The organism is Protofrankia sp. Cr2 (genome assembly GCF_963555885.1).
Classification (GTDB): Bacteria; Actinomycetota; Actinomycetes; order Frankiales; family Frankiaceae; genus Protofrankia.
Genome location: NZ_CAUVXG010000002.1, coordinates 72,846 through 130,516 on the forward strand (window position 1 = coordinate 72,846; position 57,671 = coordinate 130,516).

At 66.5% G+C, this 57,671-nt stretch carries 47 protein-coding genes and 1 CRISPR repeat array (1 of these 48 only partly in view); of the genes, 20 read left to right on the forward strand and 27 right to left on the reverse strand.

Annotated elements, in window-relative coordinates; all coding sequences use genetic code 11:
• The first annotated feature begins 34 nt into the window (after window positions 1-34).
• Window positions 35-2,176: a CRISPR direct-repeat array (repeat unit 30 nt; unit sequence GTTTCAATCCCTCCAGGGATGATCACGGAC).
• Window positions 2,177-2,286: 110 nt separating this feature from the next.
• From cas2 to cas6, 7 genes are read right to left on the reverse strand one after another with little or no spacing between them, the layout of a single operon-like run.
• Complete coding sequence (gene cas2 / locus U9978_RS01860; protein ID WP_322759274.1) at window positions 2,287-2,550, reverse strand: CRISPR-associated endonuclease Cas2; 264 nt, start codon at window positions 2,548-2,550, stop codon at window positions 2,287-2,289.
• A 3-nt stretch (window positions 2,551-2,553) separates the two neighbouring features.
• The gene (gene cas1b / locus U9978_RS01865; protein ID WP_322759275.1) at window positions 2,554-3,534 is read right to left on the reverse strand and encodes a type I-B CRISPR-associated endonuclease Cas1b; all 981 of its coding nucleotides are present in this window, start codon (window positions 3,532-3,534) and stop codon (window positions 2,554-2,556) included.
• Window positions 3,535-3,572: 38 nt separating this feature from the next.
• Window positions 3,573-4,073: a CRISPR-associated protein Cas4 gene (locus tag U9978_RS01870; protein WP_322759276.1), complete on the reverse strand. Its 501-nt coding sequence runs from the start codon at window positions 4,071-4,073 to the stop codon at window positions 3,573-3,575.
• Between the two features lie 56 nt (window positions 4,074-4,129).
• The gene (gene cas3, locus U9978_RS01875; protein ID WP_322759277.1) at window positions 4,130-7,366 is read right to left on the reverse strand and encodes a CRISPR-associated helicase Cas3'; all 3,237 of its coding nucleotides are present in this window, start codon (window positions 7,364-7,366) and stop codon (window positions 4,130-4,132) included.
• Window positions 7,363-8,424: a type I-B CRISPR-associated protein Cas7/Cst2/DevR gene (gene cas7i / locus U9978_RS01880; RefSeq protein WP_322759278.1), complete on the reverse strand. Its 1,062-nt coding sequence runs from the start codon at window positions 8,422-8,424 to the stop codon at window positions 7,363-7,365. The genes cas3 and cas7i overlap by 4 nt, the downstream gene beginning before the upstream one ends.
• Window positions 8,424-9,887, reverse strand: coding sequence for a hypothetical protein (locus tag U9978_RS01885; protein ID WP_322759279.1), 1,464 nt, complete (start codon window positions 9,885-9,887; stop codon window positions 8,424-8,426). The genes cas7i and U9978_RS01885 overlap by 1 nt, the downstream gene beginning before the upstream one ends.
• Window positions 9,884-10,573, reverse strand: a complete 690-nt coding sequence (gene cas6 / locus U9978_RS01890; protein WP_322759280.1) for a CRISPR-associated endoribonuclease Cas6 — start codon at window positions 10,571-10,573, stop codon at window positions 9,884-9,886. The genes U9978_RS01885 and cas6 overlap by 4 nt, the downstream gene beginning before the upstream one ends.
• 313 nt (window positions 10,574-10,886) lie before the next feature.
• Here cas6 and U9978_RS01895 point away from each other — a divergent pair, with 313 nt between their 5' ends.
• From U9978_RS01895 to U9978_RS01905, 3 genes are all read left to right on the forward strand, one after another.
• A complete protein-coding gene (locus U9978_RS01895) occupies window positions 10,887-11,588 on the forward strand; it encodes a Uma2 family endonuclease (protein WP_322759281.1) in 702 nt (233 codons plus the stop codon).
• Between the two features lie 15 nt (window positions 11,589-11,603).
• Entirely contained in the window at window positions 11,604-11,771 is a 168-nt protein-coding gene (locus tag U9978_RS01900; protein WP_322759282.1) for a hypothetical protein, read from the forward strand.
• 1,085 nt (window positions 11,772-12,856) lie between these two features.
• Entirely contained in the window at window positions 12,857-14,050 is a 1,194-nt protein-coding gene (locus U9978_RS01905) for a hypothetical protein (RefSeq protein WP_322759283.1), read from the forward strand.
• A 207-nt stretch (window positions 14,051-14,257) separates the two neighbouring features.
• Here the strand turns inward: U9978_RS01905 and U9978_RS01910 are convergent, their stop codons facing one another.
• From U9978_RS01910 to U9978_RS01945, 8 genes are all read right to left on the reverse strand, one after another.
• Window positions 14,258-14,584: a metal-sulfur cluster assembly factor gene (locus U9978_RS01910; RefSeq protein ID WP_217497589.1), complete on the reverse strand. Its 327-nt coding sequence runs from the start codon at window positions 14,582-14,584 to the stop codon at window positions 14,258-14,260.
• A gap of 137 nt (window positions 14,585-14,721) precedes the next feature.
• Window positions 14,722-15,183, reverse strand: a complete 462-nt coding sequence (sufU, locus tag U9978_RS01915; RefSeq protein ID WP_322749672.1) for a Fe-S cluster assembly sulfur transfer protein SufU — start codon at window positions 15,181-15,183, stop codon at window positions 14,722-14,724.
• Window positions 15,180-16,532: a cysteine desulfurase gene (locus U9978_RS01920; protein ID WP_416210820.1), complete on the reverse strand. Its 1,353-nt coding sequence runs from the start codon at window positions 16,530-16,532 to the stop codon at window positions 15,180-15,182. The genes sufU and U9978_RS01920 overlap by 4 nt, the downstream gene beginning before the upstream one ends.
• Window positions 16,529-17,308: a Fe-S cluster assembly ATPase SufC gene (sufC, locus tag U9978_RS01925; RefSeq protein WP_322749671.1), complete on the reverse strand. Its 780-nt coding sequence runs from the start codon at window positions 17,306-17,308 to the stop codon at window positions 16,529-16,531. The genes U9978_RS01920 and sufC overlap by 4 nt, the downstream gene beginning before the upstream one ends.
• A 68-nt stretch (window positions 17,309-17,376) precedes the next feature.
• Window positions 17,377-17,694 carry a non-heme iron oxygenase ferredoxin subunit gene (locus U9978_RS01930; protein WP_322759285.1) on the reverse strand — a complete coding sequence of 106 codons (318 nt, stop codon included), beginning with the start codon at window positions 17,692-17,694 and terminating at the stop codon, window positions 17,377-17,379.
• Complete coding sequence (gene sufD / locus U9978_RS01935) at window positions 17,694-18,950, reverse strand: Fe-S cluster assembly protein SufD (protein WP_322759286.1); 1,257 nt, start codon at window positions 18,948-18,950, stop codon at window positions 17,694-17,696. Before sufD ends, U9978_RS01930 begins: the two co-directional genes overlap by 1 nt.
• Window positions 18,950-20,440: a Fe-S cluster assembly protein SufB gene (gene sufB, locus U9978_RS01940; RefSeq protein ID WP_322759287.1), complete on the reverse strand. Its 1,491-nt coding sequence runs from the start codon at window positions 20,438-20,440 to the stop codon at window positions 18,950-18,952. The genes sufD and sufB overlap by 1 nt, the downstream gene beginning before the upstream one ends.
• Window positions 20,437-21,183: a transcriptional regulator gene (locus U9978_RS01945; protein ID WP_322759288.1), complete on the reverse strand. Its 747-nt coding sequence runs from the start codon at window positions 21,181-21,183 to the stop codon at window positions 20,437-20,439. Before U9978_RS01945 ends, sufB begins: the two co-directional genes overlap by 4 nt.
• A gap of 329 nt (window positions 21,184-21,512) precedes the next feature.
• Here U9978_RS01945 and U9978_RS01950 point away from each other — a divergent pair, with 329 nt between their 5' ends.
• The 4 genes from U9978_RS01950 to U9978_RS01965 all read left to right on the forward strand — a co-directional run bounded on the left by U9978_RS01950 (window position 21,513) and on the right by U9978_RS01965 (window position 24,986).
• The gene (locus U9978_RS01950) at window positions 21,513-22,103 is read left to right on the forward strand and encodes a helix-turn-helix domain-containing protein (RefSeq protein ID WP_322759289.1); all 591 of its coding nucleotides are present in this window, start codon (window positions 21,513-21,515) and stop codon (window positions 22,101-22,103) included.
• Window positions 22,104-22,113: 10 nt separating this feature from the next.
• Complete coding sequence (locus U9978_RS01955) at window positions 22,114-23,055, forward strand: ABC transporter ATP-binding protein (RefSeq protein ID WP_322759290.1); 942 nt, start codon at window positions 22,114-22,116, stop codon at window positions 23,053-23,055.
• A 137-nt stretch (window positions 23,056-23,192) separates the two neighbouring features.
• A complete protein-coding gene (locus U9978_RS01960) occupies window positions 23,193-23,909 on the forward strand; it encodes an ABC transporter permease (protein WP_322759426.1) in 717 nt (238 codons plus the stop codon).
• Window positions 23,910-24,023: 114 nt separating this feature from the next.
• Window positions 24,024-24,986, forward strand: coding sequence for a COX15/CtaA family protein (locus U9978_RS01965; protein ID WP_322759291.1), 963 nt, complete (start codon window positions 24,024-24,026; stop codon window positions 24,984-24,986).
• A 48-nt stretch (window positions 24,987-25,034) separates the two neighbouring features.
• On the opposite strand, the gene U9978_RS01970 is transcribed toward U9978_RS01965, so the two are convergent.
• A complete protein-coding gene (locus U9978_RS01970; protein WP_322759292.1) occupies window positions 25,035-25,964 on the reverse strand; it encodes a heme o synthase in 930 nt (309 codons plus the stop codon).
• Between the two features lie 639 nt (window positions 25,965-26,603).
• On the opposite strand from U9978_RS01970, the gene tal reads away from it, so the two are divergent.
• The 4 genes from tal (at window position 26,604) to pgl (ending at window position 31,310) form a co-directional block, all read left to right on the forward strand.
• Entirely contained in the window at window positions 26,604-27,710 is a 1,107-nt protein-coding gene (gene tal / locus U9978_RS01975; RefSeq protein ID WP_322759293.1) for a transaldolase, read from the forward strand.
• A gap of 91 nt (window positions 27,711-27,801) precedes the next feature.
• The gene (zwf, locus tag U9978_RS01980) at window positions 27,802-29,322 is read left to right on the forward strand and encodes a glucose-6-phosphate dehydrogenase (protein WP_416210825.1); all 1,521 of its coding nucleotides are present in this window, start codon (window positions 27,802-27,804) and stop codon (window positions 29,320-29,322) included.
• A gap of 144 nt (window positions 29,323-29,466) precedes the next feature.
• Window positions 29,467-30,459 carry a glucose-6-phosphate dehydrogenase assembly protein OpcA gene (locus U9978_RS01985; protein WP_322759295.1) on the forward strand — a complete coding sequence of 331 codons (993 nt, stop codon included), beginning with the start codon at window positions 29,467-29,469 and terminating at the stop codon, window positions 30,457-30,459.
• On the forward strand, window positions 30,459-31,310 hold the full coding sequence (pgl, locus tag U9978_RS01990) for a 6-phosphogluconolactonase (RefSeq protein WP_322759296.1): 852 nt from the start codon (window positions 30,459-30,461) through the stop codon (window positions 31,308-31,310). Before U9978_RS01985 ends, pgl begins: the two co-directional genes overlap by 1 nt.
• A 164-nt stretch (window positions 31,311-31,474) precedes the next feature.
• Here pgl and U9978_RS01995 read toward each other — a convergent pair whose 3' ends face one another.
• The 9 genes from U9978_RS01995 to U9978_RS02035 all read right to left on the reverse strand — a co-directional run bounded on the left by U9978_RS01995 (window position 31,475) and on the right by U9978_RS02035 (window position 43,118).
• Entirely contained in the window at window positions 31,475-31,810 is a 336-nt protein-coding gene (locus U9978_RS01995; RefSeq protein WP_322759297.1) for an RNA polymerase-binding protein RbpA, read from the reverse strand.
• 164 nt (window positions 31,811-31,974) lie between these two features.
• Entirely contained in the window at window positions 31,975-33,624 is a 1,650-nt protein-coding gene (locus U9978_RS02000) for an ABC transporter substrate-binding protein (RefSeq protein WP_322759298.1), read from the reverse strand.
• Between the two features lie 146 nt (window positions 33,625-33,770).
• On the reverse strand, window positions 33,771-34,001 hold the full coding sequence (gene secG, locus U9978_RS02005; RefSeq protein ID WP_239308507.1) for a preprotein translocase subunit SecG: 231 nt from the start codon (window positions 33,999-34,001) through the stop codon (window positions 33,771-33,773).
• Between the two features lie 180 nt (window positions 34,002-34,181).
• Window positions 34,182-35,939 carry an ABC transporter substrate-binding protein gene (locus U9978_RS02010; protein ID WP_322759299.1) on the reverse strand — a complete coding sequence of 586 codons (1,758 nt, stop codon included), beginning with the start codon at window positions 35,937-35,939 and terminating at the stop codon, window positions 34,182-34,184.
• Between the two features lie 198 nt (window positions 35,940-36,137).
• Window positions 36,138-36,959, reverse strand: coding sequence for a triose-phosphate isomerase (gene tpiA, locus U9978_RS02015; RefSeq protein ID WP_322759300.1), 822 nt, complete (start codon window positions 36,957-36,959; stop codon window positions 36,138-36,140).
• Entirely contained in the window at window positions 36,959-38,170 is a 1,212-nt protein-coding gene (locus U9978_RS02020; RefSeq protein ID WP_322759301.1) for a phosphoglycerate kinase, read from the reverse strand. Before U9978_RS02020 ends, tpiA begins: the two co-directional genes overlap by 1 nt.
• A 126-nt stretch (window positions 38,171-38,296) precedes the next feature.
• A complete protein-coding gene (gap, locus tag U9978_RS02025) occupies window positions 38,297-39,304 on the reverse strand; it encodes a type I glyceraldehyde-3-phosphate dehydrogenase (protein WP_322751531.1) in 1,008 nt (335 codons plus the stop codon).
• 1,361 nt (window positions 39,305-40,665) lie between these two features.
• A complete protein-coding gene (locus U9978_RS02030) occupies window positions 40,666-41,829 on the reverse strand; it encodes a glycosyltransferase (RefSeq protein ID WP_322759302.1) in 1,164 nt (387 codons plus the stop codon).
• Window positions 41,826-43,118, reverse strand: coding sequence for a glycosyltransferase family 4 protein (locus tag U9978_RS02035; RefSeq protein WP_322759303.1), 1,293 nt, complete (start codon window positions 43,116-43,118; stop codon window positions 41,826-41,828). Before U9978_RS02035 ends, U9978_RS02030 begins: the two co-directional genes overlap by 4 nt.
• A 416-nt stretch (window positions 43,119-43,534) precedes the next feature.
• On the opposite strand from U9978_RS02035, the gene U9978_RS02040 reads away from it, so the two are divergent.
• Window positions 43,535-44,215, forward strand: a complete 681-nt coding sequence (locus U9978_RS02040) for a protein tyrosine phosphatase (RefSeq protein WP_322759427.1) — start codon at window positions 43,535-43,537, stop codon at window positions 44,213-44,215.
• Here the strand turns inward: U9978_RS02040 and U9978_RS02045 are convergent.
• Window positions 44,154-45,773 carry a bifunctional diguanylate cyclase/phosphodiesterase gene (locus tag U9978_RS02045; protein ID WP_322759304.1) on the reverse strand — a complete coding sequence of 540 codons (1,620 nt, stop codon included), beginning with the start codon at window positions 45,771-45,773 and terminating at the stop codon, window positions 44,154-44,156. The two genes, U9978_RS02040 and U9978_RS02045, sit on opposite strands and share 62 nt — an antisense overlap.
• Window positions 45,774-46,668: 895 nt before the next feature.
• Between U9978_RS02045 and U9978_RS02050 the strand changes: the two genes are divergently transcribed.
• Window positions 46,669-48,243 carry a sugar transferase gene (locus tag U9978_RS02050; RefSeq protein WP_322759305.1) on the forward strand — a complete coding sequence of 525 codons (1,575 nt, stop codon included), beginning with the start codon at window positions 46,669-46,671 and terminating at the stop codon, window positions 48,241-48,243.
• A gap of 122 nt (window positions 48,244-48,365) precedes the next feature.
• On the opposite strand, the gene U9978_RS02055 is transcribed toward U9978_RS02050, so the two are convergent.
• The gene (locus U9978_RS02055) at window positions 48,366-49,367 is read right to left on the reverse strand and encodes a GDP-L-fucose synthase (protein ID WP_322759306.1); all 1,002 of its coding nucleotides are present in this window, start codon (window positions 49,365-49,367) and stop codon (window positions 48,366-48,368) included.
• A gap of 466 nt (window positions 49,368-49,833) precedes the next feature.
• Between U9978_RS02055 and gmd the strand changes: the two genes are divergently transcribed.
• The 7 genes from gmd to U9978_RS02090 all read left to right on the forward strand — a co-directional run.
• Window positions 49,834-50,847 (forward strand): GDP-mannose 4,6-dehydratase, encoded by a 1,014-nt coding sequence (gene gmd / locus U9978_RS02060; protein ID WP_322759307.1) that lies wholly within the window; start codon window positions 49,834-49,836, stop codon window positions 50,845-50,847.
• 437 nt (window positions 50,848-51,284) lie between these two features.
• Window positions 51,285-52,604: a glycosyltransferase gene (locus tag U9978_RS02065; RefSeq protein WP_322759308.1), complete on the forward strand. Its 1,320-nt coding sequence runs from the start codon at window positions 51,285-51,287 to the stop codon at window positions 52,602-52,604.
• Window positions 52,604-53,176 carry a putative colanic acid biosynthesis acetyltransferase gene (locus tag U9978_RS02070; protein WP_416210826.1) on the forward strand — a complete coding sequence of 191 codons (573 nt, stop codon included), beginning with the start codon at window positions 52,604-52,606 and terminating at the stop codon, window positions 53,174-53,176. Before U9978_RS02065 ends, U9978_RS02070 begins: the two co-directional genes overlap by 1 nt.
• Before the next feature lie 74 nt (window positions 53,177-53,250).
• Window positions 53,251-54,312 (forward strand): glycosyltransferase, encoded by a 1,062-nt coding sequence (locus tag U9978_RS02075; protein ID WP_322759310.1) that lies wholly within the window; start codon window positions 53,251-53,253, stop codon window positions 54,310-54,312.
• A 63-nt stretch (window positions 54,313-54,375) separates the two neighbouring features.
• Window positions 54,376-55,452, forward strand: coding sequence for a glycosyltransferase (locus tag U9978_RS02080; protein WP_322759311.1), 1,077 nt, complete (start codon window positions 54,376-54,378; stop codon window positions 55,450-55,452).
• Window positions 55,453-55,463: 11 nt separating this feature from the next.
• Window positions 55,464-56,831 carry a lipopolysaccharide biosynthesis protein gene (locus U9978_RS02085; RefSeq protein WP_322759312.1) on the forward strand — a complete coding sequence of 456 codons (1,368 nt, stop codon included), beginning with the start codon at window positions 55,464-55,466 and terminating at the stop codon, window positions 56,829-56,831.
• 147 nt (window positions 56,832-56,978) lie between these two features.
• On the forward strand, window positions 56,979-57,671 hold the start of the coding sequence (locus tag U9978_RS02090; RefSeq protein ID WP_322759313.1) for an O-antigen ligase family protein. 708 nt of this gene lie beyond the right edge of the window; 693 of the gene's 1,401 nt are visible here — the first part of the coding sequence; its start codon is at window positions 56,979-56,981; its stop codon lies beyond the right edge, outside the window.

The window sequence follows — 57,671 nt, forward strand, 5'->3', positions numbered from 1 at the left end:
GTCTTCAAAACATAGCCATACTTTTCGTGCTGCTGTTTCAATCCCTCCAGGGATGATCACGGACCGCCGCATGGGCGGCAGTCGATGGCGTATGGACGACGTTTCAATCCCTCCAGGGATGATCACGGACCTCGATTGTTCTCGCGTTCGCCTGCAATGGCTCCTGTTTCAATCCCTCCAGGGATGATCACGGACTGGGACTCCATCTCGTGGGCGGAGTCCGCGTCGGGTTTCAATCCCTCCAGGGATGATCACGGACATGCGCGGCTTGACCACGGCCGGTTCGGGGAACCCGGTTTCAATCCCTCCAGGGATGATCACGGACACAGTGCCGATAACTCGCGCCCCTACGCAGGTCATGTTTCAATCCCTCCAGGGATGATCACGGACGATCTTTCCATCTTGAGCTCGACGGCCCTGGAAAAGGTTTCAATCCCTCCAGGGATGATCACGGACCAGGCCGGCGCGCACGACTTCTACCGCCGTGAGATGTTTCAATCCCTCCAGGGATGATCACGGACCTGTTGACCCGCCGCCAGAGCCCCGCGCTCCAGGTTTCAATCCCTCCAGGGATGATCACGGACCTCTACGGCCAGATCGGGGACGTCACCTACTCGGGTTTCAATCCCTCCAGGGATGATCACGGACAACGCGGCCTCTGGGAGGTAGCCGACGTCGGCTACCTGATCCAGTTTCAATCCCTCCAGGGATGATCACGGACACGGTAAACCGTGCCCATTGTGCGGGCAGGTGATGACGGTTTCAATCCCTCCAGGGATGATCACGGACGCCTCTGGGAGGTAGCCGACGTCGGCTACCTGATCCAGTTTCAATCCCTCCAGGGATGATCACGGACTCACGACACCGCGGTGTCAGAAGTACAGAGACATCCGTTTCAATCCCTCCAGGGATGATCACGGACCCACAAGGCCGATCGCCCACAGCTGTTTCGTCACGTGTTTCAATCCCTCCAGGGATGATCACGGACGGCGCGGTGCCACTGATGGCATCCCCGGGATTCGCGTTTCAATCCCTCCAGGGATGATCACGGACATCCTGGTCGCGCTGGCCATCGCCAACGCGCCGCACGTTTCAATCCCTCCAGGGATGATCACGGACACGGTGCTTCAAAACCTTGTCGACGCCCAAGACGAGTTTCAATCCCTCCAGGGATGATCACGGACGAAGGCAATCCGCCTGCGTTTCGCCACACAGGCGATGTTTCAATCCCTCCAGGGATGATCACGGACGCGGACGGCGCCAGGCTGGCACTGCGGCTCATCCGGTTTCAATCCCTCCAGGGATGATCACGGACTGGACCGCCCGAACGGGTGGCGAACGCGTACGGCATGTTTCAATCCCTCCAGGGATGATCACGGACCGCCAACGGTCGACTGCCCACCACCCACGGCGCCAAGTTTCAATCCCTCCAGGGATGATCACGGACATCCACGATGGCCGCGCAGAGCTGCTCGTGACCAGGTTTCAATCCCTCCAGGGATGATCACGGACGTAGCAACTGTTACTGGTGCGGGGATATGGATCCGTTTCAATCCCTCCAGGGATGATCACGGACGGGCCGGGCAGTCCAGTCGGGCATTCCCCACATTCCGTTTCAATCCCTCCAGGGATGATCACGGACTCAAGGGCCGGTCGGGTGTTGTCGCACCCGGTCGGCCGTTTCAATCCCTCCAGGGATGATCACGGACCCGGGGTCCGGTTCGGGATCCAGCTCGGGCAGCGCCAGTTTCAATCCCTCCAGGGATGATCACGGACGAGTGGCACCCGGAATCGACGTCCGCATGCTCCCTCGGTTTCAATCCCTCCAGGGATGATCACGGACGCCACAGGCAAAAGCGTTCAAGCGCTGGATCACTCGGTTTCAATCCCTCCAGGGATGATCACGGACCTCGACCGGGAAGCGGTCGTACAGTGGCACTCCGTGTTTCAATCCCTCCAGGGATGATCACGGACCGAGCGGACGTCGTGACCGCATGGAGCGCGTATTGAAGTTTCAATCCCTCCAGGGATGATCACGGACCCCGCCTCCCTCGAGGCCGGAAGTACCAGTGGTCAGGGTTTCAATCCCTCCAGGGATGATCACGGACCGCCAAAGCAAACCCTGACTGCTAAGCATGAATAAGCAGTTTCAATCCCTCCAGGGATGATCACGGACCCCGAAGATAAACTCGCAGGTCACAGGCGGTTTGCGGGGTCGATCCGGGGCCTGTTCTGCAGCGGTCCGGCGGTAGTGCAACGCCGCAGGTCAGAGCCTTGATCGTCATTCTAGAGGATGGAGTCCTGGTTGCCCGTCGCGCGTCCGAGCCACTCGGTCTCCACCAGGTGCGGCGACCGCGTCCGGTAGACCCGGATGCTGTCATAGTCGAGATCAAGATGGGCGCGAAGGGCCGCGAGAAGCGCTCGGTACTGCGCGGCGGACAGCTCCCCTTCGAACACGCTGCGCTGTGTCCAGTTCAGGTACTTGCGGCAGGTCCTGAGGACGACGGGGTTACGTTCGGCCGCGGTGTCATAGACGAGCACGACGAACACGGGTCACCACCAGGGCCGGAACGGCTTGTAGGGCGTGTCCTCCAGACAGAGGCGAACAATCTTGAGGGCCTCGAAGTGGATGAGCTCCTCGTAGGAGACCTTGCGGCGCAACGTCCGGTGGTAGACGGTCGTGGCGAGCTCTTCCCGGATCATCGTGGCGACCTTCTTACGGCCGTCACGGCTGAGCGAGGCCTTGCCGACGTCGCTTTCGAAGTCGGAGGGACGCAGGGTCTTCTGCGCGGCGGCGCGGCGCAGAAGACGTTCGGCGAACAGCGGCTTGAACGGTTCGGCCAGGTCCAGGGCGAGGGTGTTGCGGCGACGGTCGGTGTCGGCGTGCAGAAACCCGAGCGCCGGGTGCAGCGGCGTGCAGCGGATGGCGGTGAGGAGGCGGGCGTAGACGATGCTGTTGACGTAACTGATGAAGGCGTTCCCGGCGTTGCTCGGCGGGCGGCGGGTACGGCCGTCCAGGCGCAGCCAGGCCGGCAGGATCGTGTCGAACACGCCCCAGGCCGTCCGGCGGAAGTTCCCCTCGGCGCCCATGAGTTGCTCGGCACTGTGACAGTCCGGGAGCTGGGCGGTAAGGGTGTCCAGGGCGCGATCGAGATGTTCGGTGTCCAGCGCCCAGCGCACGTTCGCCGCGGTTGTGGCTACCAGTGAGCGGGCGACGGCGACGCGTCGCTCCGGGTCCGCGGTGAGGGCAACCTGGCAGCGGACCACCTGAGCCGACGACATGTCCTCATCCGGTGTCACGGCGCCCGCATAGTTGCCATAATGATCCAGGATGTGGACCATCACGCCGTGCCGGCCCAGCAGCGACACCGCCGCGGTGTTGATGTCGACGTGGTCGAACGTCACCAGGTCACGGACGTCGGTGATCGGGACGTGGATGGGGCTGGCGTCGGCCCGTTCGATGCGCAGGCTGTTGTCCTCGCGGCGGATGCGGCACGGTTCGGTCAGCCAGTAGGTACGGCCGGCCGCGCTCATGCCTGGCGCCAGGATGCCCGACGATAGTTGATCATACCTTACCCCCAGCAGTAGTCGATGTAGGAACAGCCGCGGCACCGGCGGCGCTCCAGCCGTGGTGGTATCGACGGCGCGGCGATGACGGCTCGGGCTTGGCGCTCGGCGTCCAGCGCGGTGGCGCGGGCCTGGTCGTCCCAGCTCACGGTGACCGTCCGACGGATCAGCGGGTAGTGGACGGTCCCGCCGCGCACGTGGACCCCGCGCCGTTCCAGGAGCAGGCAGTAATGGCGAACCTGGGCCTCGTGGTCGGCTGACGGGGCGCGGGAGGACTTGGTCTCGTGGACGACCGCGCCGGTGGTGACCCAGTCGATCTTCGCCTCGCCGAGGTCGATGTCGCGGCGGCGGGTGTAGGTGGTGTCGTCCACAACCTCACCGAAGGCGACCAGATCGCTGGAAGCCTCCGGGCGGTAGCCGCGCATGTAGAGCCAAAGCTGACGTGGGCAGTGCAGCAGGTACTTGATGTGAACCCCGCCGAGCCCGCCGTCGGCGGCGTCGCTCACAGCCTTGCCAACATCGCTCCCAGGCTCGCCAACATCGCTCCCAGGGCTGATGTCGCTCACAGGACGGTGTCCACGGGCACGGCCGGTTCACGACCGCCGCCATCCTGGCCGGCGGTCAGATCCAGCCCCGCATCCGAGGTGTACGGGAGGTCGACCACGGCCAGTGTGAGTGCTCGGTCGAGGTGGGCACGCTGGTCACGCACCAGGCCGGCATACTGCCCGAACCGGATGGGGATGAGCAGCCCTTCGGCGAGCAGCGGGTCGCCGTCGCGTTTGTCCGACAGCGTCCGATATTCCTCGACGTCGTCGCTGTGCAGGACATGCATGGTGTCGAAGCCCTCGTCGAGGCGTTCGGCGAACTCGCTGCGGTCCTCGAAGGGTTTGCAGAAGGTCAGGAATGCGGCGCTGAACTCCTCGCGCGCCTCACGTGCGGTCTGTGCCCACCGCCGACCCCAATCCGTGGCGTAGACGTCCGCCAGCCACGCGTCGATGGTGTGCTCCGAGATCCTCGGATCGCCGGTCACGGTGCGTTGCATGGCTGCCCATGCCGCGCCCAACGCCTCCTCCTCGTAGGGCAGGTGGGCGGATACCGCGTGAACGCGGAACTCGACAGGACCGTCCGGATGGCATCCGCGCCGGTTGACCCGGCCGGCGCGTTGGGCGACCGCTTCGATCGGGGCCAGTTCGCTGACCCCGCGGTCGAAGTCCAGGCACAGCGAGACCTCCAGCACCTGGGTCGACACGACGAGCCCGCCGCGCCCCTCCCGCACCGCCGGCTCGCCTGGCCCCCGCTCGGGATACCGGGCGCGGATTCGCTGTTCGATCGCGGCGCGGTCGCGGGCCTTGAACCGGGAGTGCAGCAGCAGAGCCGCGTCATCGTCACCTGCGTGAACGTCGCGGGCCGCCGGCGCCAGCGCATCGAACAGAACCTGGGCGGTGCGGACGGTATTGGCCACAACCAGGACGCTGCGACCCTCGGTCAGCCAGCCGGTGATGGCCTCCAGGCTCGCCGGCGAGGTGATCGGCTCGTCGTCGAGGACGAGCCGGTGGCGGTCCGGCGCGGTGCCCGGGGCAGCGGGCACGACCGTCACCGGTTGACCGAGGCTGTCCCCGACCAGGAGGCTCTCCTCGACCATCTTGATCATCGGTGGAGCGAGGGTGGCGGACAGCACCGCGATCCGGCTCCCGAGTCGCGCCCACAGCCCCAGCGCCGCGCAGATCCGGCCGAAGGTGACCGGATCGTAGGCGTGCAGTTCGTCCAGAACGAACAGGGCGTTTGCCTGCTCCAGCAGCACCGCGGAGTACCGCGGCCCGGCGATCGCCGCCCGCAGCAGTTGGTGCGGGGTGGCGACGCGTACCCGCTGCGCGAACAGCCGCATCGCCCCCGCGCGGGCACGAGCCTTACGCGCATCCTCGACGCTGGGCGCGCAGTCCTCCGCCACGGCCCGGGTGAGCAGAGTGCGTGCGGCCGTGGAGTGCAGCACCCCGATGTCAGGCCGGTCCTCGCCCGGTGGCGGATCGAGCCCGCGGGTGAACCGGTCGACAGCCGCGTCGATGGACGCCCGGTAGGGCAGCACCCAGATCAGTCGTGGCCGCCCCGGCATCGTCGCGAGCTGGGTGGACGCCCAGGCCAGGCCGGCTTCGGTCTTGCCGCTGCCGGTCGGCGCGGTCAGGACCAGATGCCCGGCGGTCGCCGCGGCCCGCCGCTGATGATCATACGGCGTGGCCAGCCGGTCGAGGAAGTGTCGCGGTAACGGCATGTGCCGTTGCAGCGGCACATGGGCGGACCCGGAATGATCGGCCAGGGTGACCGCGCCCTGCAGCAGCACCGCCAGCAGGCCCGCATCCGGAGTGACCGCGTCGATCCAGGCTTCCTGCGTCCCGGCGAACAGATCCCGGGCCCGCTGCCACAGCCGCCGACCGTCCGGTGGCGGGAGCGTCGCCGCAAGCTGGTCGGTGAACCAGGCGAGCAGCTCGGCGTGCCGCGCCGGGGTGACCTGGATGCGGGGTTCGTCGCCGAACGCGTCCGGGTTGCGGCCGAACCGGCGTTCCCAGCCGCCGTCGTACGGGTACCTGTCGGCCAGGCCGTCGCCGAGGCCACCGCTGACCGTCAGCGGCTTGTGATGAAAGGCGACGCCCGTCGCGGTCATGAGTCGATCATGATCGGGCTGGCCGGCGGTGAGCAGGTCCACATAGGCCAGGGAGAACACCTCGTGCCGTTCGCCCCACGGCGCCTTGCGCACCCGCAGCTGCCGTTGGAAACCGGCGGCGATCTTACCGGCGTCGTGGAGCAGGGCTGCGTGCTCCACCCAGGTCCAGAAACGCGGCTCGGCTGCGATCGGCCCGGCCGGGCCGATGCGGTCGGCGATCGCGCGGGCGGCGTCGCGCACCGCAGCCGAATGCTCGGTCAGCAGCTCCGGCTGGCCGTGCGCGGAGCCGGTCGCGGACTTCGCGAGCACCTGGTCGAGCTCGCCGTGACCGCCGGCGCCGGCCGCCCTGTCCACGCCGGCGACGCTGTCCGCCCTGTCCACGCCGGCGACGCTGTCCGCCCTGTCCACGCCGGCGACGCTGTCCGCCCTGTCCGCACCGGCGACGCCGGCCGCGCCATGGAGCCAGACCGCCTCGCCGGTGCCCTCGTCGCGGTAGGCACCGCGAACCTCCTGGTACCCCGCCGGTGTCGGGCACCACAGGAAGGAGCCGTATTCGGTGCGGAACCGGTCGGTGCTCACGGTCTCGGCGAGCCGGATCGACACCGCCTCGGGCGCGCCGTGCCCGTCCAGCGGGGCCAGGGCATGACCGACGACGGCCTTGCCTGCCGGGTGCAGCACCGTCCAGCAGGGTCGGCCATGCAGGTAGACCAGGTCCTGGGACCGGCCCAGCCGCAACCCCCAGGTCGGACGGCGCAGCGCGGCCTCGATCCGGCGGCCGTCCGCACCCGGAATCCACAAGATCACACGCACGCCGGCGAGGAACGGCCGTTCCCGGACGGTGGCACCACCCTTGCCCGGGCGGACCCGGCCGCCGATCGCGGGGTTGCTCCCGTCCGCGGCAATCGGATGATAGGTCTCCAGGTCGGTAGCCTCACCGGCGGCGCTGGCCGCCATCCCCAGCCGGACCGACTGCTCGGGCCGGCCGGTGGCCGCCGCCAGCATCCCCCGCACCGTCGACAAAGCGGGCACGGGAAGGCATCGGGTGACCCCGGGAAACATCGGGTCGCGAAACGACGCGACCGGCGCGAACAGCTCAACCCGCAGTGCCCCGATCGAGTCCCGGGGATCGGCCACCGCGCTCACCGGGCCGGGTCGTCGAACCAGGCGTCGTGCTGCCCGGAGCGGACCCGTGCGGCCAAGGCCAGGAGCACCGTCCGCGGATGCCCGATCACAACTGTGCCGGCGGTGATCTCCTCGGCGAGGTCAGTCTCGAACTGCTTACGCAGGACGTCCCGGAAACCCGGCCGCCAGCCGACGAGCACGGGCGGTTCCCATTCGCCCTGCCACGCGGCCAGTTCCCCGCGGAGCACGTCACCGCGGACCTGAAGACCGGTGCCGTCCGCCGCGCCGTCGATCACGAAACCGAGTGGGTTCACCCCACCTGCCATCGGCACCATCACGAGCAACGCCGGGACGCGGTCACCGTAGTGCAACGCCTTTTTCGCACCGCCGGCAAGCTCCGCCAGCCCCTCGAACAGGACCGCGACCCGTTCCCGCCGTGGCGCCAGCGGCAGGCGCACCGCACTATGATCACGAAACGTCTGCGTGGTGGCACCCGCCTGTACCGCCGACGCGACAGCAAGCGCGGTCTTCTCGTCGAGGTAGTTCGGCCGTCCCGACCCGTCCGCGGCCTGCAGGGTGAACGTGCCCACCCGAGGGACATCAAGCAGGAACGGCGCCGCCAGGTCCGCGGTGTAGAACTCGTGCGCGTGCAGGACAGGATCGGAAATGTTCCGGGACATCACGCCGAAATCCTCGGTCGGGCGCACCGGCTCGACGGCGAGGAACGTACCGACCATGAACGGGGTATCCCGCACGGTCGTGGCCGCGTCGTCGGATTTCGCCGTGGCTTTCATGTAACCGAACAGGTCGTCGTCGACGTACTGGATGGGGTCCGCGGCCGTGGTCGCCTTCTGTGCCTTACCCTGCGCCTTGCCGACCCGCTCGGTCGGTGACGGCACCGATCCGGCGGCGGCCATCGTGTCCCGCAGCCACCGGCGGAACGCCTGCGCGGACACATACGGGTAGTCCCGGCCGCGGATCCGGGTCTTCTTCACCCTGCCGGTCGTCCCGTCACCGGCACCGTTGTTCGGTGCGCCCGCCTCCACCGCGAGCACCATCTTGCCTGCCAGAAACGCCATCAGGCGTACCCCCCGTCACTGTCGTCATCGTCTTCGTCGGTATCCCGGCCGAACCCCACCAGCGGCCCGTCCCGCTCGTCGGGCTCCTCGGATTCGTCCTTTGTTCCGATAGCGGCGTCACGTGCGACCAGCTCGGCGACAACCTCGAAAAACAGCTGCCCGCGCAGCCGCCACCCCTGTGACGTCGATGCCAGCAACGGCCCGGTCACCCCGGTGATGTCTGACGGACGACGCCCGTCGAGCAGCAGCCGGGCGCTCGCCTCCATCAGCAGGCGTTGCAACGCGAACGTCCGCCCGGCCGCTCTCCGATACTCGTTGAACCGCCCACGCGGATTCTTCTCGGCCGTGATCCAGTCGACCAGCAGCCCGGTGACAGGTTTCAGGTCACCCGTATCCATTCCACACATCTCCCTCAAGTACAACGCGGATAAAGCCTGCCAAGCGCGCAGGGTTGATCCCGACGTCTTCTCGACCGATTCACGGCGGTTGAACAGTTCGACCAACAGCCGGTCCCGGTGAGCGTTGACCGGATCGAACAACGTGCGGGCAATGGCGTCGTGACCGCTGCGGACGACCGTTCCGTCCGCAGCCCGCCGGGTCATCGCACGTTCGAGCCGGCGCCAGCCACGGTAGGCGGGGGGTTCCGTCGGCAGCGCACGCAGGAATCGCACAACCGCAAGGCGGGTAGCCGTGACACGCAACCACGGCTCCTGATTGTCGTTCTTGAACATCCACAAGGTGGTGGCAACCGGTCGCGGTTGCGTCTCGGGCCGCCTCGCATAGGTTCGCAACGCCCACAACGTCACCGTTTCCGGTGCGGCGTTCGACGACAGGGAGCTGAATCCGGCCTGCTGGATCCGGGCGGCGCGCTCGCAGTTCGTCGTCACAAAGTCCCGCTCGATCAGGTCGTTGTCGCAGGTCAGCACGGTCGCGGACCCTGCCGTCACCGCGGCGCCGTACGGCATCGCCCACACCGCGATCCGGCACGCCCGGCACACCGGCCAGCCGGCTACGCCCGGCGGCAGCGTGTTGCGGAACTTGGTGGTATCGAACATCGGTAACATCGACTTCGCCCACAGCGTCCCGGCCATCGCACCGCAGAACACACACGGTCGTAGCACGTCCACCGCTCGATCCACGGCGAAGAACCGTTCCACCTCACCGGTCAGGACGGCCGCGTCCCGGGGCCGGCCCGCGTGGGTCGGTTTCGCGTTCGGGAACAGCGCGTACAGAACTTTCCACCAGTCATAGGCCGGATGGTCCTTGGTCGCCGTGGATGCCCGCACGACGTCTCGCACGATCCGGGCCGCGACAGCGTCGAGATCCGCCGCTGTCACCTCATCGGGACGGTCGCGGCCCGCAAGGGTCGTCACCGCCCACGCGCCGCTCCGCTGGATCGGATGATGGGTAAAGGCCAGCATGTCCGTCCGTAATTGCTCGCCGGAATACGGTGGTCCGCTCATCGGATCCAGCCGAATCCCTGGTTCGTGTTGAGCCCCAGACCCCATTCATAAAGGGCGTCAAGCAACGAACCCGATGCCTGCACGCGCAGCTGGACGGTACTTCCGTGTCGAGGTGCACGTTGCACCAGGAACTTGCGTGGTGGTCCGCTCGACACAACGTCGACTTCGACGTCGTTGGGCAGACCCAGCACGTCCGCCTTGTGCCGCAGGTTGTGGCACAGCTGCTCCACATACCGCGGATGGTCGGGGTGGATGAACCGGTCCTCGACCTTCACCAGCAACGGTGTCACCGTCGAAAAGACGGCTTCCCCCGAACTGTGATCGGGCGTCGGTTCGAGCTGCACACCCCGCACCCGCAACGCAACCGTGCCCCAGCGGATTTCCGTACGTCCCGCGATACCTGCCAGCAGCGCCGCGGCCACCCGAGGCACCGGCGAGCCGAACCAGACCGAACCGTCGCCGGATGCGCCGTACACGCCGGTGCGCCGGCCCGCGCCACGGAAACACGGCGACGAAAGACCCAGTGGACGCAGCGAACTGCCCGCATAGCCGTGGTCGTGCAGCTCGGCCGCCAACGCCTCATCCTGAGCGCGGATCAGATCGTAGGCCACCCCACGCGCAGGACTGAACACCTGCGGCCACGGAATGCTGTCCACGTCCGCGGCGACATCCACCCGAAATCTCATCCGACTCCCCCGATCCTCCGTGCCCTGGTCTTGTCCGTTGTCGGCGCCGCGCGCTCGTACCCACCAAGCCGCCCACAGCGCCGCCCACAACACCGCCCTCATCCATCAGGTACTGACGGACGACCGGGACCGACAGCCTCCCACCCGCCGATCCGGCTCCGCACGCCGGGCGAGCGGATCATAACCATCGGATAAGACGCAGACCCGTCCGCACTACCCGACCGACATCATGTACATAGTGCTATAAATCAGCAACACTCCGCTGTATGCTGTGAAGCAAACGTGCCGTCCGAACCCAGCAGGGAGTGGCACCATGACCAGGGTGATGGTGAGAGATGAACCGTCGACCACGCAGCCGGATGTGGATGGTCGGGCGTGCTCCCCGTTCACCGGTCTCGCTGGCGAACCGCTCGGCGACGCCGATCTGCGGCGCTGGCCCTTCGGCATCGGTGCTGTCGAGACCCGCGACGGCGTCACGTTCTTCCACTCCCGCCACCCGGATGGCTTCACCCCGGACGACCTGCGCCGGACTCCGGCGGACGGCCGGCGGTACGAGCTGGTCGACGGCACGATCGTCGTGAGCCCGTCCCGGGGTTACGCCCATCAGCTCGCGGTCGCGCACCTGCTTGCCCGGCTCGTCGGCGCACAGACCGGGGCCGCTCGGGCGCTTCCCGCCCCCTTCGACGTCACGCTGGCGACCGGCCGCGTCCTTGCGCCCGACATCGTCGTCCTAGCGCATCCCAAGGCGAAGATCCCGCTTCTCGTGGTCGAGGTGCTGTCCCGGTTCGGGCGGAGTTATGACCGACGTGACAAGTTCGACGAGTACGAGACGGCCGGCATCCCGTCCTACTGGATCGTCGATCCGGACGTCCCGGCGGTCTTCGTCTTCGAACTCACCAAAGGCCGCTACGAGCAGGGCCGCTACGAACAGGTCGCCTATGCCGAAGGCCCGGCAACGTGCACCGTAGAACGCCCGTTTCCGTTGAGCTTCTCCCCAGCCGACCTACTGGCCTGAGCCAAGGGACGATCGATGACTGCTTGTGATCCGGAGTCACTGGCGGAGACTCTGGCCATCCTGTCGGATGCGACGACGGTCCGCAGGCTGGCCGAGTCCGAAGAAGAACTCGCCCGCGGCGAAATCGTCACCGAAGAGGACCTCGCCACCGCGCTTGCTGCCCGCCGCTACGCATCACCGTGACCCATGCCTGCCCACGGATGATCGGGAAGACGGCTCAGCGGGATAAGACGTTGAAGCCGGAGCACCCAGCTCCTCATGACCACCCGGAAGCACGGCACGTCAGGGCGATCCCTCAGGCGTAGCGAGGCCTACGCCTGTACCGGGACGACACCTCAACTGCCGGTAGAGCCCAATCAGCTCGAACGCGATCCCTCCAGGGATGATTACAAGGAGCGGAGGCCATGGCAAGAACCAACAAACACCATCCGTTGCGATCCCTCCAGGGATGGATGACGCTACGCAACCCTAGCAGCTGGCCCTCCAAGCGTAGATGAGTTCATAGGACACCAGACGCCTTCTTAGCGATCTTTGGACATGTAGCGGGGCAACACGGCGTGGTGACAACGAACATGCGCTGCCCACAGCGCAGACCTTGGCCGGCGACAGCACGGCTTCGATGAGCTGACGGACCGGATCGCATGCCTGTTCAGTCGGGTCCAGTCCCGGCAGAAGCACGGTCGCTCCTCCTCGGCTTGACGGCGGGCCTGCCTGGGTAGCCGGGGCTGCCGGGAGCCCCGGTAGGGCATTCGCGTAGAGTGGCCGAGACCTACACAGCCCGCTCTGCACATGCCCTTCGGGGTGGTGTTTTTTGGTAGAAGAACTTTGTGATCTTGTCTCGTCGAGAGGGTACCTGCGTCCACCGCCACGACCTCGAATGCGAGGTCGATCGGCTGCTTTTACATGCCCATCGCCGCACCAAGATCGAAAATTACCCTGGGAGTGAGGGACTATCCGGTCGGACGCAGCAGGCCGCCGGCACGCGAAATTCGACAAGGAACTCAACGCCGTGCTCGCTGTCGGGAGATAGCAGCGATCGGATAATCGGATCATTATCTGTATACTCTGTGGTTCTTGAAGACCATCCGCTGTGATAGCTTTTGCCGTGCCACGAACGAGGTGCCATGTCCCGCCACCGGAGCACGCCCGTCCTTCACGAGACAGATCAAGCACGCCGGATGCCGGTGGTAGCTGTCGTGGACGCCTGGAACCTGCGACGACAGGTTATGACCTCCTTCGGAAAGCCACGGCACGCAACGGTGCCCGGCATGATCGGCGCTCTTCGTTCGTATGGTTTCGAAGTCAGGGAAGTCTGCTTTGCTCTCGCCACGGAACCGGTCCGGCGTGGCAACGACCGCAAAGAGCCGAGCGCGAGGTTTGTGGACGCCCTGAACAAGAACCGAGCCGCCAAGGAACGTTGGGAGAAGGATTCACGAGCAAAGATTCTCGATGGGCGTCTCGCCGACAGAACCGATGACGGCAAGGTCGGCGACGGCCAGCCAACCGAAAAGCTGGTCGATGTCCTCTGCGCTGTGGAGATCTGCCGGCTTGCCGTCGCCATGCGGGATGGAAAGCACCAGGCACGCGGGATCATTTCCGTCAGCAGGGACATGGATATCATCCCCGCATATCGCTTTGCTGAAGAAGTCGGTATCCCGGTCTGGGCGGCAGCCCATGACGGCGTACAGTGGCGACACGATGACCATCGATGGTTATTGCTGGACGAGGAGGCACTTGCCACAGCGGTAGATCTTCGCACCGATCCTCGTGGACATCAACTGCGAATGGTCATCGCCCGAACCTGCCTTGCCGACACACCACAAACGATGAACATCGACTATGTCGATGAAACGACTCACCGAATCATGCTCAGTGCGCCGGAGGGCTCGCTCGGTAGCATGCCCGTTGATCGCCTGCCGGGCAAAGCCCTGCCGGGACGGCGCGTAGACCTCTGGCCGGTCGGCGTCGACCTGGGTCGGGGGCGAAACGACTTTCCGCGGGTGGCCTTTGATATAAGCCGACGTAGCCTGCCGTCCGGGCTTGATACCGCCACAGTCAACCGATGGTTGGACGAAACCAGCGTCGAGATACAACTCGCTTCAAAGCATAGAAGACTACGGGTACCGCCAGGATTTCTGCTTCCGGGCATGAACGTGATGGTCCATGTGGATGCCAACGCCGGGCTGCGCTACGTCGGATCGCTCGATCCACGGCCGGCCCTCCCCGGGGTGTGGCGGCACAAGAATGTGACAACGGTCCAGATCACGGAGCCGCTCGAACCCTACGTCAGCAGGGGGTTTGTCGAAGCCGACGGACAGCCAATTCTTCTGGAACACCTGAGACGGGAATACATCGAAGGCGGCGCGCGATTCCCCGCGTTTCTCACGCATCCACGATCGAATTGGGGTCCGTACGGGTCAGCGATGTCAATCGGTTCACGACTGCCCCAACCATCCAAATAACACATGCGGAACCGCCGGGAGTACATCAACTACTCCCGGCGGTTCCACACCTTGGCGCTCCGCCAGCCACGTCTCCATGACCTGCGAACGCCCTATGCCCAAACCGGCCATTATGTCCGGCACTATTAGAGCACACGTGCCAACACGCATGCATAAAGATCTTAGCACACTCGACGGTGTCCGTCGTCGATATCGTCGGAGCAGCGGTCAGACGTTGAAGCCGAGGGCTCGTAGCTGCTCGCGACCGTCATCGGTGATCTTGTCGGGACCCCACGGGGGCATCCAGACCCAGTTGATGGTCACGTCGTTGACCAGCCCGTCCGGCCCGTCGGTCAGGGCCGAGCGGGTCTGGTCCTCGATCACGTCGGTCAGCGGGCAGGCCGCCGACGTCAGCGTCATGTCCAGGGTGACCGTGTTGTCGTCATGGACGTTGATGCCGTAGACGAGGCCCAAGTCGACGACGTTGATGCCGAGCTCGGGGTCGACGACGTCACGCATGGCCTCCTCGACGTCGTCGACGGCGGCCTTGTCCACCGCCGTCCCGGCCGTTTCAACCCCGGCCGTGTCGACCTCAGCCGTGTCGACCTCAGCCGTGTCGACCTCAGCCGTGTCGACCTCAGCCGTGTCGACCTCAGCCACGGTCGGGTCCTGTTCGGTCACGGTGGTCTCGCTCACCGGTCCACCTCCTGTTCCGGGATGCCGCCCACCGCCTGCGCGGTCGCGTCCTTCCAGGCCATCCACGACAGCAGGGCACACTTGACCCTGGCCGGGTATTTTGACACGCCCGCGAAGGCGACCGCGTCCTCCAGCACATCTTCGTCCGGCTCGACGGTGCCGCGCGACTGCATCAGTGCCAGGAACTCCTGGCCCAGCTCCAGCGCCTCGGCCACGGACCTGCCGATCACGAGATCGGTCATGACGCTCGCCGAGGCCTGGCTGATCGAGCAGCCTTCACTCTCGTAGGAGACGTCCGCGACCTTACCGTCGGACACCTTGACCCGCAGGGTCACCTCGTCCCCGCAGGTCGGGTTGACGTGGTGAACCTCGGTGTCGAACGGCTCGCGCAGCCCACGGTGGTGCGGGTTGCGGTAGTGGTCCAGGATGATCTCCTGGTACATGGAGTCCATTTTCACGTCCCGAAGAACCTCCGCACATGCCCCAGGCCTTCCACGAGTGCGTCGACCTCACCGCGGGTCGAGTACAGGTGGAAGGACGCCCGTGTCGTGGCCGGGACGCCGTAGCGCACGCAGACCGGGCGGGCACAGTGGTGCCCCACCCGCACGGCGACGCCCCGCTCGTCGAGCAGCTGGCCGACATCGTGCGGGTGCAGCGGCCGGTTGTCGGATCCGGTGAGCGCGAACGAGATGGCGCCGCCCCGGTCGACCGGGTCCGGCGGCCCGATGATCCGCAGGCCCGGCACGGTGGCCAGCTGACCGAGGGCGTAGGTGGTGATGTCGTGCTCATGGGCGGCGACCGCGTCCATACCGAGCTCGGTGAGGTAGTCGACCGCGGCACCGAGGCCTACGGCCTGGGAGATCATCGGCGTGCCGGCCTCGAACCGGTGCGGGGGCACCGCATAGGTCGACGCCTCCATCGTCACCGTCTCGATCATCTCACCGCCACCCAGGAACGGCGGCATGACCTCCAGCAACTCGCCCCGGCCCCACAGCACGCCGATACCGGTCGGGCCGCACATCTTGTGGCCGGTGAAGGCGAGGAAGTCCACACCGAGCGCGGTCACGTCGATCGGCATGTGCGGCACGGACTGTGATCCGTCCAGGACGGTCAGCGCGCCCACCGCACGGGCGCGGGCGACCAGTGTCGCCACCGGATTGACCGTGCCGAGGATGTTCGACTGGTGCACGAACGAGACGACCTTCGCCCGCTCGGTGATCACCTGATCGAGGTCGGTGAGGTCGAGCCGGCCGTCGTCGGTGAGACCGATCCAGCGCAGCGTGGCCCCGGTCCGCCGGCACAGCATCTGCCAGGGCACCAGGTTGGAGTGGTGCTCCATCTCGGTGATGACGACCTCGTCGCCCGGCCCGAGCCGGAACCGCGCCGCATCGGGGCCGGCGGAGGCCGCGTTGCTCATCGCGTAGGCGACGAGGTTCAGCGCCTCGGAGGAGTTCTTCGTGAAGACGACCTCGTCCCGTCGGGGTGCGCCGATGAAGGCCGCCACCCGGTCGCGGGCCGACTCGTACAGCGCGGTCGCCTCCTCGGCGAGCACGTGGATGCCGCGGTGGACGTTGGCGTTGTGCTGCTCGTAGTAGTCCCGCTCAGCGTCGAGGACACGGGTGGGCTTCTGCGAGCTGGCCGCGCTGTCGAGGTAGACCAGCGGCCGGTTGTCATGAACGCGCCGCGCCAGGATCGGGAAGTCCTTACGGATCCGTTCGACGTCATAGGCCAACCTCGGCTCGCCCGTCCCCCCGGTCCTCAGAACATGTGCAGGGACGGGCGCGTCCCTCACGTCGGTCATCGTCACGCCGCCGTCCCGGCCGGCTCGCTCGCCTTGACATACCGGTCGTAGCCACCGTCCTCCAGGACCGCGGCAAGCTCGGGGCCGCCGGAGTCGACGATGCGCCCGCCGGTCATCACATGGACGAACTCAGGCTTCACATACCGCAGGATGCGGGTGTAGTGGGTGATCAGCAGAATGCCGGTCTCCCCGGCCGCGCGGACGGACTCGATGCCGGCGGAGACGATCCGCAGCGCGTCCACGTCAAGGCCCGAGTCGGTCTCGTCCAGAATGGCGATCTTCGGCTTGAGCAGCGCCATCTGCAGAATCTCGTGCCGCTTCTTCTCACCGCCGGAAAAGCCCTCGTTGACGCTGCGCTCGGCGAAGGCCGGGTCCATCTCCAGGCCCGCCATGGTGTCACGGACCTCCTTGACCCACGTACGCAGCTTCGGCGCCTCGCCGCGCACGGCCGTCACCGACGAGCGCAGGAAGTTCGACACCGACACGCCGGGAACCTCGACCGGGTACTGCATGGCGAGGAAGACACCGGCACGGGCGCGTTCGTCGACGCTCATCGCGAGGACGTCGACCCCGTCCAACGTCACCGAACCACTGGTGATCGTATACTTGGGGTGACCGGCGATCGAGTACGCCAGCGTCGACTTACCGGAGCCGTTCGGCCCCATGATCGCATGGGTCTCGCCACGGCGGATCGTCAGATCCACGCCGCGCAGGATCTCCCTCCCCTCGGTGGAATCGGTCTCCACCGAGACATGGAGGTTACGGATCTCAAGGGTCGACACTTGATCAGTCTCCTATATACCGCTGCCGCTATATGCCGCTATATATCGCCGTATGCCGCCGTATGCAGCTATGACGGCCCGACGTCGACGAGCACGTCGTCACCGTCGATCTGCACCGGATAAACGGGCACCGGCTCGGTTGCCGGCAACCCGATGGGTTCACCTGTGGCGAGGTCGAACTGCGAGCCGTGCAGCCAGCATTCGATCCTCGCGTCCTCGACCTCACCGTGGGAGAGCAGCACCTCGGCGTGGGAGCACTCGTCGCGGATGGCAAAGACCTGCCCGGCGGCCAGCGCCAGGCATACCGGCTGGCCGTCGACCTCCACGCCGAGCGCGGACTCCTCACGCAGGTCCGACAACGCGCAGACGCGCTGGAAACCACCCACTAGACGACCCCGCCCAGCTCTGCCTCGACCGTCGCGGTGATCCGGTCCCGGAGAGACTCGATCTCGATCCGATCGACGATCTCGGCGAAGAAGCCCCGGACCACCAGGCGTCTCGCCTCGTCCGCCGGGATTCCCCGCGCCATCAGATAGAACAGTGCCTCGTCGTCGAAACGCCCGGTGGCACTGGCGTGACCGGCCCCGATGACCTCGCCGGTGGATATCTCCAGGTTCGGCACCGAGTCCGCCCGCGCACCGTCGGTAAGAACCAGGTTGCGGTTCAGCTCATAGGTGTCGGTACCGACCGCATCCGCCCCGATCACCACGTCACCGATCCATACGGCGTGTGCGCCCGCGCCCTGGAGCGCGCCCTTGTACGCGACCCGACTGCGACACGACCGCGGGCCGTGATCGACGAGCAGGCGGTGCTCCTGGTGCTGACCGGCGTCGGTGAAGAACAGTCCGTAGAGCTCGGCGTCCCCGCCGGGACCGGCGTAGGTGACGGTGGGCGACAACCGGACGAGATCGCCACCGAGAGTCACTGTGAACGAGCGGAACCGGGCGTCGCGGCCGACCTTGGCCGCGTGCGCGGCGACGTGCACGGCGCCCGCGTCCCAGTCCTGCAGCGAGACGAAGGTCAATGACGCGCCGTCACCAATCGACAGTTCCACGTTGCCGGCGAAGATTGCCTGACCGGTGTGGTCGAGCACCACTGTGACCGATGCGAACGCCTCGACCTCGACCACCAGATGGGCGTAGGCGATACCGCCCGAACCGTGCAGCCGGACGATCACCGGGGTATCGGGAGTCGCCTCGGCGGGCACGGTGATCACCACGGCCTCCTCGGCCCGGGTCATCGCGAACGCGGACACGCGGTCGGCCGGGGTCAGCACCCGCCCGACCCGGGCGTCGTCGATGCCGACGTGTTCGACCGTCACCGGTTCGGGTGCCTCGACACTCACGGCAAAGGTGGCGTCGGCGTCCGGGCCTGCGAGCAGGCCGCCCAGTCGGCGCAGCGGGGTGAACCGCCACTCCTCCTCGCGACCGGTCGGCAGCGGATGCGCCTGCGGGTCGCGGGAGCGCACCGGACGCGGTCGCCCGTCGGGCCGGCCATCGGGCCGACCCGCCGACACCCCTGCCTTCGACCCGACTGGTGACCCGGTCGAGGACCCGGCCACCAGCACAGCCGCGGCCGCAGCGGTGGATGATTCCTCGGCCGAGCCGTCACGCGGGCCGTTGTGGATGGGAACGGTCACCATCAGCCGACCGCGCCTTCCATCTGCAGCTCGATCAGCCGGTTGAGCTCGAGGGCATACTCCATCGGCAGTTCCCGGGCGATCGGTTCCACGAATCCGCGCACAATCATGGCCATGGCCTCGTCCTCGGAAAGCCCGCGGCTCATCAGGTAGAAGAGCTGGTCCTCTCCGACCTTGGACACGGTGGCCTCATGCCCGATTGACGCGTCGTCCTCCCGGACGTCCACATAGGGATAGGTGTCGGAGCGGCTGATCGTGTCGACCAGCAGGGCGTCACACTTCACCGTCGCCCGTGAGTTGTGCGCGCCTTCCTGAATCTGGACCAGACCCCGGTAGGAGGTCCGGCCACCGCCACGGGCCACCGACTTGGACACGATGGTGGACGACGTCCGCGGCGCAGCGTGCACCATCTTCGCGCCGGCGTCCTGATGCTGGCCGGAACCGGCGAACGCGATCGAGAGCACCTCGCCCTTGGCGTGCTCGCCGAGCAACCACACCGCCGGGTACTTCATCGTCACCTTGGAACCGATGTTGCCGTCGATCCACTCCATGGTGCCGCCGGCCTGACACGCCGCCCGCTTGGTCACCAGGTTGTACACGTTGTTCGACCAGTTCTGGATGGTCGTGTACCGACAGCGGGCGTTCTTCTTCACCACGATCTCCACGACCGCCGAGTGCAGCGAGTCAGAGGAGTAGATCGGTGCCGTGCAGCCCTCGACATAGTGCACATAGGCACCCTCGTCGACGATGATGAGCGTCCGCTCGAACTGGCCCATGTTCTCGGTGTTGATCCGGAAATAGGCCTGGAGCGGAATCTCGACGTGCACGCCCGGCGGTACGTAGATGAAGGACCCGCCGGACCACACCGCGGTGTTGAGCGCGGCGAACTTGTTGTCGCCGACCGGGATGACCGACCCGAAGTACTCCTTGAACACCTCCGGGTGCTCCCGTAGACCGCTGTCGGTGTCGAGGAAGATGACGCCCTGCTCCTCAAGATCTTCCCGGATCTTGTGGTAGACGACTTCACTTTCGTACTGGGCCGCCACACCGGAGACCAGACGCTGCTTCTCCGCTTCGGGGATGCCCAGTCTGTCATAGGTGTTACGAATATCCGCCGGCAGGTCGTCCCAGGTAGCCGCCTGCTTCTCGGTCGACCGGACAAAATACTTGATGTTGTCGAAGTCGATGCCGGAAAGATCCGCACCCCAGGTCGGCATGGGCTTACGGCCGAAGAGCTTCAGCCCCTTGAGCCGCAGCTGCGTCATCCACTCCGGTTCGCTCTTCTTGGCCGAGATTCCGAGGACGACCGCCTCTGACAGGCCGCGCTGGGCGGTTGCCGCATATGCGTCCGTGTCGGACCAGCCGAACTTGTAGGAACCCAGACCCTCGAGTGCTTCAGGGACTGCGGCCTCCGGGCGCGCGATCTGATGATCGTCGCGCGCCCTTTGGCCCTCGAGCCGACTGCCGATCTCGGTCTCGGGAATTGTGGTCATATGGCAGGCCCCTCCGAGGAGGTGGGAGTGATGGGGTTCATTGCGATTGACGTACTGGCAGTGGACGTACTGGCAGTGGAGACGGGAGCGGGGTCCAGGGGAACATGCGTGGTGCACACCCCATCGCCGTGCGCGATTGTTGCGAGCCGCTGGACGTGGGAGTCGAGCAACCTCGCCAATGCGGCGGTCTCAGCGCCGCATAGTTCGGGAAAACGCTCCGCAACGTGCTGAACCGGACAGTGGTGCTGGCAGATCTGGACGCCGGTCGGCAGTGGCGAGGCACTCGCCGTGTAGCCGGCGGCGGACATGGCCGCCGCCAGTGCCGCCGGCCGGTCCGCCGGGTCGGCCTCGGCCACCGCCGGCTTGACGCGCCGTTCCAGGTCGGCGGCGCGTGCTTCGGCGAACTCCGTGACACCTTGGTGACCCGCGACGTCCGCGAGGAAGCTCAGCGCGCTGGCTGCGAGATCCTCGTATGCGTTCGGGCCCGCCGCGTGCCCGGCGGCGGTGAGCTGGAACAGCCTGGCCGGACGCCCGCGGCCGCGGGGGCCCGCGGTGCGCGCCGACCGGGTCGTGATCGTGTCTTCGGCGAGCATCGCGTCGAGATGCCGACGGATCGCCGCCGGTGACAGGCCGAGATGAGCCGCGAGCGTGACCGCGGTCGAGGGACCGAGTTCCAGGAGCAGGCGCGCGACACGGTCACGGGTTCGGCCGTCGGCCACCGCACCGCTGGAAGTGTCGGGCATGCTTTTCACAACACCACTGTGCCTTATTTCCCGTCGGAGGTCGAACTGGTCGGCGCGCCGGGCCGACGCCATCTGTCGCAATACCTGACCATCGTGGCATCTGACCTGGGCACGGACCGCGTAGTCGAGCCGAGCGTCTGATGCGCCACATCCCCGATCCACAGCCCCGGCCCACAGCCCCGATCCACAGCCATGCAAACGCCGCCGGAATCCTGTACCACAGGCAGACCACGCTCATCAGCGCGTCATCACGGGTGAGACCGTCGTCTCACCGGCCAACTCCTGACACGCTGCGACGGGAGGCGAACGGCGTCTCCGGTTCGTTCGACGTGACCTGGACGGAGAGCGTGACCGAGGCCGACGCTGGCGCAGGTAGGGACTACGCCGCGGAGTTGGGGCGCCGGCTGCGGGCTGCCCGTCACCGTCGCGGCATGTCCCTCCTCGACGTCCAGGCACGCACGAACGGGCGCTGGACTGCGGGCACCCTCGGCGCCTACGAACGTGGCAGCCGCGCGCTGCGGGTTCACCGCCTGGTGGAACTGGCCGAGCTGTACGACATGGCCGCGATCATGCTTGTACCGCCGCCGTCGGCCCGATCCGAGCTGGTAGGGCTGCCGCCGCTCGCCATCGACCTGCACCGGCTGCGCAAGCTGCCACCGACCCGCACCGGGCCACTACGGCGTTGGATCGCAATCGTCCAGGTGCTGCGGGCCGAGAGCTCCCCGGACGTGCTGCGGCTGCGGCGGACGGACCTGCCCGCGCTGGCCCGGCTGTACAGCACGACCCCGCTGCTCCTGCATGAACGCCTCGGCGCCTGGGGAGCGCTCGCCGACCCGGACAGCACACAACGTCCGCCGTCGCCCCGCGGCCCAGCCCCACGCGCCACACGTGCCGCACACCGTGCACGCGGTGGTCCGTAGGATCGCCGATGTGGCGGAGGACCTGGCAGTCGAGGTTGTCGACCTGGTCAAGACCTACCGGCCACGTTCCGGCCGACCCGTCCACGCAGTCAACCAACTCTCACTGAGCGTGACTGCAGGTTCGGTGACGGCACTGCTCGGCCCGAACGGTGCCGGCAAGACCACCACGATCGAGATATGCGAGGGTTTCCGACACCCGGACGCGGGTCACGTGCGGGTGCTCGGCCTCGATCCCCGACGCGACGCGGCCGCCCTGCACCCCCGGGTGGGAGTCATGCTCCAGGCTGGCGGGGTCTACCCAGGCGCCCGTGCGCAGGAGATGCTCAGCCTGCTCGCCGCGCATCACCGCAATCCGCTGGACGTCAACGTCCTGCTCGAGCGGGTCGGGATGGCCGGATCGGCCCGTACTCCCTACCGACGCCTGTCCGGCGGGCAGCGCCAACGGCTGTCCCTGGCGATGGCGCTGGTGGGGCGACCCGAACTCGTGTTCCTGGACGAGCCCACCGCGGGCCTGGACGTGCAGGCCCGCCGGGCCACCTGGGAACTGGTGACCGAGCTGCGCGGCAGCGGAGTGACGGTGGTGCTCACCACCCATGCGATGGACGAGGCGGAGCACCTCGCGGATCACGTTGTGATCATTGACCACGGCGGCATGCTCGCGGCGGGCTCCCCGGCCGAGTTGACCCGGGGAGGCGCTGAGGGACAGCTGCGGTTCCGGGCGCCGGTGGGTCTCGACATCGACCGCCTCGTCCTGGCCCTCCCGGACGGCACGGTCGCGACGGAGGAACCTGCCGGCCGCTACATCGTGCACGGCCGGATCGACCCAGCGCTGTTGGCGGCGGTGACCGCCTGGTGCGCGAGCAACGGTGTGCTGGCCGACGATCTCAGAGTCGAACAGCGCAGTCTGGAGGACGTGTTCGTGGAACTCACCGGTTCGGGGTTGCGGCCGTGACCGGCACCAGCACCGGCACACCGTCCGAGGCGACGCCACCGGCGCCGACGACGGCGGCGTCGGCACCCGCGTCGGCACCCGCATCCCAGCGTCTACTCGATCTTCGCCCGGCACCTGGTGCCGCACGCTGGCAAACCATGCTGCGGGCCCAGACGATGCTCGAGTTGAAACTGACGCTGCGCCGCGGGGAATCGGTACTGCTCACTGTGATCATCCCAGTTGGCCTGCTGCTGTTCTTCACGGCCGTGAACGTGCTGCCCACCGATGCCGGTACCCCGGTGGATTTTCTGGTCCCCGGCATCCTGGCTCTCGCGGTCATGTCGACGGCGTTCACCGGACAGGCGATCGCAACCGGATTCGAACGTTCCTACGGTGTGCTCAAACGGCTCGGCGCGAGCCCCCTGCCCCGGTCGATTCTGCTCGGTGGCAAGACCCTGGCCGTCGTCGGCGTGGAAATCATCCAAGTCCTGCTGGTGATCGCCGTGGGATTCGGCGTCGGCTGGCACCCGCACGGCTCGCCGTTGGCGGTGGGGCTGCTCCTGCTGGTGGCGACAGTCGCCTTCTCGGGCCTCGGGCTTCTCATGGCGGGCACGTTGCGAGCGGAGGCGACCCTGGCCGCGGCCAATGGCGTCTACCTGGTGCTGTTGCTCGTCGGTGGGATCGTCGTCCCGCTGTCCCGGCTGCCTGGGTGGCTGGCTGGCCTCGGCGAGCTGCTGCCCACGGCCGCGGCATCGGACGGACTGCGCGCGATCCTGCGGGACTCAGCCGGTCTGCCCGTTGCGGACCTCGCCATTCTGTTTGCCTGGGCGGTCGGTTCACTGACTCTCGCGGCGCGGACGTTCAAATGGGAATGATCCCCCGACGGCCACGATGAGCACGTTGGGACCTCGCTGTTGGGACCACGCCGTCGGGACCACGCCCAGATCGTGCGAACCCGCAATCTTCTACAGACGGTAGTATGACTTGCGATGAGCGTATGGAAGAAAATGCCGACGGTGAGCCCCGCCGTCTTCAGCCGACTCACCCGGATTTCCGTCGCCCTGCTCGCGCTGATTGTCGTCACCGGCGGCGCAGTGCGGCTGACCGGGTCCGGGCTTGGCTGCCCCACCTGGCCCACCTGCGGTGACAACTCGTTCGTCACCCGGCCGGAGTATTCCGCGCACGGCTGGATCGAGTTCGGCAATCGCCTACTGACCGTCGCCGTCGGGCTGGTGATGCTGCTGCTGCCACTGGTATCACTGCGGCTGACCGAGCGCCGCCGCGACCTTGTCGCCCTCTCGTTCGGCCTGTGGCTCGGGTTTATCGGCCAAGTGGTGCTCGGCGGGTTGACCGTCCTGTTCAAGCTGCATCCCGCGCTGGTGGCCGGGCATTTCCTGCTGTCGATGCTGCTGCTGGTGGACGTCGTCGTGCTCGACCGCCGGGCCCGTCAGGGCGCCGGCCCGGTCCGCCCGGTGGGCCGGCCCGAGCTGGTCTGGCTGGCCCGGGCGCTCGCCCTTGTCGCCGGCGCGGTGCTGTTCCTCGGCACGGTGGTCACCGGTACCGGCCCGCACAGCGGGGACTCGGCCGAGGCCAAGCGATTCGGGTTCGACATCACCACCGTCGCGCAGTTGCATGCGGACGCGGCGATGGTACTGGTGGGACTCGTGATCGCCACCGTGCTCGCCGTCCGTCCCGGTGGCGCGCCGGCTGAGGCTGTTCGTGCCACCACCGCGCTCGCCGCCGTTGTCCTCGCCCAGGCCGGAGTCGGGTTCACGCAGTACTTCACCGGTGTCCCCGTCGCCCTGGTGGAACTGCATATCGCTGGGGCCACCGTGCTGTGGATCCTCACCCTGCGGGTCTGGCTCGCGATGGTCGAATCAACCTCAGCGGTAGGTAGAAAAGGTCACCATCACGACGAAAATCGCCTACCCAGTTCGACTGGCAGCCGGTGACGGTAGGTAGAAAAGGTCACCATCACGACGAAAATCACCTAACCCAGGTCAACCGGTGACAGCCGCGACCGCGACCGCGACGAACAGGAGCGTCAGATAGGTGATCGAGATGTGAAACAGCCGCATCGGCTGGATCTCCCTACCATGGCGAACCTGCCAGACCAGCCGGTGGGCCTCCGCGAGGAACCACCCACCGAGCACCGCGGCCACGACCACATACAGCCATCCGGTATGGGCGACGGGGACCAGCAGCAGGGAAGCAGCCACCATGGCGTAGGAGTAGCCGAGCATCCTCCTGGTGACCACCGCGGGGGATGCGACGACCGGCAGCATCGGGATACCCGCGGCGGCGTAGTCGTCCCGGTATTTGATCGCCAGTGCCCAGAAATGCGGCGGGGTCCAGAAGAAGATCACAGCGAACAGCAGAACGGCGGGCCAACCGACCGTTCCGGTCACCGCCGACCAGCCGATGAGAACCGGGAAGCAGCCGGCTGCACCGCCGATGACGATGTTGGACGGGGTACGCCGCTTGAGCCCCAGGGTGTAGACGAAGACGTAGAACACGATCGCCCCGTCAGCGAGCAGCGCCGAGACCCAGTTGACGGCGAAGCCGAACAGGGCCGTGGCTGCCACACCGAGCAGAATCCCGAACCGCAGTGCCTCAGCAGGGGTGACGCTCGCCTGCACGAGTGGCCGCCGACGCGTCCGTGCCATCATCTCGTCGATATCGCGGTCTATATAGCAGTTGAACGTGTTTGCGCTGCCCGCCGCGAAGGTCCCGCCGACCAGCGTCGCGAGCACCAACCACAGGGACGGCAGGCCGTGCTCGGCCAGCAGCATCACCGGTACGGTTGTGATCAGCAGCTGCTCGATGATCCGCGGCTTCGTCAGGGCGAGGTAGGAGCGGGCCAGCGCCCCGGCCGGGCGCCGGGACTTCACTGGACCCGCAGGCCCACCGGACTCCGGCTGCGCGGACATGTTCCGCTTCGGCAGGCTGGAAACCGATGTAGACGCGGCCAAGGCGGACAGGACGACCTCGCGATCGGCGGGAGACGGAGGGCACCCGCGCAGGTTCGGGCCCCGCGACCGGGGCTCACAACGTGGTTCTACGACGTGTCGGAGTCTAGCCGTCGAGTGTCGCGCCGGGCGCCCCACCCACAGACAGACAAGATTTTTCTCTCGAGTGACGATCATGGCACATGGCGCAGCCCACCGGGCGAATCACACGATCTTCAATCACGCAAGGCTTCCGTTGCTGCACATCAGACGAAGAAATCGTCAAGTAGAAGTAACGGAAGGATAGTGTTCTCGCTAACTTTCCCACGCCGCCACGCGTATCCGGACACTGGGATGAGGCGACCGCGAGAGGGTAGGGCCATCGTGGCGGCACGATGCCGGGTACGGCTGTGACGGCTCCGGGTACGGCTGTGACGGCGCCCGGCCGGCAGGCCGTGACCTGTCTGCAGGTGCTGCCGCGGTGGTCGCCCCAGCCGTACCCGGTGCCCCAGCCGGACCCGGCGCCCAGCCGGACCCGGCGCCCAGCCGTACCCGGTACGGCGCAGCGCCCGACAGTGCCAGACCATGTACCAACGCCCGTGGAAAGGACGTCACAGCGCGATGACCGACCCCTTGGCTCAGCTTTCCGCCGCCGGAGTGGCGGTCTGGCTCGATGACATCAGCCGCGATCGCCTGCGTACCGGCAACCTCGCCGAACTGATGCGTACCCGCACCGTCGTCGGCGTCACCAGCAACCCTACGATTTTCCAGAAGGCGATCAGCAGTGGTTCCGCGTATGACGAACAGATCCGCGATCTCGCCATCCGCGGGGTCGACGTCGGCGAGGCTGTCCGAGCGATCACGACGGCCGATGTCCGCGCCGCCTGTGACGTGCTGCATCCCGCATATGAAGCCAGCGGCGGCGTAGACGGCCGGGTGTCGATCGAAGTGGACCCCCGGCTGGCCCACGACAGCGAACGCAGCCTGGCTGAGGCCCGGGCGTTGTGGTGGCTGGTCGACCGGCCGAACCTGTTCATCAAGATCCCTGCCACCCTCGCCGGGCTGTCCGCAATCACCGCGACGCTCGCCCAGGGCATCAGCGTCAACGTCACTCTGATCTTCGGACTGGACCGTTACGACGCCGTCATGGATGCGTTCATGACCGGCATCGAGCAGGCCGGCAAGGCCGGCCACGACCTGGCCAACCTTGCGTCGGTCGCGTCGTTCTTCGTCAGCCGGGTTGACACCGAAGTGGACCGCCGACTGGAGAAGATCGACACCGACGAGGCCAAGGCACTGCGGGGCAAGGCCGCGGTCGCCAACGCACGGTTGGCCTACGAACGTTACGAGACGGCCTTCGCGACCCCGCGCTGGGCGGCCCTTGCCAAGGACGGTGCCAGGCCGCAACGTCCGCTGTGGGCGTCGACATCCGCGAAGGACCCGGCGATGCCGGACACGATCTACGTCGCCGAGCTGATCGCCCCGGGCACGGTCAACACGATGCCCGAGGCAACGCTGCACGCGTTCGCCGACCATGGAGTGGTCAGGGGTGACACGATCAGGCCGCACTACGACGATGCCCGCGCCGTGATGGCCCGCCTGAGCGCGCTCGGCATCTCACTGCCCGACGTGGTCGAGGTGCTGGAGCGCGAGGGTGTGGAGAAGTTCGAGGACTCCTGGAACCAGCTACTCACGGCTGTGCACGAGCAGTTGGACGCGCAGCGATGATTGCCGCGTGGCGATGATTCGACCTGCCCACGACAATTCTGGACAGCACGATGTTTCTGGACAGACCAAGGGGGTTCGGGTGACACCAGCGGTGAGCACCAACCCACTGCGGGACCCACGCGACCGCCGCCTGCCACGGCTGCCTGATCCGTGCGCGCTCGTGGTCTTCGGAGTTACCGGTGACCTGGCCCGCAAGAAGCTGATCCCAGCCATCTACGACCTGGCGAACCGAGGTCTGCTGCCACCGGGTTTCGCACTGCTCGGGTTTGCCCGGCGTGACTGGAACGACGGCGATTTCGCGGACATCATCCGGGAAGCCGCGGAGAAGGGTGCGCGGACACCGTTTCGCGACGAGGTGTGGGAACGCCTCGCGCCCTCGATAAAGTTCGTCCCTGGTTCGTTCAACGACGACCACGCGTTCGACACCCTCGCCCAGACCCTGCTCGATCTGGAGGACACCCACGGGATTCCGGGGAATGCGGCTTTCTACCTGTCCATCCCGCCGTCGGCCTTCCCCGTCGTCCTCAAGCAGATGCAGCGTACCGGCATGGCGAACAACGAGGCGTCCGGCGGCTGGCGGCGGGTCGTGGTCGAAAAGCCCTTCGGGCACGACCAGGAGTCGGCCCGCGCGCTCAACGAGCTCGTCGACGAGGTGTTCACCCCCGAAGACGTGTTCCGCATCGACCACTATCTGGGCAAGGAGACCGTCCAGAACCTGCTGGCGATGCGGTTTGCCAATACCCTGTTCGAACCGATCTGGAACTCCCACTTCGTGGACTCCGTTCAGATCACAATGGCCGAGGACGTCGGTATCGGCTCGCGCGCCGGGTTCTACGACGAGACCGGCGCGGCCCGCGACGTTCTGCAGAATCACCTGCTTCAGCTGCTGGCGCTCACCGCGATGGAGGAACCGGTGAGCTTCAACGCCGATGCCATCCGGTACGAGAAACTCAAGGTCCTGCGGGCGATCTCACTGCCGACCGACCTCGCCGGCTACGCCGTCCGCGGCCAGTACGAACAAGGCTGGCTCGCCGGCCGGCGGGTGACGGGCTACCTCCAGGAAGACGGCGTCCCCGCGGAGTCGCGGACGGAGACCTACGCCGCCGTCCGGATCGGAATCGAAACGCGCCGGTGGGCAGGTGTTCCGTTCTACCTGCGCACCGGCAAACGGTTGCCGCGCCGGGTCACCGAGATCGCAGTGTTGTTCAAACCGGCGCCGCATCTGCCCTTCGACGCCACCGATACCACCGAACTCGGCCACAACCAGCTGGTGGTCCGGGTCCAGCCGGATGAAGGCGTGACGTTGAAGTTCGGATCCAAGGTGCCGGGCTCCGCCATGGAGGTCCGCGATGTCGCCATGGACTTCCTGTTCGGCGAGGCGTTCACCGAGTCGCTGCCCGAAGCCTACGAGAGGCTCATCCTCGACGTGCTTCTCGGGGATGCGACGCTGTTCCCGAACAACGCCGAGGTGATCGAGTCGTGGCGGGTGATCGACCCGATGGAGGACTTCTGGGCCGGGACCGTCCCGTTCCGCTACCGGGCGGGCACCTGGGGACCAGCCGCCGCCGACGAGATGCTCGCCCGTGACGGGCGCCGCTGGAGACGGCCATGAGGTCGGCGACCACAATCGCTCCCCCGTCGACGGCCGAAATGCCGCCGACCCGGATGACACCGAGGCGGCCATGAGGTCGGCGACCACAATCGCTCCCCCGTCGACGGCCGAAATGCCGCCGACCCGGATGACACCGAGACGGCCATGACAACTCTGTGGGACACGACCGGCTCCGATGTCGTCAAGGCGTTGGCGGCCGAACGACGCTCGGCCGGGGCGCTCGCCTTCGGTCTGGCGCTGACCCTGGTGGTCGTGGTGGACGAGAAGCACGTCGGCGTGGCCGAGAGCGCCGCGACGACGGCGGCGGCGGCCCATCCGTGTCGGCTGCTCATCGTCGTCCGGCGCCAGATCGACGCCCCCAACTCGCGGCTGGACGCCGAGGTCTCCATCGGTGGCCGGCTCGGGCCTGGTGAGGCCGTGGTCATGCGGATGTTCGGGCGCCTGAGCCTGCACGCGGAGTCGGTGGTCCTGCCGCTGTTGGCACCGGACGCGCCCGTGGTGACCTGGTGGCACGATGTTCCCCCTGACCGCATCGCCTACGATCCGCTCGGAGTCTTCGCTGACCGGCGGGTCACCGACGCGTCCGTGGCGGAGGACCCCATCGCCGCGCTGCGCCAGCGGGCGGCGGACTTCGCGCCCGGCGACACCGATCTCGCGTGGACGCGCCTGACCGCCTGGCGGACCTTGATCGCCGCCGCGTTCGACTCGCTCACCGAGAAGCCGCGGGCGGTCACCATAGTCGGAGGGGACTTGGACCCCAGTGTCCGTCTGTTGTCCGGTTGGTTCTCCGACCGCCTGGACCTGGCGGTCAACCTGGAGACGACGTCACGCCGTGGGCTCGCCGAGGTGCGATTTGATCTTGATGACGGCACGCTGACAGTCGCCCGACAGGACTCCCGCACCGCGGTACTGAAGCGACCCGGCCAGCTCGACCGGGCCGTGCCGCTGACCGAACGCGGGCTCGGTGACCTGCTGGCCGAGGAACTACGCCGGCTTGACCATGACGGGCCTTACGCCGACGCTCTGGCGGCCTGGAGCGGAATCGGAGGTCTGGGGTCCCGTTCCCCGGTACGCGAACACATCTGGCGCGATCCGATGGCGGGCACGACGGGCACGATCGCGGGGGCGGCCGGCTGATGGGCGCACCGCCACAGGTGATCATCCATCCTGACGCGGACATACTCGCCGCCGCGACCGCAGCCCGGCTGATCATCAGCCTGCAGGAGGCACAGGCTGCCCGCGGCACCGCGTCAGTGGTACTGACCGGTGGCGGTATCGGCACGGCGACGCTTCGGGCGGTCCGCGACAGCCCGATCGTAGAAACGGTCGACTGGGCACAGGTCGACGTGTGGTGGGGCGACGAGCGGTTCGTTCCCCTCGACTCGACCGACCGCAACGACGGCCAGGCCCGAGCGGCCATGCTCGACGCGCTGCCCCTTGACCCGGCCCGGATCTTCATGATGGGCGACCCGGGCAGCACCGCCGACGCTGACGCGGCCGCGACCACTTATGTGCAGCTCCTGGCCGGACACGCAACCGCAGGCACCCCTTCACCCGCAAGGACCACGGCTCACACCAAGGCTGCTCACACCAAGGCGGGGGACACCAAAACCGGGGACACCACAGCGGCGACCCCGGCCTTTGACGTGCTGCTGCTCGGGATCGGACCGGACGGCCACGTGGCGTCGATCTTCCCTGGCTCCCCGGCCGTGGACGCCCGAACAACGGCTGTCGCGGTCCGCGACTCCCCTAAACCACCACCGATCAGGATCACCCTCACGTTCCCCGCCATCCAGGCGGCCCGTGAGGTCTGGGTACTCGCCGCCGGCGAGACAAAGGCCGACGTGGTGGCGCGGGCCCTCGCGGGCGCATGTCCCACGGAGATCCCGGCGGCCGGTGCCCAGGGCCGGGAACGGACTCTGTGGCTGCTGGACCGTGCTGCGGCGGCCGGAATTCCCGCAGTGGACATGCCGGCTCCGGGTCGGTAGACCGTCGATGGCATCGACAGATCGCAACCATCCGGAAGCCTGCGTGGTACCGACCCGGCTGGCAACGATGCCGCCGGGTCGGGCCGCCGGGTTGGCGTGATACCGACCGACAGACGTCGCGACCGGTACCACGCCGAGCCCCACGGTCGGGCTGGTCTTCGCGGTCAGACGGTGCCCCGCAGCTTGGCGAGGGCCTCGGCCAGAATCGCCTCACCGTCCTTTTCGTTACGCCGTTCCCGGACATAGGCGAGATGGGTCTTGTACGGTTCAGTCTTCGGCGGCGCGGGCGCGTTGTCGCGATCGCGGCCCGCCGGGAAGCCGCAGCTGGGACAGTCCCAGGTCTCCGGAATCGCAGCCTCCGCGGCAAACGACGGCTTGGTTTCGTGATCATTTGCGCACCAGAAGGAAATCCGCTGCCGCGGGGCGGTCTCGCCCCGTTCAGCCTCTCCCATCGGTCCCGCTCCTACCCGACTTCCTCGGATGGCGTTACCACCTGCCACAGTCCGTCTGCTCCTTTGTGTCGTCCCGCTGGTTGACTCCGGACCCGGCCCCCAGCGCCTGCCGGTTCGGCCTGACCGAGTGTAAGGCGAGATGGGCCGACCTCGTCGCACCCACCACCGCCGGTCATCCTCACGACGGGTTCAGGTCACTGTAAGCGAACCTCTCACGCAATGCCCATGGATACGCCGGTGGGATCACCGTTGTCGAGCGACCCCAGCCGCAGGAAACCGCGGACATTGACGCTGTGCATACGCGGCACGACGCTGACGGCCAGCGGGATGACGGCGACGTCAATGAGCAGCTCCCGTTCCAGATCGCCCCATCGGGTATTGGCGGTAGCAGCGTCACGCTCGGCGAGCGCATCGTGCAGGGACAGGGTGATCCGTTCGTTACGGTATCCGCCGTCGGCAGGTCGGGGCCCCGACCACGCCGGCTCCAGCAGTGGCTGGAACACCGTACGTCCGGCGTTGCCGAACCACTGTGGCGTCACTGCGGTGAGGGCGAGGTCCCAGGTCTGACTGTCGGGAGCTATCGCCACGCGCGGATAGTCCGCGGCAGCCACGGCGATCACCCGCAGTGTCACGCCCGCCCGGGCAAAACCCTCCATTAGCGCGGTCGCCACGGCCGCGTCCGACGCTGAGTCGGTGGTGAGCAGGGTCAAGGTGGTGAGCGGACCCCCGGGCGCGCCGCGCGTCCCGTCCCGGCACCGCGCCGCGTCACCCGTCGACCCGAGGGTGGGGTAAGGATCCCGTGGCTGGTAGCCGACCATCGGAGCCGCCAACAGCTGCGTGGTGGTGGTGGCTGTGACGGGCCCGCCGAGAGCCGCTGCGACGCCGGCGCGGTCCACGCAGTACGTGAGCGCCACCCGGACGGCGGGGACGCGTAGCGCGGCAGAGGCGGGGCCGCGCAGCCCGACGGTGAGCGCCACGGTGGATCCTGGGCCGTCCGTCGACAATCTGCCGTCAACGCGGGCGTCGAGCCCCGCCACGTCCACGGCGGGAACGGGGCTGTCGAGGGCCATGTCGGCCCGTCCGGCTTCGATCTCGGCCTGGGCGGCAACAACGTCGATGTTGGTACGCACCGTGACGTGATCGGCCAGTGCCGGACGGACTCCGTCCGACGAGGCGATCCAGGCCGGATTGCGCGACAGGCGATATGCCTCGTCGTTCACCGCAGCCGCGAAGTGGTACGGACCGTCGGAGATGAGGTGCTCAAAGTAGCCGGATGAGTCCGGCGGGTAGGCAAGGGCTTCCAGCGGTACCGCTGACGCCGCCGGCAGGGCCAGCACCTCGGTGAAGTCGGCGGCCGGCTCAAGCAGGTGGAACTCGATGGTCTCGTCGCCGATGACCTGGACGCCGCCGATCTCGCGATGCTCGATGAAGTCGCGCACACCAGCTGGCGGAGTCCGCCCGAGCTCGTCGCAGTAGGCGGCGAAGCCCGTCACGGTAGCGGCGAAGTAGCCACGCATGGGCGACGGTTTCGGCGGGGTACACAACCGCTTGATGCCGCGGGCGACATCGGTCGCGGTCACTCGCCTGACTCCCGGGGTGTCCCAACGCACCGACGAGCGCAGGATGACCGTGTAGACCTTCCCGCCCTCGCTGACCACGGGCGCGCCGACAGCCAGGTCGGGTTGGGGCGCCCCGGCGAAGACCGGGTCGGTGCTCGCGCGGTAGGAGTACAACTGGCGCGAGACCAGCCGCACCAGCATCCTCGCACCGGCGTCGGCCGCCCAGCCCGGGTCACCGCTGGGCATCGCGGCACCGACCAGCCGTAGCGTGCCGCCGGGCTTGTCCGTCGGATCGGAGGTCACCGTGGCGGTGACCGGCCTGACCGGCCCCGGCCCCGGCCCCGGCCCCGGAGCGGGATCACCACCGCCGCATGCAGCGGCAACCCCGAGAAGTACAGCCAGGCAGGCCAGGAGCCCAGCGGCCGGCGTTCGTGTCTGTCCGCGGCCGCTCACTCCTTGAGAAGGAGACCCAGGCCGATGATGGACGTGATCCAGATCAGCGCGACGGCGATCGTCAGCCGATCGAGGTTCTTCTCCACGACCGAAGAACCCCCGAGCGAGGAGGACACGCCACCGCCGAACAACGTCGACAGCCCGCCCCCCTTGGCCCGGTGTAGCAACACGAGCAGCACCAGCAGCACACTCGTGATGATCAGGGCAATGGACAGCCCAACAGTCATCTCTTAGACCTGCTCCCGCGCCGTCGTCCAGTTGTCACATGAAGCCTCCGGAGGCGCGAGAAGAACCATGATCACACCTACTGTGGAGGGGTACAACAATCGTGCCAAGTTACATCACGGCGTTCCGGTCGCAGGAACGGCGCGCCACCCTGCGGCGATAACCGTCTGGACATCCGTTCGCTACGGGACGACACCGAGCGAGGCGAGATCCACCATCATATATGCCGACGAGTAGTGGATGTTGGCGAGTCGATCACTGTAGACGTTGAGCGCCTGGTCGTAGAGCAACGGGATGTAGGCGCCAGACGCCACGACCGCTCGATCCAACGCCGTCCAGACGCCGGCCGCATCATCCCCGTCCGCCGTCCGGATGCCGCGGTCCAGGTCCGCATCGACCGCGAGCTGATCCAGCTCGGCGATGTTGACGTTGTTCTGGGGGCTGATCCGGCGTCCATCGGCGAGCGGGGCGAGAAAGGCATACGGCGTCGCCCGATAACCTCGCCGGGCCGCCAGCGCGAGACCGTATTTCATGGCGTGCATACGATCGGGGATCCCGATCACCGCGGCGGCATATCGCGGATCATCCACAACGCTGACCGTGACAGCGATACCGACCCGGGCCAGCGAGGTTCGGACCGCCTCCGCCTGGGCGACGTCCAGTGGCGCCGAGCCGGTGACGAGCGTCGTGGCAAAGCCGGCGGGCCGGCCGCAGGCCGCGAGTTCCTCCCTGGCCCTGGAAACGTTGCCCTCGGCGCCTGGACTCGGGAAGAGGTCGAACCAGGAGTAGTACCGCACAGGCGGCGTGAGCAACGTTGTGGCGATCTCCCCGCCGGTGATCGGACCACCCCGAGCCGCCTGCTGGGCCTGTTTGTCAAGCGCCCACGCAACAGCACTGCGGCAATGGATGTCGTCGAACGGCGCAACCTTGGTCAACACTGCCAGATAGCGCAGGATGCCGGTGGGCGCCGCGACGGTGCGGTCCGCGCGCAGGCTCGGGTTGGCGACGATCCGGGCTGCGGCCTGCGCCCCCACCCCGGCCTGGTCGCCGGAGACATCGGCTTGATCGGTGAGGATACGGTTGTCGATGTCAGCGGCGGAAAGCCCCATCCGCTCCACGATGCGGTCGGGATGGGCAGACCGGTTCGGGTCGAACTTCGGGCTCCAGTACGGGTTGCGCACGAGGGTGAGCGACTCACCCGGCCGATAGTTTTCGATCTTGTATGGCCCGGAGGCGACCGGACGCGCTCCGTACCCGGCGCCGGTGTCATGGGCACGCGGCACCGGGGTTGAGACCGGCGAGGCCATGACGAGGTTCCAGTCCGCGAAGGGTCGGTTCAGCCGGAACGTGATGGTCCGGTCATCGGGCGTCTGGACCGAGGTGAGACCGAGCCGGTCGGGAGTCGGATCCCGGTAAGGCCCTGGATAGGGGGTGTCGCCGTCCGCGAGCAGCGCCGTCACCTCACCGGGACCACCAGTGATCACATCGGTGGCGAACACCCGCTCGATCCCGTACTTGATGTCCCTGGAGGTGATCGGCGTGCCGTCCTCGAAGGTCAGCCCCTCGCGGATGGTGTAGGTCCATGTGCGCAGGTCCTTGGACGCGGGCACCTCGGTGGCGAGGTCCCCCGCCAGTTTGGCGACGCCGGCGCTCGCCGTGTAGGTCACCAGCTGCCGGAAGAGCCAGCGTTGCTGGTTCCAGCAGTGGATGGCCGACGTCCGCTGAGGGTCCCAGGAATCACAGTCGGCGGCCGTCACCACACGCAGCGTCCCGCCGGTCCGATCCGAGGGTGCGATGATCCGGGTACTGACCGCGGCGGGTGGACCCGGCGGGTCGGACGAGTCCTGCCCATGGTGGCCCGCGCCCGTACAGGCGACCGCAACAAGGCCGAGGACCGCCACGGCGGTGCCGATCCGGGTGATCGCATGCTTGCGTGGCATGGTCTGAGCTGAGCCCCTTCCCGGCGGGACCGCATCCCGCCACCGGAGCCACCCAAGCACACCCGGATCAGACCACCTGCCGCACCGGTCGTGCCGATCGCCGACTCGTCGGGTCGTCACCCGGCCAACTGGTCAACTGATCAGGCGGTCAGGCGGTCAGGCGGTCAGGCGGATCGAACGCCGTTGTTCAGCGGCCTCCTAGCTCGGCGGGGCGCTGCGGACGATCGCCGCGAACTCCGTCGCATCCAGACTCGCACCGCCGACGAGACCGCCGTCCACGTCGGGCTGGGTGAACAACTCAGGCGCGCTCGACGCCTTCACCGACCCGCCGTAGAGGATCCGGACGACGGCTGCGGTCGCCGCGCCGAAATGCTTGGCGAGCCGGCCCCGGATCGCGACGCACATGTCCTGTGCGTCCTGGGCGGATGCGGTCCGCCCGGTACCGATCGCCCATACCGGTTCATAGGCGACCACCAGCGTGTGGGCCTGCTCCGGGGTGATCCCGTCGAGCGAACCGTCGAGCTGGTCGAGAACATGGGTGACGTGGTCACCCGCGACCCGCACCGCTTCGGGCTCGCCCACGCACAGGATCGGGGTGATCCCGTGGCTGTAGGCGGCCCGCGCCTTGGCCGCCACCAACGCATCGTCCTCGTGGTGGTCGGCGCGGCGTTCGGAGTGACCGACTACCACATAGCCGCAGCCCAGCCGGGCGAGCATCGAACCGCTGATGTCGCCGGTGTGGGCACCCGAGCTGTGCGGGGAGAGGTCCTGCGCGCCGTAACCGATGGCCAACTTGTCGCCGTCGATGAGGGTTTGAACGCTGCGCAGATCGGTGAACGGAGGCAGAACGACGACCTCGGCATTGTCCAACTCAGCCGGCTTCAGATCAAAAGCCACCTTCTGGACGAGCGCTATCGCCTCGAGGTGGTTGAGGTTCATCTTCCAGTTACCCGCGACCAGGGTACGCCGCCCGCTACCGCGCGGCTTCTTTCTGTCGCCGGCCCGCTTGTCGGTTGCCATCACGCCTCCAACGCTGCAAGACCGGGTAGGACCGTGCCCTCCAGATATTCGAGGCTGGCACCACCCCCGGTGGAAATATGACCGAAAGCGTCCTCGGGAATACCAAGAGCACGCACAGCGGCGGCCGAATCTCCGCCGCCGACGACGGTCAGGCCGTCAACGCCGGCGATGGCCTCGGCCACACCCCGGGTACCGGCCGCGAACGGCGGGAGCTCGAACACACCCATCGGACCGTTCCAGAACACGGTGCGGGCACCGCGCAGCCGATCGGCGAACAGGGCCACCGACGCCGGGCCGATGTCGAGGCCCTTGCCGGCGTCGGGAATGGCATCGGCCGGGACCACCGCGGTGACCGCGTCGGCCGAGACTTCCTGCGCCACCACCACGTCGGTGGGCAGCACGATCCGGGCCCCACCCTCGCCCAGCAGCTCCTTACAGGTATCGATCATGCTTGCTTCCAGCAGCGAGCCACCGACCCCGTGTCCCTGCGCGGCAAGGAAAGTGAAACACATCCCGCCGCCGACCAGCAGAGCGTCGACTTTCGGCAGCAGCGCCCGGATCACCGCGAGCTTGTCGCTGACCTTCGACCCGCCCAGGACGACCACGTAGGGCCGGGCCGGGGAACCGGCCAGGCTCGCCAGCACCGCCAGCTCGGTGTGCACCAGCGCACCGGGGGCGTGCGGAAGCCTTGTGGGTACGTCCACGACGCTGGCGTGCGCCCGGTGGACGGCACCGAAGGCGTCGCCGACGTAGAACTCGGCCAGGCCTGCGAGCTGGTCGGCGAACGCGGCACGTACCGCCGGGTCCTTACTGGTCTCACCGGGATGGAAACGCAGGTTTTCCAGGAGCGCGACCTCACCGTCGCCGAGTTCAGAGACGATCTTCTGAGCATAGGGCCCGGCAATGTCACCGCCGGCACCCCCGCTGTCACCGGCGAACGCGACCGGCCGCCCGAGCAGCTGCGCGAGCCGCCCGGCAACCGGGGCGAGCGAGTACGCCGGGTCCGGCACGCCCTTGGGCCGCCCCAGGTGGGAACAGACGACCACCCGGGCGCCCCGGTCCAGCAGCGCCCGGATCGTGGGGACACTCGCGCGCACCCGCCCGTCATCGGTGATGCGGGGCGCGTCGCCTGAACGGTCCAGCGGAACGTTCAGGTCGCTGCGGACGAGAACCCGGCGTCCGTCGACCGGTAGATCGTCAATCATTCTCACGCCGTTTGCTCCAGAGTTTCCAGAAAACGCGCGGGAGTTCTCCAACGTCCCACGTCAGCCCACCCGGACCCCCCGGATCGGCATGCGGACAACGACCGCGGATGATTCATGATCGTGCTGCGGCCGTTACAGGCGTCCGCCGACGAGAGCGGTGAGATCCACCAGGCGGTTGGAGTAGCCCCACTCGTTGTCGTACCAACCGATGACCTTCACCTGGTTACCGCTGACCATCGTGAGCAGCGAGTCGAAGGTGCACGACGGCGACGTGCCGACGATGTCGGAGGAGACGATCGGATCCTCGGTGTAGACGAGGATGCCCTTGAGCGCGCCGTCCGCGGCCGCGCGGTACGCGGCGTTGACCTCCTCGATCGTGACCTCGCGCTTGAGGGTCGCGACCAGGTCCGTCACCGAACCGTCCAGGACCGGTACCCGCATGGCCAGACCGTCCAACTTACCCTTGAGCTGCGGCAGGACGAGGGCGGTCGCCTTGGCCGCGCCGGTCGTCGTCGGGATGATGTTCTGCGCGGCGGCGCGGGCACGGCGCAGGTCCGAGTGGGGGAAGTCGAGGATGACCTGGTCGTTGGTGTAGGCGTGCACAGTCGTCATCAGGCCGCGCTCGATACCGAAGGCGTCCTCGAGGACCTTGGCCAGCGGCGCGACACAGTTGGTCGTGCATGATGCGTTCGACAGGATCGTGTGCTTGGCCGGGTCGTACACGTCATCGTTCACGCCGATGACGACAGTGAGGTCCTCGCCCTTGGCCGGGGCAGAGATGATGACCTTCTTCGCACCCGCCTGGACATGCTTGCGGGCGTCGTCGGCCGAGGTGAACCGACCGGTGGACTCGACAACCACATCGACCCCGAGATCGCCCCACGGAAGCGCAGCCGGATCACGCTCCGAGAGCACCTTGATAAAACTGTCGCCGACCTTGATCCCACCATCGCCGACACTGACCGACTCCGCCAGCGTACCCAGCGTCGTGTCGTACTTCAGCAGATGAGCAAGGGTCTTGTTGTCAGTGAGATCATTGACCGCAACGATCTGTACGTCGTTACGCTTACTCGCCGCAAGAGCCCGCCAGAAGTTGCGGCCGATACGGCCGAAGCCGTTGACACCCACTCGGGTAACCACGTCAGGGAACCCCTCTACGTCGCGTGCTTTCCGTTGTCGCAGTGAGCCTAACGACTTTGGACATCATCGGCCGGTATCCAGGCGGATCGCTGTTGGTCTCCTCACAGATCGGCGCCCGGCGTGTCCAGGACCTGCTTGCCTGGCTCTTTTTCCGGTTTTGGTGGGTTACCGACGGACTTGATCCACCCTCGGACCGACCCCGCCCGCGGCCCCACCACAGAAAAGATCCATATCTACACAGCGTGACTATTTTCGACGAATCAACATCGGCGGCCCGGACACCGGCAGCTCCGCCGCCGACATCAGCGCCGGCCCCGGGTGGTCCGCCCGGGTCGAACCGGACCACAGCGCCGCCCGGGTCGGACCGGACCGGTGCCCGCCTGATCGGTGCGAGTCACAGGCTCGGTCGACGCTCCAACCTGCTCATTACACCGATCGCTTCGAGAATGCAAATGTGCGGTCCGTGGCGCCGGTCCGTGGCGCCGGGCGACGGCTGCGACGCGACGGGTTCGCCGACCCCGACTGCGGGAGCCGCACGGGCACGGGCACGGGCACGGGCACGGGCACGGGCACGGGCACGGGCACGGGACCAGCCGGTATTCCTGCCGGGGCGGAATCCGTCCGCGGCGATACCGTCCTGAACGGGATTTCACCGGACCGGTGCCGAAAGAAAACAGATACGTCGGAATGGACCGGGAGTTCACGCACGGATGGCTCTGGCGACGGCGGATCGCGGTGCTCGTATGCGGCGCGTCGCGGTAACCTCGGAGTTCCCCGATCAGCGGACCAACCACATTCCGATGAGACGGATGTCGCCCAACTGGGAGTAGACGCCTGGGCTTGACGCGCCCTAAGCTGCCAAACAGTTCAGCAACCAACCGCCGCTGGAAAACATGCGGAAGGGGGCTGGATGTGAAGTCGTTCTTCCCGTCTCCGGCCGGCCGAGGACGGCGCGATATTGGCCCTTTTCGCGCCGCCCTCGGTTCGACCGGAGAATACATAAGCTCCTCGGTGGCTGGCTTACCGTGCCCTGGCCACCGAGGGTTGAACAGGTACCGGCGGTCCCCGCCTCCGTCCCCACTCACCCCACCGGGGTGGGGCCGTCGGTGCCTTCCAGCTGGTGCGGCGGCACGAGTTACGACGACAGCCCCCGGTCGTAACAACTTGTGCCGCCGCACCTCGGCAACGAGCGAAGAATGCGGAAAAGCCGAAGAACGGGGGCGGGGTAAAGGCCGTGTCAGCATACCAGACCGACCCGGCGACCCTGCCGGTGAAGATTCACCCGAACAATGAACAACGGCCGGCCGACCCCCACGGGACATTCGTGCGCCCGACCCGCCGATACACGCTCAGGTATTTTCTCACCTCGCCGGAAGAGCCGCGGCAACCCGCTCGGACCAGACGGCCGTCAGTTCCCGTTGCCAGTTCTCCATTGTGAACGGTGAGCGAACGAAGTGCCGCAACGCGGCCCGTCGGTCATCCAGGGAGAGCGGCACGCTGGTCAGCGCCCGCGCACTGTCGGCCCAGATCTCCTCCGCTGCCGACAGCGGCAGCATGGTGATCCCCGGTAGGAGTCGAGAAATCTCCCCGACACCGGCCAGATCGCAGGACAGCACCGGGGTGCCCACCGCGCATGCTTCCAGCACAGCGTCCGGCAGACTCTCGTGCTGGGATGTGAGCAGCAACAATGACGCCGCGACCAGCAGTCGGGGAATGTCGTCACGCTCCCCGAGCAGCGCGACACGGTCACGGACATCGCGTCGGGCGGCGAGACTGAGCAGCTGCGTGGTCTCGACGGCCTCGTGGCGTCCGATGATCTGCAGGCGGGCGTCGACCCCACGGGTCCGTAGCGCCGCAAGAACCTCGACGGCGCGTACCCGGTTCTCGTTCATCCCGGGCCGGCCGACGTGTACCAGGGTGATCGGGTCCACCGCGCCCACCGGCGCGGTCTCCAGCGCACGCCGCCGGGCTGCGATGGCAACGCCGAACGGCTCGACCGCCAACCCGTCATAGATCACCCGACAACGCGGGTCGACCCGCCATTGCGAACGCCAGAGCCCCCGCATGGCGGCCTCGCACACCGCCACCAGGTCGGTCGCGCCGGCGTTGATGAGACCTCGGTCGACCGCGCGCGCCAGGCGTTCCCCTGCCGGACCGGTGCGTCGCCGATCCTCACCGGTATGGAAGTAGGCGACGCGCCGCGGCACGCCGGCCACCCTGGCGAGTGCCAGCACAGTCCCCGAGGATGTCGCCACAGACACATGCACGACCGAGGGCCGCAGCCGGCGCATCAGCCGGGTGAAGATCAGCGGGAAGGTTGGGCCGGGTCGGCAGTGGTACACATCTCCCCCGAGCGAGCGGATCTCGTCATCAAGGGGTCCCGGTTCGCCGGCCAGGGCGCAGAACACCAACCGGAACTCGTCCGGATCGAGCCTGCGCATCAGTTCGACGGTACGAAGCAGCGCGCCACCCCGGTCCATGGAGCCGACCACGTGCAGCACCGTCCGTGGCGCTCCAACGCTCACAGTCGCGACCCGGGTTGCGGTGACCCGGGTTGCGGTGACCCGGGCGGCGAGAACCCGGACTCGGTCACCCGACGGGCGAACTCGACGTAGAAGAGCCGGGCGCGTTCCTGGAGGAGTCGGGCACGATATCTCTCCGCCGTTTTTCTGTTACGGACAGACATCGCAACAAGACGCCCAGGCGAGACAAGCACCTCCTCGATGCGGGCGGCGAGCTGGGCCGGGTGTCCCGGACACACCAGATCCGCACCAGCGAGCAGTTCCACTGTGCCGCCGACGCTCGAGGCGATCGCGGGAACACCGCGGGCCGCGGCTTCCAGCAGCACACGCGGTAGTCCTTCGGTGCGGGAGGGCAAGACGAACAGGTCTGCATCGTCGAGCGCCGCGCGTATCCCGGGCCGGTCAAGCACGGTCACGAAGGTCACGACGTCGGCGATGCCGAGATCCCGTGCCCTGGCCACCAGAACATCGTGGCCGCGACCGGTGCCGACAATCGTCACGGTGATGCCGCCGCCGTGTCGCGCGAGGCGGGCCACCGCGTCCAGAAGCACGTCATGGCCCTTGTGGTTGTGCTCCTGGGAACCGATCGCCAACAGCCGGGCCGGCGCCGGCGGCCGGGCGAGCTGCCCGCGAGGCTCGGTGCTGTAGTCGCTCTCGTGCAGCCGGACCGTCGAGTAGGATGCCGTGAACGCATCGGGCGGTGGCGGGTAGTCACGCTGCAGTACCTGGATCGTAACATAGCTGACCGCGGCCGCATCCATGCGTTGGCGGGCGAACTGGCGCCGAGCCGGTCCGGCGGCCCACCCGCCGAGCAGCTGCCGGGCCATGTTCACCGGGTCACCGACGACCTCCAGCGCGTACGGGATACCGCGCACCCGCAACGCGGCGACCAGTGCGGTACCGACCAGGCTCGGCATTCTGGCGATGTAACAGGTGCCGGACGACGCCGCACCAGCGTCGCGGCATACCCGTCCGATGGCGCGGCGCAATGAGGGCAGGGCGCACAGATAGCCTCGCGCGCCGCGATAGTCGGCGAGCGGGTGGACGGTGACCCCTGGACCATCGGCGCGCTGGGTCCCCATGTTGCCCTCGGTTATCTCGGCGTCGCCATGGCTCGGGCCGCGCGACCAGTTCGCCTGCGCCGGCGCCGCCACCCTGGCGAGCACCGTGACGGAATCGAAGGCGTCGAGGTACCGGGACCACATGGAATAGGCGTCAGCGGGTGTGCCCGACCGGATACTGCCGTCGGGCGATCGGTGCAACCGGCAGTCCGTTGCGACGACGACCCGCATGCCACCTGCCCCTCGTAGAGCGCCCGGCCGACGCGTACACGCCCGCGTCGAAACATAACCTACAGCACTCAAAATATCACCTTCAGTTAATGGCGACTGGCAACAGGGGCGTGGCGTCGCGGAAACGGCCCAGCCTCACTCACGGCGACCCGGAGATCGATCCCCCGGTCGCCCCGGGCTTGTGGTGACACGCAGGTGTCACAGAACCACAGACCCGCACCGGTAGTAAGTTATCGCATACTCACTGCAACTATCTCGACGGCATCCACGAGCGGGACATGAGGAGCGGCGGATGACACCGTGAATAAACGATCTTCATATCCGGACAGCATCGGGGGCGAGAGGACACCTGACCCTGCTCCCCGTACCCCGGTGGTGTGACGATGTCCGATCATGCTGCGCGGACAGTCCCGATGATGACGTGGCCATGGCATGTGCTGGTGGTTTGTACCGGCAACCTGTGTCGGTCCCCGATGGCGCAGTATCTTGCCGTCGCGGCATTGCGGAGCGCTCCGGCGATCGCGTCGGGGTCGGTCACCGTCGACAGCGCCGGAACGCACGCCTGGGACGGCCGGCCCATGCACCGCGACGCCGCGACGGTCCTGACCCAACGCGGTCTGGACCCGCGGGGATTCGCCGCTCGCCGCTTGGACGCCGACATGGTCAGCGACGCCGACCTGGTGCTGTGCGCAACGCGCGAACATCGGCGTGCCGTCGTGACGATGGCGCCGAAAGCTGTGCGCCGTACCTTCACGCTGCGGGAGTTCGCCCGGCTGACCGCTGGCATCGCCCTCGCCGACATCATCCCAGCCGACGTCATCCCAGCCATTGGTCCCGGGAATGTCTCCGCCGGTGACGGTGGCTCGGTGCGCTCGGTGCGCTCGGTGCGCTCGGTGCGGGAACGTGGTGACAAACTGATCGCCGTCGCGCTGGGGCGCCGGGGCCAGACCCCGGCGCCCCAGCATCCCAGCGACGACGACATCGCCGATCCGATCGGAGCGCCGATCGAGGCGTTCCGCTCCTGCGCCGACCAGATCAGCGCAGCCCTGGCGCAGCCGCTGGAACTGCTGACGCGTGCCGCGCAGCCGGGTGCCTGACCCCCGCCGGCCCACCGACACCCATAGTGATCATGGACGGAGATAGCCCGGCACGGCTGGCCCATTGGCCCAACCAGGGGAGAACCTGGTCGCCACGCAGAGGCCGGGAGAGGAAGTAGCCTTGCGCCTCGTCGCATCCCCAGGTCACCAACAGCGCCCAAAGACTGACCGTCTCGACACCTTCGGCGACCATCCGCAGCCGGAGCGTGTGCGCCAGGGCAATGGTCGAACGGACGATCTCCGCGGCGGCGGAATCCCGTTCGACCTCGCGTAGGAAGGCCCGGTCGAGCTTGAGCTCATCGGCCGGAAGGTCGCGCAGGTAGGCCAGCGAGCAGTAGCCGCTGCCATAGTCGTCGAGACTGACCCGGACGCCCTGCGCCCGCAGTCGGCCGAGCGTGCGCTGAGCATGTTCACGCCTCGTCATCAGGGAATCCTCAGTGATCTCCACGCACAGCGCAGTGGGCGGCACGCCCGCCTTCCCCAGGGCATCGCGCACCTCGAACGCGAAGCCGGAATCAACGATCACCGATGCCGGAACGTTCACCGAAACCGACAGCTGCGCCCCGCCGGCACGCCAGCGTGCGCACTCCTCCAGCGCGGTCTGAAGTACGAGCGTGGTCAGCGCCGGCATCAGCCCCGCAGCCTCCATGTCGGGGAGAAAAAGGTCGGGTGAGCGGACGCCGTCAACAGGATGCCGCCACCGCACCAACGCCTCCATGCCGGTGACGCGGCCGGAACGCAGATCGGCCTTGGGCTGGTAGCGCAGCTCGATCTGCCCACCTCGCAGTCCCGTGCGCAGCTCGGTCCGCAGCCGCAACCGGGCCGGGCTGGGCCGGACCAGGCCCGGGTCGTACACGCGGTGGCCGGCATGTGACTTCTTCGCCTCTCGCAGAGCCAGTGCGGCGTTGCCGAGCAACTCGCCGACATCCCGGCCATGATCAGGAGCTAAGGCGATGCCGATCTTCACCTCGAGCGGCGCCCGCATACCGGCCAGTACGAACGGTATGCCCAGCGCGTCGCGGACCCGGACCGCCGCGTCGTCGACGACCGCCTGTGCCCGGTCGGCGTCGATCCCGCCCACCAGCACCGCGAACTCGTCGCCGCCGATCCGCGCCAGTATGTCGCCGGGTTGTCCGACCGCGCTGATCCGCCGGCTCACCGCGACCAGCAGGCGGTCGCCGTACTCGTGACCGAGGCCACCGTTGATCTCGCCGAAACGATCAATATCGATCACCATCAACGCGGCGGCCGGCCCCGACACCCGACGCCCAGGCGGTGGGCCGCCGTCTTCAGCGCCCACCGTCGGACGCTCCGGCACGGTGGTGAGCAGACGTGCGGCCTCCTCCAGAAACCCACGCCGGTTGGTCAACCCTGTCAGGTCGTCGATCCGCGTGAACTCACCGTCGGCATGTCCCGCCCGACGCGCACGCGTCCGCAGTACCGTCCGAGCGATCGTAAAAATGATCGACAGCCACAGCAGGTCAACAATCCATGTGGCGGCCTCGCGGCGTGACATGATCCATATTAGTAGCCCGGCCATGATTGCTCCGACGGGCACCGAGGTCACCGGCGCGCCCTGCCCGGCACCGGAGCCGGCAGCGGCAGCGGCACCGATAGGTCGAACAGCCCGGTGAATCCGGTCAGTCCAGCCGGACAGGGCTGACGAGCCCTCCGCCGACACAGCCGAGTGGAGCTTCCGGTGCCGCGCCCTGTTCGCCGGCATGAATATAGCAATCATTGTGCTGATGATGTCGCGATGAGCTCACTACCAGCGCATCCCGTGCTCTTGCCCAGCATCGATTCCCCCGAATTCCGAGCATCCTGATTGTTCAGCGTGACCCGTCCGAGGGTAACGGGTTGGTCTTCCCCGATATGCAGCACTTCAGCCGCCGCCGATCATCTTCGATGCCTACTACCAGCCAGTTCCTGCACATCCGCTCCATGTACGCCGCGAACAGGCGCCGAAAACCCACAGCGTGGCCTCTTACAAAGCCCACAGCGTGGCCTCTTACAAAGACCACCGGGTGGGCTTTGTAAAAGCTGTTAATTCGTTACCGGCTGCCTCGAAAAAGAAGCCTGTGAGACAACAGGGAGAATACTTGCACGAGTGTCCTCGACGAGGATGTCGGTCGTCGACCCAGGCGTCCCTATTGCCGGGCGCTCTCGGTCGGCGATCCGCAGCCTGCCACCGGGACGACATGCGGCGATCGCCATATTACTTAAAGTCATATGAGGCCGGCCGCTAGAGTTTTCTATACACAGAGAGTAACGATCTTCTACGCGCGCTCCTGGCTGCACGAGACGGTTCATGCAGCCGGCGGTGGGACGGACTCGGGGAGCTCAGTGGTCCATGAGGGATGTGCCGTCAGGCAAACGGCAGGCATCGTGACAACGGCGACCGGTTCACCCGGGCGCAGGCAATCCCACCATATCGCGGTCGCGGGGGTACGGCGATGACGGGCACGATCTTCAGTGCCACGCACACCGGGCTGATCGATCCTGGGGGCGACTTCGAGCGCCTCGCAGCGGTCGACGTCGACGTCAACCTTCCACGGCCTGTCGGTTTCGAGGTGTCCGGCGGCTACCGGGCGCAGGTCGGGTGGGAACGCTCCTACGTCCGGCTACTGGTCGCCTTCGACGCGGCGGCCTGCCTGGCCGCCGCGGGAGCGGCCTACCTGCTGCGCTTCGGGGATCTGACCGAGGCCGATCAACGATCGGAGTCGTCGGCACGGTACCTCCTCATGACTGTCCTGCTGCCGCTGGCCTGGGTGCTGTCGATGTCGCTGAGCCGGGCCTACGAGCGCCGGTTCCTGGGCGGAGGCTCGGAGGAGTTCCGGCGGGTCGTCAACGCCGCGGCGCGGCTGACCGCGCTGGTGGCGGTCACGTCCTATGCGACCAAGGGCGAGGTGGCACGCGCATACATGTTGATCGCGTTCCCGACGGCAACGCTGCTGTCCGTGACGGGCCGCTCGGCCGGCCGCGCTCTCCTGCACCGGATGCGGCACCAAGGCCGCTGCCTGCACCGGGTCCTGGTCGTCGGAGCCGGGGAATCCGCCACCACCCTCATCCGGACGGCACAGCGGGACCCGACCGCGGGCTGGTCGGTGGTGGGCGTGATATTGGACCGATCACCGGGACGACACAGCCACGACCGGCTCGACCGAAGCGGGTTCGATCTGCTGGGAGTGCCGATCCTCGGAACGTCGGAGCTGCTGCCCACGGCCATTGCGGCCACGGCCGCCACCACGGTGGCAATCTGCCCGCAGATCGACACCGAGACCCTGAAGCGGATTCTACGGACGTTGGAGGGCTCGGACGTCGACGTGCTGGTGTCGTCCGCGCTGACGGACGTGACCGGTCCTCGGATCACGATCCGGCCGGTGGCCGGGCTGCCGCTGCTGCACGTCGAAGAACCCGAGCTCACCGGCGCGCGACAGGCGGTGAAGGCGCTGTTCGACCGGAGCGTGGCGCTGTGCGTCGTCGCGTTGTTCTCGCCGGTGCTGGTGGGGGTGGGCTTGGTGGTGCGGCTGACCAGCCGGGGTCCGGCGATCTTCACCCAGACCCGGGTCGGCCGGGGCGGCACGCCGTTCACGATGTACAAGTTCCGTTCGATGTACGTCGACGCCGAGGCCCGCTTGGACCAGCTGCGCGCGCACAACGAAGGCGGTGGGCTGCTGTTCAAGATGCGCGACGACCCGCGTATCACCACGGTCGGCAGGTTCCTGCGGAAATGGTCGCTGGACGAACTGCCGCAACTGTTCAATGTGCTGAACGGCACCATGTCGCTGGTCGGCCCCCGGCCGCCGCTACCCAGCGAAGTCGCCCGATACGAGGACGACGTACACCGCCGGCTGATGGTCAAGCCAGGGCTGACCGGCCTGTGGCAGATCTCCGGCCGATCCGACCTGGAATGGGACGAGTCGATCCGTCTTGACCTGCGCTATGTCGAGAACTGGTCGTTGGCCATGGACTTCATCATCCTGTGGCGCACCGCCTTCGCCGTCCTCCGCCGTGACGGAGCGTACTGACGCCGCCGCACCGTCGTTCCCGCGGACGAGCGGATCCCTCCCGTCCGCGGGAACGTTCCGGGTCCGCGGGAACGGTCCCCGTCAGGCACACCCGAACGCGTGCGTCGGCCTGCAGGGGCATGTCACCGAGTCAACGTTGACCGGTGAGCTCTTCGTGGCCCGGCGACGATCGGCGTGCCGGAGTGTTCCAACCACCACTCGTAGGTGGCCTGAATGCCGTCACGAAGCGGTACTTCGGGCTGCCAGCCAAGCGCGTGCAAGCGGCTGACGTCCAAGAGCTTGCGCGGCGTCCCGTCAGGCTTGGTACTGTCGAACCGCAATCGTCCGCTATAGCCGATGACGTCAGCAATGAGTTCGGCGATCTCACGAATTGTCTGGTCCACACCGGTGCCGACATTGATGGGCGCGGGATCGTCGTAGGACGACAGGATCGTCAGACACGCGCGGGCAAGGTCGTGGGCGTGGATGAATTCCCGCCGTGGGGTCCCGGTGCCCCACAGCACCACCTCGGGGGCGTCGCTCACCTTCGCTTCGTGGCAACGGCGGATCAGCGCCGGCAGGACGTGAGACGTTTCCAGGTCGAAGTTGTCAGCGGGGCCGTAGACATTCGTCGGCATCGCCGAGACGAACGAAGCACCGTACTGGCGACGGTAAGCCTGAATCTGGGTGATTCCAGCGATCTTCGCGATCGCGTAGGCCTCGTTGGTGGGTTCGAGCGGCCCGGTGAGCAACGCATCCTCAGTGATCGGCTGCGGGGCGAGCTTCGGGTAGATGCAGCTTGAGCCGAGGAACAGCAGGCGCTGCACCCCCACCCGGTAGGCGCAGGAAATGACATTGAGCTGAATACGCAGATTATCCTCCAGAAAGTCGACCGGCGCCGTGGAATTCGCCATGATCCCGCCGACTCGCGCCGCCGCGACCACCACGTGGTCGGGTCGGGTATCGGCGAAGAACTCGGTCGTGGCGTCGGCATCGGTGAGATCCAGCTCGGCATGCGTCCGGGTCAGTACCTCGAAACCACGCGAAGCCAGGTGTCGGGTGATCGCGCTACCGACCAGCCCTCGATGCCCTGCCACATAAATCCGTGCGCCGGGTGCCAGCCCGGGCGTCGCCATTTCCACCATACGTCCAATCCTGACACATCTCGAAAATCGCAGACATAGAACGATCTCGTCCCACCGGCAGTAAAAATCAGTGGTGGCCGTCCCCCGCGTGACTTCTGCCTTCTGATAGAAGTCGGGCGTCCGCCGAGAAACCGGGTCGAGGAGGGGACCGCTGTCGGTAGGATACCGGCGCTGCAACTCCTCCGGAAAGACGACGCCCACCTTCTGCCAGAGCCGTCCGGCGACACGCACACCCCGAGCCCACCCTGAGGCGATATTGTCTGCGCAGCCGCGTAAACTCCCGAGCAGCCTGTCGCCCGAACTTCCATAAAACCGGGGATCGTCTGACTCAATGTGAGCCGCTGAATCTAACTGATCTTGATCGACGAGTTCGGATCCGTTGAGATCTCGGTCAAGCGGGACGATCCAGGCAATACGGCGGCGGACCGGCCAGGTTGGTCAACCATCTCAAAACGAGCAGGAGACTATGGGCAAGATTGCGCTTGTTACCGGCGTGACGGGCCAGGACGGCTCGTATCTGTCCGAATTGTTGATGGATAAGGGTTACACGGTACACGGGTTGGTCCGCCGTTCCTCAAGCTTCAACACGGATCGGATAGACCATCTGTACGAGGATCCGCAGGAGCCTGAACGCAAATTGTTCCTGCATCATGCGGACCTTGCCGACGGTGTCGGCCTGGTGAAACTCCTCCGGGCCATCCAGCCGGACGAGATCTACAATCTGAGCGCGCAGAGCCACGTGCGGGTCTCGTTCGACACCCCCCTCTACACCGGTGACATCACCGGGCTCGGGGCACTGCGGCTACTGGAAGCGGCGCGCGCCGCGGAGCTCGACACCCGCTTCTACCAGGCGTCCTCGTCGGAGATGTTCGGCTCGACACCGCCACCGCAGAACGAGGAGACCCCGTTCCACCCGCGCAGCCCGTACGGCTGCGCGAAAGTGTACGCCTACTGGTCCGCGGTGAACGTCCGCGAGGCGTACGGCCTCTATGCGGTCAACGGCATCCTGTTCAACCACGAGAGCCCACGTCGCGGTGAGACGTTCGTGACCCGCAAGATCAGCCGTGCGGTCGCCCGCATCCAGGCCGGCCTACAGGAAGGGCTCTACCTGGGCAATCTGGATGCAGCCCGGGACTGGGGTTACGCCCCGGAGTACGTCGAGGCGATGTGGCGGATGCTTCAGGCCGATGCCCCGGACGATTACGTGGTCGCGACGGGCGAGACCCACACCGTTCGGGACTTCTGCGAGGCGGCCTTCAGGCATGCCGACCTGGACTGGATGGAGCATGTCCGCTTCGATCCGCGGTACACGAGGCCGTCCGAGGTCGACGACCTGATCGGCGACGCCACCAAGATTCGGAGAATCCTCGGGTGGAAGCCGGAGGTCGGATTCACCGAACTGGTCGGAATAATGGTCGACGCCGATGTTCGCCGGCTTGAGGACGAACTGTCGGGCCGCTTGGTCCGTATCGACCGTTGAGCGGCTCTCGGGAAAAATGCACCATCGAGTTCCCACAGGCGCGATGAGTAGCTGCGTTCCGACGGTGATCCGGAAGCATGACAAACCACAGCGTTTCCGCCGCCGATTCGACAGCCACGAAAGATCGGGACCACAGGACGACCACCGCGGCCGTACCGGCAGCTTGCTTGACATGCCGAGATCACTTCACTACCGTCAGTAACATAGTTGACAATCACCGATTTCCTCACCGCGTCGCTCAGGGCCGGTCCGGTGGATGTCGGTCGATGCGATCGAAGTACCATCGGACCGGCCCTGTGTCCGCCACGGGGGAAAGTTCTTCGGTACAAAGAGTCGGTACAAAGAGTCGGTACAAAGAGCTTACAGAAAGCAGGCACAATCGCTTTGAAGTGTGCCTGACCACGATATATCCCGTGCTGGCATTGGGGATGGGCAGCGTGAGCACCGTTCTTTCAGAGCACTCTGTCGGGCTGGTGGAGGCTGACCGGCAGGTCAGACCGCCGTCCCGGCGCCGATTGCCTGTGCATGACGCGCAGATTCTGGTTATAGGAATCAATTACCAGCCGGAGCCCACAGGTATTGCGCCGTATACGACCGGCCTTGCCGAGCACCTTGCCGGGATCGCTCGATCGGTGACCGTGTTGACGGGGCTCCCGCACTACCCGTCGTGGCAGGTCCCCGATCAGTATCGTGGACGGCTGCGCCGTCGCGACCTGGTCACCGATCGGATGAGAGTCGTCCGCCACGCGCACTACGTTCCCGGGCGGCAGACGGTGTTCACTCGGGCCGGTTACGAGATGACCTTCCTCGCGAATGTGCTCACCAGCCCGGCTCCGGCACCTGATCTGGTCCTTGCCGTCAGCCCGAGCCTGGGTGGAGCCGTCGCGGGCGCGTGTGTCGCCACCCGCTTCGGTGCGCCGCTCATCACCGTGGTCCAGGACCTGATGGCCAAGGCAGCGGGCCAGAGCGGCATCTCCGGCGGCGGCTCCGTCTCCGGGATGACGGCGAAGCTGGAGCGGTACGCGTTGCGTCGCTCGACCCTGGTTGCCCCGGTGTCCGAAGCCTTCATCCCGCCGCTTCGCGACTACGGCGTCCCAGCGGATCGCATCCGTGTGCTGCCGAACTGGGCCCACATCACCCCCGCCCCGTACGACGTGGCCGGTGCCCGGCGGCAGCTGGGCTGGTCCGACGACGGAGTCATCGCCCTCCACACGGGCAACATGGGGCTGAAGCAGGATCTCGGCAACGTCATCAGTGCCGCTCGGCTGCTTCGCTCGCGATCCGACATCTCCTTCATCCTCCTCGGTGACGGGAGCCAGCGCGCCGCGCTCGAGGTGCAAGCCGCTGATCTGCCGAACGTCAGGTTCGTTGATCCGCTGACTGAACAGCTCTATCCTCAGGCGCTTGCGGCAGCCGATCTGTTCCTGGTCAACGAGCGGGCAAGTGTCGGTGACATGTCGCTACCGAGCAAGCTGACGTCCTATCTGAGCGCTGGCCGCCCGGTTCTGGCCGCCGTCGGGTCGGATGGAGCGACCGCGCGGGAGCTGGAACGCACAGCCGGGGCCGCAATGCGGGTGGAACCCGGGGCTCCGCACGCTCTGGCCGAATCCGTCACGATTCTCGCCGCGGACGCGCGCCAGCGCGAAGGAATGGCTGCGGCCGGCCGGGCGTTTGCGGACGCGTACCTCGGTCAGGCAGCCGCGATGGAGCGGGTCACCGCGCTGGTGAACGAAGCGCTGCTGTGGCCACCGGCGTAATGTCCAGCGGTGCTGCCGAGCGCCGCCTGCGTGACTTCACCGGTGCCGGCTATGACAAAGGACGGAACAAGGCCTGGCAGGCAGCGTGGTTTGCGACGCAGAATCTCGTGTTCGGAAAATGGTGGTGTCCTTCCGCTCTCCGGCCGGTCCTGCTACGGACCTTCGGCGCCCGGGTCGGCGAGCGGGTCTTCATCCGGCATCGGGTCCGGGTGCTGTGGCCGTGGAAGCTCTCGATCGGAGACGACTGCTGGATCGGCGAGGACGCCTGGCTGCTGAACCTGGAGACCATCACCATCGAAAATGACGTGTGCATCAGTCAAGGCACCTTCCTCTGCACCGGCAGTCACAACCGTCATGACCCCGCGTTCGAGTACGACAACGGCCCGATCACTGTCGGCGCCGGCGCCTGGATCGCCGCCCACTGCATCGTCCTGCGAGGTACGTCAATACCTCCGGGTACAGTCGTTCCCCTCGGGACCGTAGCAACCAGGCAGCCTCTCGACGATCGGCCGCAGAACATCGACGGGACAAATGCCAGGAGAAGACGGGTACCGGTTTGCAAAACTCCATGAGCCGACGTCAGGCCCCGCGGGTACTGATGGTCCAACCATATCTTCCCCGATACCGGGTACCTCTATTCAGTCTCATGCACGAGCGTCTGTCGACCGACGGCGGTGAGCTTCTTGTCGTCCACGGCACTCCCAAGGGCGCCCAGTTGCGCCGTGCAGACGCCGCAACTGCCGAATGGGCCGCGCAAACCGAAGTCTGGAACCGGACATTTCGTGGGATAGAACTGAAGTTCCGGCCCGCGGTCGCCGGCCTGGCCAAGAGGCACGACGTCGTGGTGATGGAGCTGGAAGCAGCAAATCTGAACGCATGGTACTGGTATCTTCGCAACACCCGGTGCCCCATTGTTCTCTGGGGCCATGGGAAGTCCTACACAGCACCCGAAAGGCGGACGGGACGTTTGCTGGAGGTTTTTCTGGCCCGCCAGGCCAGCCATGTGATGACCTACACCGCTGACGGCCGTGAAGAACTGATATCAGCCGGCCTGCTCCCGACGAGGGTAACCGCGGTCGGCAATGCAAATGACAGTCGCAAGCTGAGACGCCTGGCGCTCCAGAGCATCTCCCGCCGAGAATCCATCCTGCACGAACTTGATCTTTCCGATCGAGTGGTCGCCCTGTATGTCGGCGGTCTGGATGCCGACAAGAGAATCGACTATCTCCTCGCCGCCGCCGAGCACGCCCGAGTAAGAGAGCCGAGGTTTCTCCTGGTTATCGGCGGCTCTGGCGAACTGGAAGACGATGTACGAGCCGCTGAAAAACATGGAGCTGTTCGCTGGATCCCGCGCTTCGACCAGGAAACCCTCGCCAGATACGGGGCGGTCGCCGAAGCAATCTGGATGCCCGGTCGCATCGGGCTTGTCGCGGTTGATTCGCTCGCACTGGGTCTTCCCGTGATATCAGCCGACTACAAATACCACGCACCAGAGGTCACGTATCTGCGACCTGGGCGGGAGCTGTTCGTATTCGGCCCCACGCCGGCCGAATACGCGGAGAGCGCGCTGGCACTGATGCACAGGAGACGTACCGATCCACAAACCCGCCCCAGACCGATCTCGGATATCCCGACAGTCGAGTCGGTCGTCGACAAAATAGTCCAGACTGTCGCTACAGTAGCCCTTTCAGTACGATTTCGAAAATGAAGCGTCGGGTCCGAATAACAGCAGCGAATCAATTCTGAACGTCACAGGATAAAGAGCCGGTTGATGAAAAACTACCCGATTGCGATCATGGAGCCGAACTGGGGAGGGCATCGACTATGGTACGCGAGCCTACTGCTGGCTGAATTCCGTGACAAATATGCCGTGCTCTTCACCACGAATCAGGCTGTTCGATCTGAGGAGTGGCGGGTTCATCTATCTGAATGCACTGCTCTTATCCAGACGGCTACCGGGGAGAATTCCTGTCGCCGAGCGGCCCTGAAGTGGTGGATCCGAAGCAACGGTTTCCTGATCATCCTCGACGGCGACAGAATCCTGGTACACGTGCTTGCCGCGGCAACCGCGAAGATCCTAACCGGCAAGCGGCCACGCGGAGCCCTCGTACTCATGCGTCTGAACCCCACCCATGGTTTCGATTACAGATTCTGGACGAAGTTGCTGGCCGTCGCAACCATGCGCGTTCTAGCACCCGACATCCGCTGCTTTGGACTCCAAGCAACCCGAGCCGGCTTAAGCCCGATAGCTGAACGAGCTGGAGTAAGGTGGCTTGCAGACCCGACATGTCTCAGCCCGCAGCTGATACACAAGGAAACCTGGCTGTCTGCCAATATGATACCGCCCTCGCATCGGGTCTTTCTCGTAATTGGGGATCTCAGCGAACGGAAGAACATTCCTGCCATTATATCGGCATGGCGACGGTCCCCCCCGCCGGATTCCGTCCTCCTTCTTGTCGGAAGGCCGTCTGCACGGGTTCGGGAAATCTGCGACACTAAACCCTCTCCGCAGATACGCCTCATCGAGGGATACGTTTCCGACCAGGTATTTGATACCTGGATCTCCGTAGCCGACGCGGTCTACATCCTTCACAGCAACGAAGGTTCCAGCGGGGTTCTCCTGAAATGCGCGGCGGTCGGCACACCAGCGCTCGTGGGCGGAGCCAGCAGTCTCATTACCGCAGCGAAGGAGCTTGGTCTCGCAGCTATCGTGACAGAGCTGAATCCGAGCTCGATCGCAGCAGCGACGCATATGGCCGCAAATGGCAAGCTGCCTCGGGGTTCAGCTCGCTGTGTCTCATCGATCCAGGACTTCACGTCATCTTTGTTGTTGCCGGGTAAACCGTGAGCGGACGTCCGGTGGAAAGCGCCCCGTCGCGTCACCGCCTAGCGCACGATGCCGTTTTCTCGATCGGCGGACTGATCGCCGCACAGTGCACGGTTGCAATCCTATATACTTTCTGCGCGCGAAACTCGACTCCGTCCGACTACGGCCGTGCGATGGCTGTGGTCAGCGTCGCGACGGTTGCGGCCGCCGCTATCGACTTCGGCAGTAATTCCTACATGATTCGCGAGATAGCAGCAGGCAAGCTGGATTGGGAAGATTTCTCGACGCGCTATCTCGCGAAATGCGGCGTCCTTCTCGCCGCCGTTCTCATATACACTGTCTCGACGATCGCGATAAACCTACCTTCGTATATCGTCGGCGGCGCATTTCTTGCAGGACTCCTAGCAATGGCCCAAACGAGCCTGGCCCCGCTACGCGGCCTTTCACGAGCCTCATCCATCGCTTTCACCAATGTTACGGAGAAGATCCTCGCCCTCGTCGCGATAACGGCTTCGGTTGATGTCGGCATCGAGGCCTATCGTGTGCTCTGGATAGCACTTTCCATCGGGAGTTCGGGAGCACTTCTCCTTGCCGTTTACATCTGGCCGCCTGAATTGCGGAAGACGCTCGGCCCGAAATCATTGCCACAGGTGTTCGCAGCCAATCCATGGAAGGGTACCCTGCACTTCGGTCTTTTGCAGATCGTGACGAGTCTTCAGTTCCTCGACCTGGCTGTGGTGGCAATTTTCGCTACACCTGAACAAGCGGGATCATACGCGGCCGTAAATCGGTGGACAACTCCTATGGCTTTTCTAGCCACCGGCTATACCCAGAGTATGTATGCCCATGTGACCCGCGCTCCAGACCATCGGCAAGCCTGGCGGCTGCTGCGTTTCGGCTGGCGGCTTCTTCCCATCATGGGTGTCGCTCTGCTTGGCATTTCCCTGACAGCTGACAGCATAGTTCGCATCGTACTCGGCTCTGCATACGCCGCGTCCGGGCCGGTCCTGGCACTCCTTGCATTAGGAGTCATTCCCGGCATCGTTAATCAGCCCCTCGCCATGTTCCTGCAAGCGCGTGGCAGCGAGGTTTATGCGTCAGCGACGCTCGCGATCGCGATGCCGCTTCACCTGGTCCTGGTCGGTGTACTGGCAACATTTCACGGCGCCGCTGGCGCCGCTTGCGGACTACTCGTCGCCCAGCTTTTGCAGCTGGCGCTGCTCGGCGTGGGTAGCCGCCGTCTGCTGCGAGCATGTCGCCCTTCATCAGGAGGCCGACACCGTCTGTTTCAGATGACGCCGAAGGAGGTGATTCCGCCCTGTGCGGGCGGCACCGGGCCCGTCGAGCCTGTCTTGGCCGATGAATACCCGCTGCCGGCGCCACACCCTATGAAGCGGTAGGTCGGTCCCCACGTGGCAATCGATCTCGGTGTCAGAACCCTGCGGCGCGTAACGGCCGGCTGTTACAACCGGCGACACCTGAGGCTGGACAACAAACGATAATAACTTCCTTTATTCAGCCATCGCCAGAAAGCGAAGAGAGCGAAGTTGAAATCACTGGATCAGGTCCTGTCGGGGCGGCACGTCGGAGTCTTTGCCGCTGCTGCACTCACGGTCCTGGTGATTCTTTCACTGACGCATCCGGTCGCTCTCCTCATCGTGGGAGGATTCCCGCTGGTCGCCTGGATGATGATTACGGCGGCACGCCGGTTTGTCCTCGTCATCGGAGGCGCATTCGCTGTTTTGCAAAGTACCGACGGGTTGAGCGCGGCAAAGTTCGGATACTTCGTCATCTTCCTCATTTGCCTGGCCCTTTCGGCGACACGACTGCAGAACCACCTGGAGAACCCGTCGATGGCCCCATGGCGATCAATCCGGTGGCTTTGCCCTGGGCTGGCATTCTATTTTTCCGCGACCTCGGCGATAGCAGTATCGCATGGTTCTACGCTGGAGAACTGGCTACGGGACATAATCTCATATATGCTCTTGGCTACAATCCCGGTGCTGGTAGTAGATGCAGCAGCAGGGTTGGGCCGACGCGGAGCGGCAAGATTGGTCGCAGTCGCCGGCCTGCTAGGTGCGGTCGGGTTCTCAGTGTCGTGGCTATCACGCCGCGGTGTCAGCGACCTTCCCTTGGCGCACCTGGTGTTCCCCTCGCTCGCCTTGTGCGTCGTCCCTTTCGCCTATGCGCTCACAAAAGCCTTGACCGGTCGAGCCAGCCGGGCGCGATGGGGTCTCCTG

Coding starts and splice junctions, on each gene's coding strand:
- U9978_RS01945 (WP_322759288.1), bottom strand. CDS start 21,183: ATGCCCGACACTTCCAGCGGTGCGGTGGCCGACGGCCGAACCCGTGAC.
- U9978_RS01905 (WP_322759283.1), top strand. CDS start 12,857: ATGATCGGCGCTCTTCGTTCGTATGGTTTCGAAGTCAGGGAAGTCTGC.
- U9978_RS02070 (WP_416210826.1), top strand. CDS start 52,604: ATGTCCAGCGGTGCTGCCGAGCGCCGCCTGCGTGACTTCACCGGTGCC.
- sufB (WP_322759287.1), bottom strand. CDS start 20,440: ATGACCACAATTCCCGAGACCGAGATCGGCAGTCGGCTCGAGGGCCAA.
- U9978_RS02035 (WP_322759303.1), bottom strand. CDS start 43,118: ATGCGGGTCGTCGTCGCAACGGACTGCCGGTTGCACCGATCGCCCGAC.
- U9978_RS01885 (WP_322759279.1), bottom strand. CDS start 9,887: ATGAGCGGACCACCGTATTCCGGCGAGCAATTACGGACGGACATGCTG.
- cas7i (WP_322759278.1), bottom strand. CDS start 8,424: ATGGCGTTTCTGGCAGGCAAGATGGTGCTCGCGGTGGAGGCGGGCGCA.
- U9978_RS02055 (WP_322759306.1), bottom strand. CDS start 49,367: ATGGTGGAAATGGCGACGCCCGGGCTGGCACCCGGCGCACGGATTTAT.
- U9978_RS01985 (WP_322759295.1), top strand. CDS start 29,467: ATGACAACTCTGTGGGACACGACCGGCTCCGATGTCGTCAAGGCGTTG.
- U9978_RS02050 (WP_322759305.1), top strand. CDS start 46,669: ATGACGGGCACGATCTTCAGTGCCACGCACACCGGGCTGATCGATCCT.
- cas6 (WP_322759280.1), bottom strand. CDS start 10,573: ATGAGATTTCGGGTGGATGTCGCCGCGGACGTGGACAGCATTCCGTGG.
- U9978_RS02080 (WP_322759311.1), top strand. CDS start 54,376: ATGAAAAACTACCCGATTGCGATCATGGAGCCGAACTGGGGAGGGCAT.
- sufD (WP_322759286.1), bottom strand. CDS start 18,950: ATGGTGACCGTTCCCATCCACAACGGCCCGCGTGACGGCTCGGCCGAG.
- U9978_RS02010 (WP_322759299.1), bottom strand. CDS start 35,939: ATGCCACGCAAGCATGCGATCACCCGGATCGGCACCGCCGTGGCGGTC.
- U9978_RS01960 (WP_322759426.1), top strand. CDS start 23,193: ATGCTGCGGGCCCAGACGATGCTCGAGTTGAAACTGACGCTGCGCCGC.
- U9978_RS02075 (WP_322759310.1), top strand. CDS start 53,251: ATGCACGAGCGTCTGTCGACCGACGGCGGTGAGCTTCTTGTCGTCCAC.
- secG (WP_239308507.1), bottom strand. CDS start 34,001: ATGACTGTTGGGCTGTCCATTGCCCTGATCATCACGAGTGTGCTGCTG.
- pgl (WP_322759296.1), top strand. CDS start 30,459: ATGGGCGCACCGCCACAGGTGATCATCCATCCTGACGCGGACATACTC.
- tal (WP_322759293.1), top strand. CDS start 26,604: ATGACCGACCCCTTGGCTCAGCTTTCCGCCGCCGGAGTGGCGGTCTGG.
- U9978_RS02040 (WP_322759427.1), top strand. CDS start 43,535: ATGACGTGGCCATGGCATGTGCTGGTGGTTTGTACCGGCAACCTGTGT.
- U9978_RS01895 (WP_322759281.1), top strand. CDS start 10,887: ATGACCAGGGTGATGGTGAGAGATGAACCGTCGACCACGCAGCCGGAT.
- U9978_RS01970 (WP_322759292.1), bottom strand. CDS start 25,964: ATGTCCGCGCAGCCGGAGTCCGGTGGGCCTGCGGGTCCAGTGAAGTCC.
- gmd (WP_322759307.1), top strand. CDS start 49,834: ATGGGCAAGATTGCGCTTGTTACCGGCGTGACGGGCCAGGACGGCTCG.
- U9978_RS01965 (WP_322759291.1), top strand. CDS start 24,024: ATGAGCGTATGGAAGAAAATGCCGACGGTGAGCCCCGCCGTCTTCAGC.
- U9978_RS01900 (WP_322759282.1), top strand. CDS start 11,604: ATGACTGCTTGTGATCCGGAGTCACTGGCGGAGACTCTGGCCATCCTG.
- tpiA (WP_322759300.1), bottom strand. CDS start 36,959: ATGGCAACCGACAAGCGGGCCGGCGACAGAAAGAAGCCGCGCGGTAGC.
- cas1b (WP_322759275.1), bottom strand. CDS start 3,534: ATGAGCGCGGCCGGCCGTACCTACTGGCTGACCGAACCGTGCCGCATC.